Annotated in this window: 49 protein-coding genes and 1 pseudogene (2 of these 50 cut by a window edge); 25 read left to right on the forward strand and 25 right to left on the reverse strand. The window is 72.4% G+C overall.

From position 1 onward, the window contains the following. The 4 genes and pseudogenes from AB5J54_RS11730 to AB5J54_RS11745 form a co-directional block, all read left to right on the forward strand. A protein-coding gene (locus AB5J54_RS11730) for a hypothetical protein (RefSeq protein WP_369143862.1) crosses the window boundary here: on the forward strand, positions 1-75 show its 3' portion. The gene continues 1,092 nt to the left of window position 1, outside the view; the window shows 75 of its 1,167 coding nt (coding positions 1,093-1,167); its start codon lies beyond the left edge, outside the window; it ends in the stop codon at positions 73-75. 156 nt (positions 76-231) lie between these two features. Continuing rightward, positions 232-1,263: a glutamine synthetase gene (gene glnII, locus AB5J54_RS11735; protein WP_369143863.1), complete on the forward strand. Its 1,032-nt coding sequence runs from the start codon at positions 232-234 to the stop codon at positions 1,261-1,263. Positions 1,264-1,313: 50 nt separating this feature from the next. Further along, positions 1,314-1,787: pseudogene (locus AB5J54_RS11740) on the forward strand (IS200/IS605 family accessory protein TnpB-related protein); the annotation flags it as partial. Between the two features lie 294 nt (positions 1,788-2,081). Beyond that, the gene (locus AB5J54_RS11745) at positions 2,082-2,636 is read left to right on the forward strand and encodes a winged helix-turn-helix domain-containing protein (RefSeq protein ID WP_369143864.1); all 555 of its coding nucleotides are present in this window, start codon (positions 2,082-2,084) and stop codon (positions 2,634-2,636) included. Here AB5J54_RS11745 and AB5J54_RS11750 read toward each other — a convergent pair whose 3' ends face one another. Together AB5J54_RS11750 and AB5J54_RS11755 are read right to left on the reverse strand one after the other, a co-directional pair. Continuing rightward, positions 2,637-4,088 carry a PepSY-associated TM helix domain-containing protein gene (locus AB5J54_RS11750; RefSeq protein ID WP_369143865.1) on the reverse strand — a complete coding sequence of 484 codons (1,452 nt, stop codon included), beginning with the start codon at positions 4,086-4,088 and terminating at the stop codon, positions 2,637-2,639. Between the two features lie 54 nt (positions 4,089-4,142). Then, a complete protein-coding gene (locus AB5J54_RS11755; protein ID WP_369143866.1) occupies positions 4,143-4,760 on the reverse strand; it encodes a hypothetical protein in 618 nt (205 codons plus the stop codon). 222 nt (positions 4,761-4,982) lie between these two features. On the opposite strand from AB5J54_RS11755, the gene AB5J54_RS11760 reads away from it, so the two are divergent. The 5 genes from AB5J54_RS11760 to AB5J54_RS11780 all read left to right on the forward strand — a co-directional run bounded on the left by AB5J54_RS11760 (position 4,983) and on the right by AB5J54_RS11780 (position 11,276). Beyond that, on the forward strand, positions 4,983-5,987 hold the full coding sequence (locus AB5J54_RS11760) for an NAD-dependent epimerase/dehydratase family protein (RefSeq protein WP_369143867.1): 1,005 nt from the start codon (positions 4,983-4,985) through the stop codon (positions 5,985-5,987). Positions 5,988-6,306: 319 nt separating this feature from the next. Then, entirely contained in the window at positions 6,307-7,107 is an 801-nt protein-coding gene (locus AB5J54_RS11765; protein WP_369143868.1) for a tyrosine-protein phosphatase, read from the forward strand. A 53-nt stretch (positions 7,108-7,160) separates the two neighbouring features. Further along, entirely contained in the window at positions 7,161-9,245 is a 2,085-nt protein-coding gene (locus AB5J54_RS11770; RefSeq protein ID WP_369143869.1) for a hypothetical protein, read from the forward strand. Positions 9,246-9,339: 94 nt separating this feature from the next. Beyond that, positions 9,340-10,224, forward strand: coding sequence for a metal-dependent hydrolase (locus tag AB5J54_RS11775; RefSeq protein WP_369143870.1), 885 nt, complete (start codon positions 9,340-9,342; stop codon positions 10,222-10,224). Continuing rightward, a complete protein-coding gene (locus AB5J54_RS11780) occupies positions 10,224-11,276 on the forward strand; it encodes a 2Fe-2S iron-sulfur cluster-binding protein (RefSeq protein WP_369143871.1) in 1,053 nt (350 codons plus the stop codon). Before AB5J54_RS11775 ends, AB5J54_RS11780 begins: the two co-directional genes overlap by 1 nt. 3 nt (positions 11,277-11,279) lie before the next feature. On the opposite strand, the gene AB5J54_RS11785 is transcribed toward AB5J54_RS11780, so the two are convergent. Continuing rightward, complete coding sequence (locus AB5J54_RS11785; protein WP_369143872.1) at positions 11,280-11,738, reverse strand: hypothetical protein; 459 nt, start codon at positions 11,736-11,738, stop codon at positions 11,280-11,282. 37 nt (positions 11,739-11,775) lie between these two features. On the opposite strand from AB5J54_RS11785, the gene AB5J54_RS11790 reads away from it, so the two are divergent. Further along, positions 11,776-12,489 (forward strand): TetR/AcrR family transcriptional regulator, encoded by a 714-nt coding sequence (locus AB5J54_RS11790; RefSeq protein ID WP_369143873.1) that lies wholly within the window; start codon positions 11,776-11,778, stop codon positions 12,487-12,489. Here AB5J54_RS11790 and AB5J54_RS11795 read toward each other — a convergent pair. Continuing rightward, on the reverse strand, positions 12,474-12,806 hold the full coding sequence (locus AB5J54_RS11795; RefSeq protein WP_369143874.1) for a 5-carboxymethyl-2-hydroxymuconate Delta-isomerase: 333 nt from the start codon (positions 12,804-12,806) through the stop codon (positions 12,474-12,476). The two genes, AB5J54_RS11790 and AB5J54_RS11795, sit on opposite strands and share 16 nt — an antisense overlap. A gap of 51 nt (positions 12,807-12,857) precedes the next feature. Here AB5J54_RS11795 and AB5J54_RS11800 point away from each other — a divergent pair, with 51 nt between their 5' ends. Beyond that, positions 12,858-13,370, forward strand: a complete 513-nt coding sequence (locus tag AB5J54_RS11800) for a GNAT family N-acetyltransferase (protein WP_369143875.1) — start codon at positions 12,858-12,860, stop codon at positions 13,368-13,370. Between the two features lie 281 nt (positions 13,371-13,651). Here AB5J54_RS11800 and pulA read toward each other — a convergent pair whose 3' ends face one another. The 7 genes from pulA to AB5J54_RS11835 all read right to left on the reverse strand — a co-directional run bounded on the left by pulA (position 13,652) and on the right by AB5J54_RS11835 (position 26,778). Further along, positions 13,652-18,943, reverse strand: a complete 5,292-nt coding sequence (pulA, locus tag AB5J54_RS11805; RefSeq protein WP_369143876.1) for a pullulanase-type alpha-1,6-glucosidase — start codon at positions 18,941-18,943, stop codon at positions 13,652-13,654. Positions 18,944-19,012: 69 nt separating this feature from the next. Continuing rightward, positions 19,013-20,698, reverse strand: coding sequence for a carbohydrate-binding module family 20 domain-containing protein (locus tag AB5J54_RS11810; RefSeq protein WP_369143877.1), 1,686 nt, complete (start codon positions 20,696-20,698; stop codon positions 19,013-19,015). 122 nt (positions 20,699-20,820) lie between these two features. Beyond that, entirely contained in the window at positions 20,821-21,900 is a 1,080-nt protein-coding gene (locus AB5J54_RS11815) for a LacI family DNA-binding transcriptional regulator (protein WP_369143878.1), read from the reverse strand. Then, positions 21,888-23,555: a glycoside hydrolase family 13 protein gene (locus tag AB5J54_RS11820; protein WP_369143879.1), complete on the reverse strand. Its 1,668-nt coding sequence runs from the start codon at positions 23,553-23,555 to the stop codon at positions 21,888-21,890. The genes AB5J54_RS11815 and AB5J54_RS11820 overlap by 13 nt, the downstream gene beginning before the upstream one ends. A 45-nt stretch (positions 23,556-23,600) precedes the next feature. After that, positions 23,601-24,440 carry a sugar ABC transporter permease gene (locus AB5J54_RS11825; RefSeq protein WP_369149296.1) on the reverse strand — a complete coding sequence of 280 codons (840 nt, stop codon included), beginning with the start codon at positions 24,438-24,440 and terminating at the stop codon, positions 23,601-23,603. A gap of 26 nt (positions 24,441-24,466) precedes the next feature. Beyond that, positions 24,467-25,480, reverse strand: coding sequence for a carbohydrate ABC transporter permease (locus AB5J54_RS11830; protein WP_369143880.1), 1,014 nt, complete (start codon positions 25,478-25,480; stop codon positions 24,467-24,469). Between the two features lie 20 nt (positions 25,481-25,500). Next, positions 25,501-26,778, reverse strand: a complete 1,278-nt coding sequence (locus AB5J54_RS11835; RefSeq protein WP_369143881.1) for an extracellular solute-binding protein — start codon at positions 26,776-26,778, stop codon at positions 25,501-25,503. 337 nt (positions 26,779-27,115) lie between these two features. On the opposite strand from AB5J54_RS11835, the gene AB5J54_RS11840 reads away from it, so the two are divergent. Both AB5J54_RS11840 and AB5J54_RS11845 read left to right on the forward strand, forming a co-directional pair. After that, positions 27,116-28,150 (forward strand): LacI family DNA-binding transcriptional regulator, encoded by a 1,035-nt coding sequence (locus tag AB5J54_RS11840; RefSeq protein ID WP_369143882.1) that lies wholly within the window; start codon positions 27,116-27,118, stop codon positions 28,148-28,150. 75 nt (positions 28,151-28,225) lie between these two features. Beyond that, positions 28,226-29,140 carry a phosphatase PAP2 family protein gene (locus tag AB5J54_RS11845; RefSeq protein ID WP_369143883.1) on the forward strand — a complete coding sequence of 305 codons (915 nt, stop codon included), beginning with the start codon at positions 28,226-28,228 and terminating at the stop codon, positions 29,138-29,140. Between the two features lie 9 nt (positions 29,141-29,149). On the opposite strand, the gene AB5J54_RS11850 is transcribed toward AB5J54_RS11845, so the two are convergent. After that, on the reverse strand, positions 29,150-30,718 hold the full coding sequence (locus tag AB5J54_RS11850; protein WP_369143884.1) for an amidohydrolase: 1,569 nt from the start codon (positions 30,716-30,718) through the stop codon (positions 29,150-29,152). Then, a complete protein-coding gene (locus tag AB5J54_RS11855; protein ID WP_369143885.1) occupies positions 30,628-32,166 on the reverse strand; it encodes an APC family permease in 1,539 nt (512 codons plus the stop codon). Before AB5J54_RS11855 ends, AB5J54_RS11850 begins: the two co-directional genes overlap by 91 nt. Before the next feature lie 116 nt (positions 32,167-32,282). Here AB5J54_RS11855 and AB5J54_RS11860 point away from each other — a divergent pair, with 116 nt between their 5' ends. After that, positions 32,283-32,897, forward strand: a complete 615-nt coding sequence (locus AB5J54_RS11860) for a TetR/AcrR family transcriptional regulator (RefSeq protein ID WP_369143886.1) — start codon at positions 32,283-32,285, stop codon at positions 32,895-32,897. On the opposite strand, the gene AB5J54_RS11865 is transcribed toward AB5J54_RS11860, so the two are convergent. After that, positions 32,888-33,298: a VOC family protein gene (locus tag AB5J54_RS11865; protein WP_369143887.1), complete on the reverse strand. Its 411-nt coding sequence runs from the start codon at positions 33,296-33,298 to the stop codon at positions 32,888-32,890. The genes AB5J54_RS11860 and AB5J54_RS11865 overlap by 10 nt on opposite strands. 63 nt (positions 33,299-33,361) lie before the next feature. Between AB5J54_RS11865 and AB5J54_RS11870 the strand changes: the two genes are divergently transcribed. Next, positions 33,362-33,802: a MarR family winged helix-turn-helix transcriptional regulator gene (locus AB5J54_RS11870; RefSeq protein ID WP_369143888.1), complete on the forward strand. Its 441-nt coding sequence runs from the start codon at positions 33,362-33,364 to the stop codon at positions 33,800-33,802. Here the strand turns inward: AB5J54_RS11870 and AB5J54_RS11875 are convergent. Continuing rightward, positions 33,799-36,786, reverse strand: coding sequence for a bifunctional [glutamine synthetase] adenylyltransferase/[glutamine synthetase]-adenylyl-L-tyrosine phosphorylase (locus AB5J54_RS11875; RefSeq protein WP_369143889.1), 2,988 nt, complete (start codon positions 36,784-36,786; stop codon positions 33,799-33,801). The genes AB5J54_RS11870 and AB5J54_RS11875 overlap by 4 nt on opposite strands. Before the next feature lie 450 nt (positions 36,787-37,236). Here AB5J54_RS11875 and AB5J54_RS11880 point away from each other — a divergent pair, with 450 nt between their 5' ends. Next, positions 37,237-39,291, forward strand: a complete 2,055-nt coding sequence (locus tag AB5J54_RS11880; RefSeq protein WP_369143890.1) for a PIG-L family deacetylase — start codon at positions 37,237-37,239, stop codon at positions 39,289-39,291. A 66-nt stretch (positions 39,292-39,357) separates the two neighbouring features. After that, positions 39,358-39,789, forward strand: a complete 432-nt coding sequence (locus tag AB5J54_RS11885) for a VOC family protein (protein WP_369143891.1) — start codon at positions 39,358-39,360, stop codon at positions 39,787-39,789. On the opposite strand, the gene AB5J54_RS11890 is transcribed toward AB5J54_RS11885, so the two are convergent. After that, positions 39,716-40,405, reverse strand: a complete 690-nt coding sequence (locus AB5J54_RS11890) for a histone deacetylase (protein ID WP_369143892.1) — start codon at positions 40,403-40,405, stop codon at positions 39,716-39,718. The two genes, AB5J54_RS11885 and AB5J54_RS11890, sit on opposite strands and share 74 nt — an antisense overlap. Positions 40,406-40,463: 58 nt before the next feature. On the opposite strand from AB5J54_RS11890, the gene AB5J54_RS11895 reads away from it, so the two are divergent. Continuing rightward, positions 40,464-40,832 carry a MerR family transcriptional regulator gene (locus tag AB5J54_RS11895; RefSeq protein ID WP_369143893.1) on the forward strand — a complete coding sequence of 123 codons (369 nt, stop codon included), beginning with the start codon at positions 40,464-40,466 and terminating at the stop codon, positions 40,830-40,832. Between the two features lie 100 nt (positions 40,833-40,932). Beyond that, a complete protein-coding gene (locus AB5J54_RS11900) occupies positions 40,933-42,126 on the forward strand; it encodes an MFS transporter (RefSeq protein ID WP_369143894.1) in 1,194 nt (397 codons plus the stop codon). On the opposite strand, the gene AB5J54_RS11905 is transcribed toward AB5J54_RS11900, so the two are convergent. From AB5J54_RS11905 to AB5J54_RS11915, 3 genes are read right to left on the reverse strand one after another with little or no spacing between them, the layout of a single operon-like run. Then, entirely contained in the window at positions 42,123-42,611 is a 489-nt protein-coding gene (locus AB5J54_RS11905) for a GNAT family N-acetyltransferase (protein ID WP_369143895.1), read from the reverse strand. The genes AB5J54_RS11900 and AB5J54_RS11905 overlap by 4 nt on opposite strands. 40 nt (positions 42,612-42,651) lie before the next feature. Further along, entirely contained in the window at positions 42,652-43,065 is a 414-nt protein-coding gene (locus AB5J54_RS11910) for a hypothetical protein (RefSeq protein ID WP_369143896.1), read from the reverse strand. Positions 43,066-43,070: 5 nt separating this feature from the next. Next, complete coding sequence (locus tag AB5J54_RS11915) at positions 43,071-44,432, reverse strand: glutamine synthetase family protein (RefSeq protein ID WP_041128921.1); 1,362 nt, start codon at positions 44,430-44,432, stop codon at positions 43,071-43,073. A gap of 293 nt (positions 44,433-44,725) precedes the next feature. On the opposite strand from AB5J54_RS11915, the gene AB5J54_RS11920 reads away from it, so the two are divergent. The 4 genes from AB5J54_RS11920 to AB5J54_RS11935 all read left to right on the forward strand — a co-directional run bounded on the left by AB5J54_RS11920 (position 44,726) and on the right by AB5J54_RS11935 (position 47,013). After that, positions 44,726-45,064, forward strand: a complete 339-nt coding sequence (locus AB5J54_RS11920; RefSeq protein WP_369143897.1) for a hypothetical protein — start codon at positions 44,726-44,728, stop codon at positions 45,062-45,064. 90 nt (positions 45,065-45,154) lie between these two features. Further along, the gene (locus AB5J54_RS11925; RefSeq protein WP_369143898.1) at positions 45,155-45,838 is read left to right on the forward strand and encodes a DUF3105 domain-containing protein; all 684 of its coding nucleotides are present in this window, start codon (positions 45,155-45,157) and stop codon (positions 45,836-45,838) included. Then, a complete protein-coding gene (locus tag AB5J54_RS11930) occupies positions 45,835-46,464 on the forward strand; it encodes a DUF305 domain-containing protein (protein WP_369143899.1) in 630 nt (209 codons plus the stop codon). The genes AB5J54_RS11925 and AB5J54_RS11930 overlap by 4 nt, the downstream gene beginning before the upstream one ends. Before the next feature lie 123 nt (positions 46,465-46,587). After that, a complete protein-coding gene (locus AB5J54_RS11935; RefSeq protein ID WP_369143900.1) occupies positions 46,588-47,013 on the forward strand; it encodes a CBS domain-containing protein in 426 nt (141 codons plus the stop codon). Here the strand turns inward: AB5J54_RS11935 and AB5J54_RS11940 are convergent. Together AB5J54_RS11940 and AB5J54_RS11945 are read right to left on the reverse strand one after the other, a co-directional pair. Further along, on the reverse strand, positions 46,992-47,369 hold the full coding sequence (locus AB5J54_RS11940) for an alpha/beta fold hydrolase (RefSeq protein WP_369143901.1): 378 nt from the start codon (positions 47,367-47,369) through the stop codon (positions 46,992-46,994). The genes AB5J54_RS11935 and AB5J54_RS11940 overlap by 22 nt on opposite strands. 46 nt (positions 47,370-47,415) lie before the next feature. After that, positions 47,416-48,894 (reverse strand): APC family permease, encoded by a 1,479-nt coding sequence (locus tag AB5J54_RS11945; protein ID WP_369143902.1) that lies wholly within the window; start codon positions 48,892-48,894, stop codon positions 47,416-47,418. Between the two features lie 104 nt (positions 48,895-48,998). Here AB5J54_RS11945 and AB5J54_RS11950 point away from each other — a divergent pair, with 104 nt between their 5' ends. Then, entirely contained in the window at positions 48,999-50,759 is a 1,761-nt protein-coding gene (locus AB5J54_RS11950) for an NAD+ synthase (protein WP_369143903.1), read from the forward strand. On the opposite strand, the gene AB5J54_RS11955 is transcribed toward AB5J54_RS11950, so the two are convergent. From AB5J54_RS11955 to AB5J54_RS11970, 4 genes are all read right to left on the reverse strand, one after another. Beyond that, positions 50,725-51,960 carry an MFS transporter gene (locus tag AB5J54_RS11955; RefSeq protein WP_369143904.1) on the reverse strand — a complete coding sequence of 412 codons (1,236 nt, stop codon included), beginning with the start codon at positions 51,958-51,960 and terminating at the stop codon, positions 50,725-50,727. The two genes, AB5J54_RS11950 and AB5J54_RS11955, sit on opposite strands and share 35 nt — an antisense overlap. A 105-nt stretch (positions 51,961-52,065) precedes the next feature. After that, positions 52,066-53,088 carry an endonuclease/exonuclease/phosphatase family protein gene (locus AB5J54_RS11960; protein ID WP_369143905.1) on the reverse strand — a complete coding sequence of 341 codons (1,023 nt, stop codon included), beginning with the start codon at positions 53,086-53,088 and terminating at the stop codon, positions 52,066-52,068. Between the two features lie 178 nt (positions 53,089-53,266). Next, a complete protein-coding gene (locus AB5J54_RS11965; RefSeq protein WP_369143906.1) occupies positions 53,267-53,914 on the reverse strand; it encodes a TetR/AcrR family transcriptional regulator in 648 nt (215 codons plus the stop codon). 443 nt (positions 53,915-54,357) lie between these two features. Then, a complete protein-coding gene (locus tag AB5J54_RS11970; protein WP_369143907.1) occupies positions 54,358-55,992 on the reverse strand; it encodes an MFS transporter in 1,635 nt (544 codons plus the stop codon). Positions 55,993-56,194: 202 nt separating this feature from the next. Here AB5J54_RS11970 and panB point away from each other — a divergent pair, with 202 nt between their 5' ends. After that, a protein-coding gene (panB, locus tag AB5J54_RS11975; protein ID WP_369143908.1) for a 3-methyl-2-oxobutanoate hydroxymethyltransferase crosses the window boundary here: on the forward strand, positions 56,195-56,410 show its start. It continues 648 nt past the right edge of the window; only the first 216 of its 864 coding nucleotides appear in the window; its start codon is at positions 56,195-56,197; its stop codon lies beyond the right edge, outside the window.

The raw sequence follows: 56,410 nt of genomic DNA on the forward strand, positions 1-56,410 counted from the left end.
CGGGGGGCGGGGCTCGGATCGCTCCTCGACGCACACGTCGTCGCACGGCGGCTGCGCGAAGATCAGGAAAGCTGAGTAACACGGGGTTCACAAACGGGCAACCGACGGGAAACCCCGTGTTGCCAAGCTGCGGTCGAACACAAACCGCGCAGTCAGCGCAGAGACCGCAGCTTCTCGCAGTGCCGCGAGCCGCAGCGGAAGCCCGCAGCAGCACGCCAAAGGATGAGACCCGTGACCTTCAAGGCTGAGTACATCTGGATCGACGGCACCGAGCCGACCGCGAAGCTTCGCTCCAAGACGAAGATCATCGCCGGTGAGGGCCTCGCCCTCGACGAGCTGCCGATCTGGGGCTTCGACGGTTCCAGCACGAACCAGGCCAAGGGCCACGCCTCGGACCGCGTCCTCAAGCCGGTCTTCTCCTGCCCGGACCCGATCCGCGGCGGCAACGACGTCCTGGTGCTGTGCGAGGTCCTCAACACGGACATGACGCCGCACGAGTCCAACACGCGTGCCGCGCTGGCCGAGGTCGCCGCGAAGTACGCCTCCCAGGAGTCGATCTTCGGCATCGAGCAGGAGTACACCTTCTTCGACGGCACCCGCCCGCTCGGCTTCCCGGTCAACGGCTTCCCGGCCCCGCAGGGCGGCTACTACTGCGGCGTCGGCGTGGACGAGATCCACGGCCGCCCGATCGTCGAGGCGCACCTGGAGAACTGCCTCAAGGCCGGTCTCGGCATCTCCGGCATCAACGCCGAGGTCATGCCCGGCCAGTGGGAGTTCCAGGTCGGCCCGCTGTCCCCGCTCGAGGTCTCGGACCAGCTGTGGATCGCCCGCTGGCTGCTCTACCGCACGGCCGAGGACTTCAACGTCTCCGCGACGCTCGACCCGAAGCCGGTGAAGGGCGACTGGAACGGCGCGGGCGCGCACACCAACTTCTCCACGAAGGCGATGCGCGAGGGCTACGACGCGATCATCACCGCGTGCGAGTCCCTCGGCCAGGGCTCGAAGCCGCTCGACCACGTCAAGAACTACGGCGCCGGCATCGACGAGCGCCTGACGGGCCTGCACGAGACCGCCCCGTGGGACGAGTACTCCTACGGCGTCTCGGACCGCGGCGCCTCGGTCCGCATCCCGTGGCAGGTCGAGCAGGACCAGAAGGGCTACATCGAGGACCGCCGCCCGAACGCGAACGTGGACCCGTACGTGGTGACCCGCCTCATCGTGGACACCTGCTGCGAGGCCCTGGAGAAGGCCGGCCAGGTCTGATCCGCCCCGCTTCACGAGAGGCGCCCACCGTTTCACACGGTGGGCGCCTTTCTGTCGCCGCGCTGACGGCGAACCTGAAGGCCGGAAACCTCAGGAGGCCCGGTTCGAGGCGGTACGGCCAGGCGGCCGACAAACCGGTCACGTTCCGATCGCATGCGGGGCAGCCGTTCGACGATCGGTGCCTCTCCTGGCAGTTGGACGAGCGCACCGTGTCGATCTGGACGACGTCCGGACGGATCAGCGGCCGTCGTCTCAACCGGCGCCGTGAGGCCGACCGCCTCCTACGCGCGAAGCTGCAGGAGAAGGGCACGAAGTCCGCCAGGCGGCGGGCGAAGCGACATGCGGGCAGGGAGGCCCGCCGGGCCCGCGACATCAACCACAAGATCAGTAAGCGCATCGTGGCGGAGGCTCAACGCACCGGTCGCGGCATCGCCCGGGAGGACCTCACGGGCATCCGCGAGCGGGTACGGCTACGCAAGCCCCAACGCGCCCGACTGCACTCCTGGTCTTTCCGGCAACTCGCCACGTCTGAGCCACAGACGACCCGAGCCGCAAACCCGGGGGTCCAATCCGATTCCCGAGTAGTAGACTAGGGATATGGCCATCATGCAGAACGACACCGCGACGGGTCGCCACGACCTCGAGCCGTTCTGGCCTTCCCGGCAGCACCACGACTTCGACCGGTGCTGTCGACGCGTGAGGAACGCGTCGGCCCTCTAACGCCCCGATCGGTACGGTTCCGATCCCGGCCTTCGGCCGCACGCGCACGACGTACGAGACCTCTCCGTCCGTTCCCCGCGCGAAAGAGCTGAGCTGCCATGGCCCACACCCAGACCGCTTCCCTCACGGCCGTCCGTCCCGGCCGGCACCGACTGCGTGCCGTCGATCCGAACGAGGTCGTCGACTTCTCCCAGGTGGCGGACTTCCTGCCGCCCGGCGCCACCCTGCTGCCCGCGCCGCAGCACGCGCTGCCGACGCTGCCGGGGCGCCCGCCGATGGTCGGGTACCTCGTCCTCGTCCCGGCCGACCAGCAGCCGCACCTGCCCGCGGCCCCCGTCCCCGCGCCGGCGGCGCCCGTCGCGGCGGAGGAGCAGGGGCCGGTGACCATCGACGGCGTCCAGCGGATCGCTCTCGTCGACGGCGAGGCGCTCGACCTGACATACCTCGAATTCGAGCTGCTCGCCCACCTGGTGGCACACCCCCACCGGGTGCACACCCGCGACCAGTTGGTCACGACGGTGTGGGGGTACGGGCACGTGGGCGACGGCCGGACGGTCGACGTGCACGTGGCCCGGCTGCGCCGCAAGCTGGGCGCCGAGCACCGCCACACGATCCAGACCGTGCGGCGGGTCGGCTACAAGTACACCCCCTGATCAGGCGGTTGTACGGGGCCTCACTCGGGCGACCAGCGCCAGGGTGAGGTCCACCCCGAGGAACAGCAGCAGGCTCAGGCCGAGCAGCGGGACGAACCAGCCGACGAGCGCCGTCGCCGCCGCGAGCGGCAGGAGCAGCGTCACCGGGACCCTCCGCCAGGTGCCGCGCGCCACCGGGCGGCCGGGGCGGCGCAGCCACCACATGCGGTAGCCCCAGAGGATCAGCAGGATGAGGGCGAGCGCGAGGGCCGCGAGCGCCAGCTGGTTGAACAGGCCGAGGAACACGCCCGTGTGCGCGTCGATCCCGATCCGGGTCAGCTTCGCGAGCAGCGGATAGTCGCTGAAGCGCAGCCGGTCGAGGACCGTGCCGTCCGCCGGGTCCAGCGCCACCGAGTCCAGCTGGACCGGGAACTGCGTGTCGGTCTCCTTGACCACGTACCCCTTGCCCTCGGCGGGCAGCACGACCGAGATCCTGGGGCTGTCGATGCCGGCCGCGCGGGCCGCCGCCAGTGCTCTGTCGAGGCCTATGTCCGTGCCCTTCGGGGCCGTACCGCCGTGGTGGGCGCCGCCGTGGCCCTCGTGCTCCGAGGACGGCGCCGCTCCCGCCGACAGCGTGGGCGTCGCGCCGCCGAGACCGTCCTGCACGGTGCCGATGTTCTCGCCCGCGTACCGCGACCACGTCAGGCCGGTCGCGGAGAGCAGGACCAGGCCGACCGCCGCCCACAGGCCGACCGAGCCGTGCCAGGAGAGCGTGCGGCGACGGGACTTCGGGCCCCGCTCCGGCAGGACGAGGGCGCGGCGGTTCTTCCGGCGCCGGCCGACCCAGAGCAGCACGCCGCCGAGCGCGATCACCCACAGCCAGCTCGCGGCGAGTTCGCTGTAGTTGCGGCCGAGTTCACCGAGGTGCAGATCGGCGTGGAGGCCGTCGATCCAGGTGCGCAGCGGGAGGGCGCCGGAGCCGCCGTAGCTGGGCAGCTGTCCGCGTACGTCACCGGTGTACGGGTCGACGAAGACGGCGAGCGAGGTGCCCTCGGGGACGTCGGGGTCGGCCATCAGGACCCGGGTGGTCGCGCCGGGTTCGGCGCCGGGCCAGACGGCGGTGACGGTGCCGTTCGGGTTGACCTTGCGGGCGATGTCCACCTGCCGGGAGAGCGGCAGGGTGGTGTCGCCGACGGGGACCTCCAGCTCGTGCGCGTACACGACCTTCTCCGCCTGGAAGGAGAGCGCGTAGAGCAGCCCGCTGACGGCGGCCACGAGGAGGAACGGAGCGACGAGGACGCCCGCGTAGAAGTGGAGGCGCAGGACGAGGGGGCGCAGGGCGCTCCAGGTGCCGGGGCGGGAGGGGGCGGGTGAGGGTGGCGCTTCGGATGCGGAGGATTCCGGAGAATCGGCAGATTTCGGGGTTTTCGGGCTCTCCGGAGATTCCGGGCGTGCGAGATCGTCGATCGTCATGATGACTGACTGTCCTTGGAGTCGGTATGTCGACAGGGGGAAGCGACCCCCGGGTCAGACGTGTGCTCCGAGGGCCGTGGCGCGGGGTGTGGACAGCCGGGGCGGGCCGCGCCGGGACAGGGTGTGCGCGAGGACGACGGTGTGCGGGCGGCGGGCGTTCCGCCGCGCCCGGCGGACCGGGCGGCGCGGGGACTCCTGGACGGGGACGAGGGCGGCGCGGAGCAGGCGGAGCGGCGTGAAGGCGCACGCGAGGGCGGCGCGGGCGAGCGTGAAGAACGCGGCCTCGCCGTGGGCGAGCCAGAGGCCGCAGAGGAGGGCGGCGAGGAGGTGGACGGCGAGCATGCCGGCGCCGGAGCCGGAGGTCATGGGGGTGGTGGCCATGGTCATGGCGTCCATGGGGTCCATGTCCATGGCCTCCATGCCCGGCATGGCCTGCATGTTCTCCATGCCGGGCACGGTGTGCAGGTCGTCCGTCCCCGGCATGGCGTGACGCATCCCCTGCGCGTGCCGACCCGTCGTCGAGAACAGCAGGTGGAGCGCGCCCTGGAGGAGCAGCAGGGCCCCCGCGATCGTGGGCGCACCCCGGCGTCGTCCGGCCGCGGCCCAGGCGACCGCCGCCGTCGCGGCGAAGGCGCCGAGCAGCAGGGTCGCCGGGAGCTGGTGCGCAGACATGGACGAATGCCCCACGGCGGCCAGAGTCACGCATACGACCGCGAAGAGTGCGGCTCGCAGGGCGCGCAGGGGCGACCGGGCATCCGTCATCGCCGCCATGGTGTCATCCCGGCCACATGGCCGACAGACCGCCTCTCGCCGCCCGTTCGTTCCTCCCCTGGCGGAATCCTCCGGGAGCGGAAACTCCTGGCCCTCGCCGTCCCCGCCGGGCAGGCTCGGGCCATGAAACTGCTGATGCTCGGAGGTACGGAGTTCGTCGGCCGCGCGATCGTCGAGGCCGCGCTCGAACGGGGCTGGGAGGTGACGGTCTTCCACCGGGGCCGCCATGCCGCTCCGGCGGGAGCCGCGTCGCTGATCGGGGACCGCACCGCCCCCGGCGGTCTCGCCGCCCTCGCCACCGGTTCCTGGGACGCCGTCGTGGACACCTGGTCGGCCGCGCCGTCGGCGGTCCGGGACGCGGCCCGGCTGCTCGCGGACCGGGTCGGGCGGTTCGCGTACGTGTCGAGCCGTTCCGTGTACGCCTGGCCGCCCGCCGCCGGGCTCGCGGAGGACGGGCCGCTGGTGGAGGGCTCCCCGGACGACGGGGACGTGCCGTACGCGGAGGCCAAGCGGGGCGGCGAGCTCGCCGTCGGGGAGGCCTTCGGGGCCGACCGGACGCTGCTCGTGCGGGCGGGCCTGATCCTCGGGCCGTACGAGAACGTGGGCCGGCTCCCGTGGTGGCTGGCCCGGATCGCGCGCGGCGGGCCGGTCCTGGCGCCCGGGCCGCGCACGATGCCGGTCCAGTACATCGACGTCCGCGACCTCGCCGCCTGGACGCTCGACGCGGTGGCGGCGGGGCTCTCGGGGCCGTACAACCTGGTCTCGCCGTCCGGGCACACCACGATGGGCGGGCTGCTCGACGCGTGCGTGCGGGCGACCGGGGCGGGGGCCGGGGCCGAACTGCGCTGGACGGAGCCGGAGGCGCTCCTCGCGGCGGGGGCGGCGCCGTGGACGGAGCTGCCGGTGTGGCTGCCGCCGGGCGAGATGTACGACGCGATGCACACGGCGGACGTGTCCCGGGCACTCGCGGCGGGGCTGCGCTGCCGCCCGGTGGAGGAGACGGTCGCGGACACGTGGGCGTGGCTGGAGTCCCTGGGCGGGGTCGCACCCCAACGCCCGGACCGCCAGGGCGCCGGCCTGACGCCGGAGCGGGAGGCGGAGGTGCTGGAGGCGCTGGCGAAGGGGTGAGTCACGGGCCCCTCCCCGTTGTGGGCAGGCGTTCCGCAAGGGGCGGAACGGGTGGGCACAACGGGACGGCGCCCTTGCCGGCGCCAGAGGCTCCCGCGCCTGAACCCGCACCACCTGCTCGGTGCACGCGGTGCGGGTCCAGGCTCGGAACGCGGAGGCGCCGCTGGGCGCGCCGTCCCGTGTGCCCACCCGTCCCGCCCCAGCGGGACGATTGCCCACACGGAGGTGGCGGTGGGTGCCGCCCGCGCGGGCGAACCTGCCCGAATCGGGGCGATCCACTACCGTCGAGGAACCCGCACGCATCGGAGGAGTCGACGTCATGCCCGCCATCCCCGCCACCTCCGTCGCCAACCTCCGCGATCTCGGCGGTCTGCCGCTCGGTGACGGGCGTTCCGTCCGGCACGGTCTCGTCCTCCGTTCCGCGCAGCTCGACCGGCTCGACCCCGCCGAGGCCGTCGTGGCCGGTCTGGGCATCCGTACCGTCGTCGACTTCCGGACCGAGACCGAGCGGGGCGACCGGCCCGACCGGCTTCCCGCCGGCGCCCGGCTGCTCGTCGCGGACGTGCTCGCCGACTACCTGGCGGGCAGCGGACTGCCGCCCGCCGCCCGCCTCAAGTCCCTCCTCTCCGACCCCGCGCTCGCCGAGGAGCACCTCGGCGGGGGCCGGGTCCGGGCGGCCTTCGCCCGGACGTACCGCACCTTCGTCTCCGGCGACTCCGCCCGCGCCTCCTACCGCGCCCTGCTCGGCGAGCTGGGCACCCCCGGCGCGGGGCCGCTGCTCTTCCACTGCTCGGCGGGCAAGGACCGCACCGGCTGGGCGGCGACGGTCGTCCTGTCGCTGCTCGGCGCGGACGAGGAGACGGTGCGGGCGGAGTACCTGTCGGTCAACCCGGCGGTACGGCTGGCGTTCGCGCCGATGATCGAGGGGTTCACGGCCCAGGGCGGCGACCCCGAGCTCGCGCTCGAACTGATCGGGGTGCTGCCGGAGTACCTGGACGCGGCGCTCGACGAGGTGTCGGTCCGGCACGGGTCGATGGAGAAGTACGTACGGGAGGGGCTCGGCGTCCCGGACGAGGTGACGGACCTGATCCGCGAGCGGCTGACGGTCTCGGCGGCCTGAGCGCCCGAGGGGCGCCGGGGTGACCATCGGAAGAATCGCTCGTTCTGCTGAACGTGAGCACCCAGGATCTCGTTCCCTCGCCCGTGGGCCCCGTCGACGTCGAGCAGGCCGAGGCCGCGCTCGTCGAGCGGTATCCGCGGCTCGTCCGCATCGCCTATCTCGTCCTGCCGCCGTCGTTCGGCCGCAACCGCCGGGTGCTGACCGCGCACGCCCTCGTCCAGCGGTCGCTGCCGCGCCGCCGGGTCCCGGGGCCTGACGTGCCCGGGCCGCGGCGGGCGGAGGACGCGGTGGATCCCGGCTACGCGTACGTGCGGGGCGAGGTGCTGCGGCAGGCGCTGGTCGCGGGGCTGCCGCTCCGGCGGCTCGCGCTGCCGCACCGGGCGCAGTTCCCGCCGCTGCTTCCGCACGTGTGGGGGCTGCGCCTCTTCCCCCGGGTGGGCGGCGCCGACGAACTGGCCCTGGACCAGCAGCTGTCCCGTCTCTCCGGCGCGGGCCGCGCGGCGTACGTCCTCCGCGGCCTGGAACGCCAGGGCGACCCGGAGGTCCTGCGGGTCCTGGCGGCGGCGGGCGTCGAGGACCCGGCGGCGGCCCTGGCGGAGGCGGACGCACTGGAGGACCCGGCGCCGGCGGGGCCCGCGATCCCCGCCGACGGCACGGAGCCCCAGCAGGACGGCCCCGCCAGGGTCGGTGAGCAGGGCGGCCCGGGGAGGACCGGGGCCCGCGATCAGGACGGCCACGGCGGTTCCGCGGCCGTCGCGCCCGGAGGCCCCGCCCTCCCCCGGCGTCTCAGCGGGGCCGCTCTGCTCGAGTCCGACGAGTTCGATCCGTGTGCCCTGCAGGCGCGGCCCACCGATCTCATGCGCCGGCGCCAGCACGCCCGGGCCGCGTTCGTCGCCCTCGTCGCGCTCGTCGTCTGCGGGACCCTGCTCGGGCTGCCCGGGGACGGCTGGGGCAGAAACGGTGCTGCTGCGCCCTCGTACGCCCGTAATCCCGCCGCCGAGGCCGCCCTCGACCCCGCTGCGGTGAAGAAGGCGGATCCGGCGGCCTGGCCGGCGGCCACCCGGCAGGACTTCTCCGTGTGGCCCGCGCGCGGCGGACTGACCGGCGACAGCGCGCTGCTGCGGCGGGCGCTCGCCGTGTGGGCCCGGCCCGGTGGGTCCGTACAGTCCTCCGCCACGCCCGGCACTCCCGTCGGGCCTCCCATGGGGCCGCCGCAGCTGCTGTTCGCCGGGCGGGTCGACGCCATGCGCGTCGTGCTGTTCCACGACGGGCTGCGGGCCGTCCGGTACGCCGAGCCCGTCGAGGGGACGGCGGGCGCCGCCCTCGACTTCGCGCGCACGGACGCGGCCGACACCGTCGGCGCGGCCGCGCTCGTCGTCTCCCGCGCCTCGGGCAACGTCCGTTACCTGATGGCCCCTTGGGTACGGGAGACCGCCGTACGGGATCTCCTCGCCCCCGCCAAGGGTCCTCGGCCGCTCGGGCGGGATGCCGACGGGGTGACCGATCCCCTGCCCACTCCCGCGCCGGCCGGCGCGTGCACCCGCTGGAACGCCCTCCAGGTACGGGACCGCGAAGGGCTGCGCCTCCTCACCGACCTCGGTGAGGAGGCGCCCGCCCGGCTGCTGTGGGGGCCGCCCTCCGCGGCCTCGGACGCGACGGGGACGGAGGCCCGGAAGGCCTGGGCCCGGACCGCGTGCCAGCTGACGGCCGTACGGGCGCACGGCGTGCGGTCGGTGAACGCCTGGCGGTTCGCCCGTCAGCCGCTGCCCGAGGGCGCCGGGCAGGCCACCTGGGTGTGCACGCGCGCGGAGACCTGGCGGGGTACCGGCAGCCGGGTCCTCGCCCAGTTCCTCGTCCCCTCGCCCGAGGTCCCGGCCGCGCTCGCGGCCCGCTCCGAGGGCTCGCCGGCCTGCGGGGTGCGGGATCCCCGGGTGCTCGCGGGCGTGCTGTGGAAGGCGCCGGGCGGCGCCTGGTTCGTCCTGGCGGCGGGCAGCCCGGACTTCACGTCCCTGGAGACCTCCGGTGGGGTGAAGGGGCGTTCGGACGGTCCGCTGCTCACGGTACGGGCGGAGGCGGGGGCGCGGGCCGACCTGGACGGCACCCTGCCGGACGGGACACGGAGGGCCGCCCTCCGCTGACGGGCGGCCGGCTGGCGGGGCGGCTGGCCGGGCGGCTCAAAAAGACCCCGCACAAGCCTGTTGCCACCGCCCTACCCCTCAGTACATTGACGTCATGTCTAATACGCAGCCTGCACCGGTGGCGTCGGAGCACGTCGAGCTCAAGGCCCGCAAGGTCTCCTTCGACTGGGAAGAGACACCGCTCCACTGGGTACCGGGCGACCCCTTCACCACGCACACCATCAACGTGCTGCACCTGCTGCTCCCGGCCGGCGAACGCTGGTTCGTCCACGTCTACAAGCAGGCGCTGCCGTACATCACCGACGACCGGCTGCGCGAGGACGTCATCGGCTTCATCGGCCAGGAGGCCATCCACTCCCAGGCCCACGACGACGTCCTCCCCCACCTGCGGAAGCTGGGCCTCGACCCCACCCCGTACACCGCCCAGGTCGACTGGTTCTTCGAGAAGCTCCTCGGGGACCGGACCCTGCCGCCCGGCCGTCCCCGCCGCTGGTGGCTCATGGAGCGGGTCGCGCTGATCGCCGCCATCGAGCACTACACCGCCTTCCTCGGCGACTGGGTCCTCAACGCCGACGCGCTCGACCGGGTCGGCGCCGACCCGACCATGCTGGACCTGCTGCGCTGGCACGGCGCCGAGGAGGTCGAGCACCGCGCGGTCGCCTTCGAGCTCTTCATGCACCTCGACGGCGGCTACCGGCGCCGCGCCCGCACCTGGGCGCTCGCCTTCTCCGCGCTCGTGTTCCTCTGGCAGCGCGGGATCCGCTTCTTCATGGAGAACGATCCGAGCCTGCTCGACCCGAAGGCCTCCTTCTCCGACTTCGTCCGCAAGGGACGGCAGGGCCTGCTGCCCTCCACCCCCGCCATGCTCCGCTCCATACCCCGCTACCTCAGCCACGCCTACCACCCCTCCCAGGAGGGGAACACCGCGCAGGCCATGGCCTACCTGGCCTCCTCCCCCGGCGCCAACGGAGGCCACTGATGCCCCGGTTCACCACCGTCGCCCTCGTCGCCGGGGCCGCGCTGCTCGTCCGCCGCGCCGTCCGCAGCCGCATGTCCACGGCGCCGCTCTGGCCGATGCCCGCCCTCGACACCCCCGTCTCCGGGTACGGCCGGGGCAGCACCGTCCCCCGCAAGGTCCTCGTCACCGGCCGTGCCACGCCCGCCGAGGGCGTCGTCGAGCTGCGCCTGGAGGGTGACGGGCTGCCCGCCTGGCAGCCGGGCGCCCACGTCGACCTCGTCCTGCCCTCCGGGCTGGTCCGGCAGTACTCGCTCTGCGGGGATCCGGCCGCCGCCGACACGTACACCGTCGCCACCCGTCTCATCGAGGACGGGCGCGGGGGCTCGCGCGAAGTGCACGAGCGGCTCCACGAGGGCGCGGAGATCGAGATCCGCGGGCCCCGCAACCGGTTCCCGCTCGTCGACGCCCCCGCGTACGTCTTCGTCGCCGGCGGCATCGGCATCACCCCGGTCCTGCCCATGGTGCGCGCCGCCGAGACGGCCGGGGCGGACTGGCGGCTCGTGTACTGCGGGCGGAGCCGGGCCACCATGCCCTATCTGGACGAGATCGAGCGGCTGGGCGGCGGCGACCGCGTTACCGTCGTCGCCGAGGACGAATCCGGCTTCCCCGAGCTGGAGTTCCTCGCGCACGTGCCCGCCGAGACGCTCGTGTACTGCTGCGGGCCCGACGGCCTGATGGACGCCGTGAGCGCGGCCATGCCCGAGGGCCGGGCGCCGCGCCTGGAGCGCTTCACCTCCGCCGCGGCCACCGGCACCGCCTTCGAGGTCGAACTGCGCCGTTCCGGGCGGACGTTGACGGTGGCGGCCGACCAGTCGCTCCTGTCGGCGGTCCGCGAGGAGCTGCCGGGCATCATGTACTCCTGCCGGCAGGGGTTCTGCGGAACCTGCCAACAGCGGGTCCTGGAGGGCGAGATCGACCACCGGGACGAACTGCTCACCGACGACGAGCGGGAGGACTCGATGCTGATCTGCGTCTCGCGGTGCGCGGGGAAGCGGCTCGTCCTCGACCTCTAGCGGTCACGGCAGGACGAGCCAGTCCAGGGCCAGTGCGGTGAGGAGGCCGCCGACCAGGAGCCAGGTGCCGAGTCGCGTGCGGCCGTTGCGGGAGAGCTCGATCACGATCCCGCAGAGGATCATGGCGAGTCCGTACACGCCGACGACCAGGACGGACGTGCGGCTCGCGAGCCGGACGACCAGCACCACGGCCAGGGCGACCAGGAGCACGGACGCGGCGGCGACGCGGAGCCGCCGCGCCTGCTTCGGGGTGAGCCCGCCGGCCGACGTCCCGGACTCCGAGGACTCCGAGGACTCGGCAGGCTCCGAGGACGCCGAGGGCTCCTCCGTCTCGGACTCCGCGGACTCCTCTTCGCCTTCCGGGGCAAGGGAGTCGGGGGTTTCCTCGGCCTCTTCGGCCTCCCGGGGCTCTTCGGTCTCCGGGGCCTCGGCCGTCGGTGTGTCCTGGTCGGAAGCGCTCATGGGGCAGGAGCGTAACGGACGCGGTTAGGCTGTTCGTATGACGACCGGGGTGCGCCGCAGGATGGGCGTCGAGGAGCGCAAGCAGCAGTTGATCGGGGTGGCCCTCGAACTCTTCGGCCACCGCTCTCCCGACGAGGTCTCCATCGACGAGATCGCCGCGGCCGCGGGCATCTCGCGGCCGCTGGTCTACCACTACTTCCCCGGCAAGCAGAGCCTCTACGAGGCGGCGCTGCGGCGCGCGGCGGACGAGCTGGCCGCCCGGTTCGTGGAGCCGCCGCGGGGGCCGCTCGGGGCCCGGCTGCTACGGGTCATGGGCCGGTTCTTCGACTTCGTCGACGAGCACGGGCCCGGCTTCGCGGCGCTGATGCGCGGCGGTCCCGCCGTGGGCTCGTCCACGACGAACGCGATGATCGACGAGGTCCGGCAGGCCGCGTACGAGCAGATCCTGGCCCATCTGGACGTCGAGAAGCCCTCCGCCCGGCTCGAACTCGTCGTCCGTTCCTGGGTGTCGCTCGCCGAGTCGACGGCGCTGCTCTGGCTGGACGGCCGCCGGGTCCCGCGCGCGGAGCTGGAGCTCCAGCTCGTGCACGACTTCGCGGCGCTGGCCGCGGTGAGCGCCGCGTACGACCCGGGCATGGCGGAGATCCTCGTCCGGATCCTCTCGGACGAGCCGGCCGACGGGCCCTTCGGGGAGCTCGTGGCCAGGCTCTCGGCGCTCGCGCCCGGCGTGCCCGGTCAGCCCTTGCGGTAGGACCCGTCGAGGTCGTGGACCTCGACGGAGAGGTGGACGCCCTCCTTCGCCTTGAGGTAGGCGGGCAGCAGGGCGAGGACGGCCTCCGAGAGGCGGGCCTTGGCCTGCTCCGTACGGCCGGCCAGCAGGGCGATGTCGACGTGCACGATGTGGTCGTCGGCCGCTCCGTCGCCGACGACCAGCTCCTCGACCTCCCGGAACCGGGTCTTGCACGCGTCGAGCGTGGCGTCGACCGTCTCCACGACGATCGGGTGCAGGGCGAGGGCGAAGCCGCGCCGGTCGAGGGGCGCGGAGTAGTCGACGGTGATCTGCGGCATGGGTCACTCCTGGTGAAACGGATGTCTGGCCACACCTTTACGGTGATCGCCATGACGACACAAGTGACCTTCCGGCAGGCGGACGACCGCGATCTCGACCTTCTGGTGGGGTTGTTCGACGGGGTGGCGCACTGGATGGTGCGCAGCGGGATCGACCAGTGGAAGCCGGGGGCCCGCGGCCGCGAGCACTTCCGCGCGCGGATCGCCGAGGGCGAGGTCTGGATCGCCGAGCGGGCGGGGCGGCCCGTGGGGGCGTACGAGCTGTGGTGGGAGGACCGGGACGTCTGGGGGGCGCAGCCTCCGGTGGCCGGGTACGTACACCGGCTGATGACCGACCGGGAGACGGCGCCCGCCGGGGCGGGGCGGGTGCTGCTCGCGCACGCGGAGGAGCGGATCTCGGCGTCGGGGCGGGGGCTCGCTCGGCTGGACTGCGAGGTGGGGAACGCGGTGCTGGGGGCGTACTACGAGGGGGCGGGGTACGCGGGCGTCGGGCCGGATCTGGAGAAGGTGGGGGCGGACGGGCGGCGGTACGCGGTGCGGCTGATGGAGAAGACGCTGGCCTGAGGTGCCGGGTGCCCTGGCTCACCGCCCGTGTGGCCCCGCGCCCGGCGGGGCGGTGCCACACGCCCGTGTGGGCAATCGTCCCGCAGGGCGGGACGGGTGGGCACACGGGACGGCGCCCTGTCGCGGCGCCTCCGCGTTCCGCGCCCTGACCCGCACCCCGATGCACTGCGCACGGGGTGCGGGTCCGGGCTCGGGAGCCTCTGGCGCCGGCAAGGGCGCCGTCCGTTGTGCCCACCCGTTCCGCCCCTTGCGGAACGCCTGCCCACAACGGCGGGGCGCGGTCAGTTCGTCTTGAAGATCGCCACCGTCCTCGCCGGGACCGTGAAGGTGCCCGAGGTCCGGTCGTACGTGGACGACTTCACCACCTGGTCCGCGCCGGCGGCCTGGGTCGGGTGGAGGGCGTAGCCCTTGCCCGCCAGGTCGGCGACCTTCTGGGACGTGCTCGACGGCGTCGCGTTGAGGACGATCACCAGGTCGCCCAGGCGCATCGTGATCACGCCCGGGGTCTCGTCGCGGCCGGAGAGCGGGAAGGACAGGGCTTCCTGGACCCGGCCCGTCGTGGCCAGGGAGAACACCGGCTCGGTGGTGCGGATCTTCTGGAGGTCCCGGTACGCGGCGGAGGCGCCGTCGATCTGGGCGCAGCCGACCGTGAGGGCCGGGTTCACCAGGAGCGGCTTGCCGTAGGACCACTTGGCCTTGTTGTCGGCGGCCGGCGGCAGGCCCCGGCCGAAGCCGTTGCCGTCGCGGCAGTCCCAGTGGATCGCGTTGAACCAGTCGCCGCTGTCGAAGGAGTTGCGGTCCAGCGACTTCGAACGGAGCAGGTCGCTGCCCGCCTGGGAGAGCGCCGGGCCCTGCGAGAGGGTGGCCGTGGCCATGGCGAGGACCTGCATCCGGGCGCGGTCGGCGGCCGACGTCGACGGCGGGAGCTTGAAGGCGAGCGCGTCGTACAGGGACTCGTTGTCGTGGGCGTCGGCGTAGGCGAGGGCGTCGCCGGGGGCGGCGGCGTATCCGGCGGGGGCGCCGTTGTAGTCGACCTGGCTGCCCTTGACCGTACGGCCCGAGGTGTCGGTGAAGGTGTAGTCGGCGAGGTTGCCGGTCAGGCCGACCTTGATGAGGTCCTGGTAGTGCAGGAGGCGGGCCTTCTGCTCGGCCGGGCCGCCGTTGGCCGTCGACGTGTTCGGGTCGGTGTAGAGGCCGCTCGCGAAGCCCTGGACGCCGGGGTCCTCGTCGAAGGGGCCGCCGCCGCGGACGGCGTCGCGGGCCCGGTCGGAGAAGGTCGCGATGCCGGTGCCGGCCATGTTCTTCTGGGTGGCCTGGACGAAGCGGGCGTCGTCGGCGATCTCGCCGAAGTTCCAGCCCTCGCCGTAGAGCACGATCGACTTTCCGTCGACGCCGTCCTTCGCCGGCGTCAGTGCGTCCAGGGCGTGGCGTACCGCCAGGATGTTGGCCTTCGGGTGGTGGCCCATGAGGTCGAAGCGGAAGCCGTCCACCTTGTACTGCTTGGCCCAGGTGACGACCGAGTCGACGACGAGCTTGCCCATCATGGCGTTCTCGGGCGCGGTGTTGGCGCAGCAGGTGGAGGTGGCGACGGAGCCGTCGGCCTGGAGGCGCTGGTAGTAGCCGGGCACGATCTTGTCGAGGACGGACTTGTCGGACTGTCCGGCGGCGACGGTGTGGTTGTAGACGACGTCCATGACGGTGCGCAGTCCGTCGCCGTTGAGGGCCTGGACCATCTGCCGGAACTCGACCGTGCGGCGGGTGCCGTTCGGGTCGGTGGAGTAGGAGCCCTCGGGGACGGTGTAGTGCAGGGGGTCGTAGCCCCAGTTGTAGGCGTCCTTCGCGGCGGCCGCGGCGACGCAGGCCTGCTGCTCCTCGGAGTCGGGGGCGTAGACCTTCAGGTCGCAGGCGGGGGTGGTCTGCGCGGACTTCTTCTCGGGGATGGTGCCGATGTCGAAGGCGGGGAGGAGGTGGACGTAGGAGGTGCCGGAGGCGGCGAGCTCGCGCAGGTGCTGCGAGCCCTTGCTGTTCTTGTCGGTGAAGGCGAGGTAGGTGCCGCGGTGGTCCGCCTCGGCCGAGCCGTCCGCGATCGAGAAGTCCCGGATGTGGAGCTCCTGGATCTGGGCGTCCCGCAGTGGCACGGCGGCGGGCTTCTTCAGCTCCTTCCAGCCCTTGGGTGCCAGGGCCGGGTCGGTGAGGTCGACGGCGAGGCTGCGGGCGGAGTCGGTGGTGAGGGCGGTGGAGTAGGGGTCGGTGACCCGGTTCTCGACGACCTTCTGGACGCTGGGCGCCCAGACCTTCACGACGTACCGGTACGGCTTGCCCGCCCAGGTGCGGGGGCCGGTGACCGACCAGACGCCGGAGCCGGCGTCGCGCCGCATGGGCACGGTCTTCCCGTCGAGTTCGAGGGAGACGGACCGGGCGGTGGGGGCCCAGAGGGAGAGGGTGGGGCGGCCGTTCCGGAAGACCGGGCCGAGGTCGGCCCGTGTGGCCTTCGCCGCGTACAGGTCGTCGAGGATTCCGGCGGTCTGGACGCCGGTGGCGGCGAGCAGGGCGCCGTTGGCGGCGCGCTGGGTGGCGATCAGCTGGCCGCGCAGGGAGTCCCGTACCCGGTCGGCGTCACGCGGGTCGACGGTGAAGGCCGGGTACGCGGCGAGGTGCGGGAACTTCGCCTTCTGGGCGTCGCTCAACGCGGACGGGGTGAGGCGGAGCCAGCGGCCCTCGTCGCTCAGGGCCCCGTCGGTGACGGTGATCCCGCCGTCCTCGGCGTACACCAGCTGCTGGCTGGTGGCGTCGGTGGTCTTCACCTTCCAGACGACGGTGTTCCGGTCGATCCACTGGGCCTCGGCCTTGCCGAGGTCGAGGTTCGGGGCGCCGCCGGTGGTGGGCAGGAGGTACTTGGGCTGGCCGGAGAGGAGCCAGACCTCGTGGCCGTAGGTGCCGAGGTCGAGGGACTGGTCGGTGGGCAGGTCCTTCTCGTCGCCCTTGTGGAGGATGTACGAGAGGGAGCTCGCGCCCTCGGTGAGCGGGACCTCGTAGACCGCGCCGTACGCGTCGACGCGGACCGGCATGAGGGGCCGGGACCAGTCGGTGGGCTGGGCGGCGCCGGTCCAGGTGTGGAGGCCCCAGCCGTCGTAGTCGCCGTCGGCCCGCTTGTAGTGGATGACGGCCTTCGTCCTGTCCGGGGTCACCGGTGCCGGGTCGGTGTCGGACTGGCCGTCGGCGCCCTGCGTGATCCAGACCTCGCCGGTGCGGCCGAGGTTGATGCTGCGCTGCGGGCCGTCGGGGGTCCCGTCCTTCTCGACGGCGTACGTGACGGTGGAGGCGCCTTCGGGGACCTTGACCCAGGCGAAGGCGCCGTGGGCGTCGCGTCCGGTGAAGGCGGCTTCCTGGCCGGCGGCCTTCAGGGTCCAGCCGTCGTAGTTCCCGTCCTCGCGCGTGTAGTGGACGACGGCGTAGGCCCGCTCGACGGCGACCGGCTTCTCGGGGGCCGGGGGTGCGCCGGCCGTGGTGGCGGCGAGGGTGCTCGCGGTGCGGCCCGCGGCGTCGACGACGACGGCCTTGTAGCGCAGGGCGGTGCCGGCGGGGGCGGTGATGTGCTGGGTGACCTTGTAGGGGGCGTGGTCGGCGGTGCCGAGGGTCTGCCAGCGGCCGTCGCCGACCTGGGCGGCGAAGACGACGCGGTTGAGCTGTCCGCCGGTGACGTCGGCGGAGAGCTCGACGGTGCCGGTGGAGCCGGCGGCCGGGGCCTTCAGGGAGACGGTGGGCGCGGTGGCCGGGGCCGGGAGCGGCGTGTCGGCCCTGAGGACCAGGGAGGAGAGGGCCGGGACGGTGACGGTCACCTTGCCGTGGGAGGCCGCGACGGCGCCCTGACCCCCGTACAGGGCGCGGAAGGCGGTGGAGTCGACGGGGACGGTGACGGTCTTCGGCGTGGTGGCGCTGTTCGTGGCGACCAGGTACTCGGTGCGCGTCTTCACGTCGGTACGGGTGAAGGCGTAGACGGAGCCCTCGGCGTACCGTTCCTGCTGGACGCCGTCGCGGAGGGCCGGGTGGTTCTTCGTCAGGCGGGACAGCTCGGCGATCGACCTGTAGACGGGGTGGCCGGTGTCGTACGCGTCGGAGGCGTGCGTCCGGTCGGTGCCGAGCTGGTCGTCGTCGAGGTAGTCGGCGGCCTTCGAGGCGAAGAGGGTCTGGCGGGCGTCCTTGTCGCCGCCGGGGCCGGTGAAGCCCTGCTCGTCGCCGTAGTAGACCACCGGGTTGCCGCGGGACAGGAGCATCAGCTCGTTGGCGAGCCGGTCGCGGCGGACGAGCTCCTCGTCGGAGGCGTCGGGGTTGTCCTGCTTGAGGAAGGTGCCGATGCGGCCCATGTCGTGGTTGCCGAGGAAGGTCACCTGCTCGTAGGCGTTGGCCTTGTCGGTGGTGTACCGGTAGTCCTCGGCGAAGACCTTGGCGAGGCGGTCGGCTCCGGCGCCCTGGGAGGCGAAGGCGCGGGCGGCGTCCTGGAAGGGGAAGTCGAGGGTGGCGTCGAGCCGGCCCCGGGTGACGTACGGGGAGGTGACGGCGGTGTCGGCGGAGTAGACCTCGCCGAACATGAAGAAGTCCGCGCGGCCCTGCGTCTTCGCGTACGCGTCGAGGGCGGTGGCCCACTGGGTCCAGAAGTCCAGGTCCACGTGCTTGACGGTGTCGATGCGGAAGCCGTCGATGTCGAAGTCGCGGACCCACGTCTCGTAGATCTTCTTCATGCCCTCGACGACCTCGGGACGCTCGGTCCACAGGTCGTCGAGGCCGACGAAGTCGCCGTACTCGGCGGACTCCCCGGCCCAGGTGGAGTCGCCCCGGTTGTGGTACATCGTCGGGTCGTCGAGCCAGGACGGGACCTTCCCGCCGGTCGTCGTCGGCGTGTAGGGGAACGCGTCGGCGTCCACCTTCGCCGGGAGGCCCGACCGGTCGTCGAAGGGGCGGCCCGAGGCGTCGAGGTACGGGTAGGCGCCCTTGGGGCGGTAGCCGTACTTCTTCTCCGCGTAGTCGACGGTGTCGGCGGTGTGGTTGGTGATGACGTCGAAGAAGACCTTCATGCCCTTGGCGTGGGCGGCGGCGATCAGCTTCTCCAGGTCCTCGTTGGTCCCGAAGTGCGGGTCGACCTGGGTGAAGTCGGTGATCCAGTAGCCGTGGTAGCCGGCGGAGGCGTCCTTGCCGGTGCCCTGCACGGGCCGGTTCTTGAAGATCGGCGCCATCCAGATGGCGGTGGTGCCGAGGCCCTTGATGTAGTCGAGCCGCTCGGTGAGGCCCTTGAGGTCGCCGCCCTGGTAGAAGCCCTTGTCGCTCGGGTCGAAGCCGGTCTGCGTGCGGCTGCCGGTGAGGCCGCCGCGGTCGTTCGCGGTGTCGCCGTTGGCGAAGCGGTCGGGCAGGACGAAGTAGAACTGCTCGCGGGTGAGGTCCTGGCGGGCGGGCTGGGCGGCGAGGGCCTTGTCGGAGGGCGGTGCCGGCGGCCGGGGTGCCGCCGTCGCGGGGACGGCCGGCACGAGGGCGGCGCACAGGGCGGCGGCCAGCGCGACCGCCGTTCTCTTGCGTATCACGGGGGTGCTCCCTGGAGGTACGGGAAGAGAGGGCCGTCCGGTGGGGCGGCCCTGGCGTGAGGGGGAGGCTCAGTTGCGGAAGGTGTCGTTCAGGACGATCTGGCCCGAGGCGGGGACGGTCGCGGTGCGGTTGGCGCCGGACTCCCAGGTCACGTTCCCGGCCGCGTCCTTGCGGAGGTACTTGTACTCGAAGGCGGTTCCGGCGGGCAGGTTGACCGTCAGCTTCCAGACGGGGTACGAGGCCGGGTCGAGCTTGAGGGCGGAGGCGGGGGCCCAGTTGCCGAGCTCGGTGCGGTTGCCGGTGACGTAGATGTTCTGGCCGGTGACCGTGGTGGCGTTGACGTTGAAGGAGGCTCCGGCGGTGACCGGCTGGGTGCCGCAGCTCATGGCCCCGGTGTGCAGGGCGAGGGCGGTGTTCGCGGCGAGGCTGGCCGTGAACTGGCCCGAGGAGTTCACCGTGACGGCGGTGTCGGACTGCACGTCGCAGTAGGTGCCGGCGGCGAGGGAGGTCTGGAAGGTGCGGGTCAGGGCCGAGGACTCGTGGTTGATCGCCACGTACGCCTTGGAGCCGCGGCCGAACGCGATCGCGTTGCCGCCGTTGTCCCACCAGTTCGTGACGGCCTGCCCGCGGGCGGTGTTGCGGAGGGCCACCATGGAGGAGATCTCGCGCCAGGCGTGCTGGCACTTCCATCCGCCGCTGTAACAGGCGTTCACCTGGCCGTTGTTGGGCGGTCCGGCGTCCTTGTCGGTCCACTCGTAGCCGGAGTGGACGTCCGGGGAGCCGTAGGGCCAGGCGAGCATGAAGACGGAGGCGAGGGTGTAGTTCGCGCCGTCCTTGTAGTTCAGGGTGTCGCCGCCGCGCTCGGTGTCGTGGTTGTCGACGAAGACGCCGGACTGGGCGGAGGGCATGTAGCCCCAGGCCTCGCCGAAGTTCTTGAGGTAGGCGAGCTTCTCGTTCTGCAGGACCCGCTTGAGGTCGCGGGCGTAGCGGAACTCCTGGACGTCGCCGTTGCCGAGGTACTCGCTCGGGGAGACCGCCTCGCCGGCGCCGTAGATGGCCTCCTGCTTCCAGAAGACGTTCGGGTTCGTCAGGCGCGACTTGATGTTCGCGAGGTCGGCGGCCGGCATGTGCTTGGCGGCGTCGATGCGGAAGCCGTCGACGCCCAGGGAGGCCAGGTCGTTGAGGTAGCCGGCTATCTTCCCGCGGACGTAGTCCTCGCCCGTGTCGAGGTCGGGGAGTTGGACCAGTTCGCAGTTCTGGACGTTCGCGCGGTCCTGGTAGTTGGAGATCGCGGACCGGCAGTCGTCCATGTCGGCGCCCGAGTAGAGGCCGGGGTAGTCGTACTTGGAGAACGGGGTCCCGCCCGTTCCCGTGCCCGACCCGTTCGCCATGTGGTTGACGACGGAGTCGGCGACGACCTTGACGCCCGCCGCGTGGCAGGTGTCGATCATGTTCTTGAAGGCGGTGCGGTCGCCGAGACGTCCGGCGATCTTGTAGCTGACCGGCTGGTACGAGGTCCACCACTGGCCGCCCTGGAGGTGTTCCTGGGGCGGCGAGACCTGGACGTATCCGTATCCGGCGGGGCCGATGCGGTCGGTGCACTCCCGGGCGACGGAGGCGAAGTTCCATTCGAACATCACCGCGGTGACGTCCTTCTCGCCGGGCGGGGCGGCCTGCGCCGGGGCGTTGCCCGTGACGGCCACAGCGGCTCCCGCCACGAGGGCGAGTGCAGCGGCCACGGTCTTCCTGGCCATGTTTCCTCCTGCTGACTTCACTGTCGCAAGAAGTTGCCGAAAGGTTCAGCAACTGTTTTCAGCCGTGACCGTACGAGTGCCCCGGCGCCCGGTCAACCCTCCGGGCGCCCCGACGCAACTTGTTACGAAAGGACTTGCGGGAGCCGGCCGGGCGGCTGCGCGGTGGAGCCGCGCACCACCAGCTCGGGCTGGAAGACGAACTCCGTGCGCTGCACCGGGTTCCCCTCGATCTCCTCCAGGAGCGCGCCGACGGCCGCCGTCGCCATGGCCTGCACGGGCTGGCGCACGGTGGAGAGCGGCGGGCTGGTGAAGGCGATGAGCGGGGAGTCGTCGAAGCCGACGACGGAGACGTCGCCGGGCACGTCGAGGCCACGGGCACGGACGGCGCGGATCACGCCGAGCGCCATCAGGTCGGAGCCGCAGACGATGCCCGTACAGCCCTCGCGGAGCAGGATGTCGGCGGCCGCGTGGCCGCCCTCGACGCCGAAGAGCGTGGGCCTGATGAACCGTTCGGCCTCGGTGCGGTCGACGCCGAGGAGCTCGTACAGCTCGGCGGTGAAGCCCTCGGCCTTGCGGCGCGAGGGCACGTACCGGGTGGGGCCGATGGCGAGGCCGATCCGCTCGTGGCCCAGCTCGACCAGGTGCCGGACGGCCATCCGGGCCGCGGCCCGGTCGTCCGGGGAGACGAAGTTGGCGTCGATGTGCTCGTTGTAGCCGTTGATGAGGACGTACGGGACGCCGCGCTCGGTCAGCCGGGCGTAGCGCGCGGGGTCGGCGGTGGCGTCGGCGTGCAGCCCGGAGAGGAAGACGATGCCGGCCACGCCGCGCTCCACGAGCTGGTCGACGAGCTCGTCCTCGGTGGCGCCGCCGGGCATCTGAGTGCAGAGCACCGGGGTGTAGCCGTGCCCGGCGAGGACCTGTTCGACGACCTGCGCGAAGGCCGGGAAGATCGGGTTGGTCAGCTCGGGCACGACGAGCCCGACGAGGCCCGCGCTGCGGCGTCTGAGCCGTACGGGACGCTCGTAGCCGAGCACGTCGAGGGCCGCGAGCACCTTGTGCCGGGTCGCGCCGGCCACCCCCGCCTTGCCGTTGAGGACACGGCTGACGGTGGCCTCGCTGACCCCGGACTGGGCCGCGATGTCCGCGAGCCGCGGGGCGCCGTTCCCGGCGCCCCGCGGCAGGGGGATCGTCACACCGCCCACCAGACGGTGGTGTCGGCGGGCACTTCGGCCTCGTCGTCGACGGTGCGGACTTCCTCGTTGGAGAGGAGATACCGGCCGGGCAGCGGGACGGTGATGGCCCGGCCGGTGGTGTTGGCGGTGCAGACGAAGCCGTCGCGGCGGAAGGAGAGCACACCCTCGGGTGCCTCCAGCCACTCGACGGCGTCGCCCGCACCGAGTTCGGGGCGCTCACGCCGGACGGCGAGCGCGCTGCGGTAGAGCTCCAGGGTGGAGCCGGGGTCGCCGGTCTGCGCCTCGACGCTCAGGGCGCCCCAGGTCGCGGGCTGCGGCAGCCAGGAGCCGCCGTCGCCGAAGCCGTACGAGGAGCCCTCGGCCGTCCACGGGATCGGCACCCGGCAGCCGTCGCGGAAGCCGTCCTGGCCGCTGGCCCGCCAGAACGACGGGTCCTGGCGGACCTCGTCGGGCAGGTCGGTGACGTCGGGCAGGCCGAGCTCCTCGCCCTGGTAGACGTACGCGGAGCCGGGCAGGGCCAGCATGAGGAGGGTCGCGGCGCGGGCGCGGCGCAGGCCGAGCTCGCGGTCGCCGGCCTCGCGGAGCTGGGTGCCGAGGCCCGCCGGGTTGGCGAAGCGGGTGGCGTGCCGGGTGACGTCGTGGTTGGACAGCACCCAGGTGGTGGGGGCGCCGACCGGGCGCATGGCGTCGAGGGAGGCGTCGATGACCGTGCGGAGCTCGGTGGCGTCCCAGTGGGTGCCCAGGTACTGGAAGTTGAAGGCCTGGTGCATCTCGTCGGGGCGCACGTAGTTCGCGGTGCGGTCGACGGTCGGGGTCCAGGCCTCGGCGACGAGGATGCGCTCCCCGTCGTACTCGGCGAGGATCTGCCGCCAGCTGCGGTAGATCTCGTGGACGCCGTCCTGGTCGAAGAAGGGCATGACGTCGTTGCCGAGCAGCTTCAGCTGGTCGTGGGCGCCGATGTCGGGCAGGCCCGCGGCCTTGACGAGGCCGTGGGCGACGTCGACGCGGAAGCCGTCGACGCCCATGTCGAGCCAGAAGCGCAGGATGGAGCGGAACTCGTCGCGTACGGCGGGGTGTTCCCAGTTGAAGTCGGGCTGCTCCGGGGCGAAGAGGTGGAGGTACCAGTCGCCGGGGGTGCCGTCCGGGTTCTCCGTACGGGTCCAGGCGGGGCCGCCGAAGATGGACTCCCAGTCGTTGGGCGGGAGTTCGCCGTTCTCGCCCTGGCCGGGGCGGAAGTGGTAGCGCTCGCGGAGCACCGAGCCGGGGCCCTCGCGCAGGGCGCGCTGGAACCACTCGTGCTGGTCGGAGGAGTGGTTGGGGACCAGGTCGACGATGATGCGCAGGCCCAGTTCGTGGGCCTCGCGGATCACGGCGTCGGCGTCGAGCAGCGAGCCGAACATGGGGTCGATGGCCCGGTAGTCGGCGACGTCGTAGCCGGCGTCGGCCTGCGGCGAGGCGTAGAACGGGGAGAGCCAGACGGCGTCGACGCCGAGGTCCTTGAGGTACGGCAGCCGGCTGCGGATGCCCTCCAGGTCGCCCATGCCGTCGCCGTTTCCGTCGGCGAAGGAGCGCGGGTAGACCTGGTAGATCACGGCGTCTCTCCACCAGCCCGTGTGCGTGCCGGTGGTGTGGGCGTCGGCCGGGGTGGCGAGATGCTGGGTCATGTCTTCCCTGGGAGGTAAGGGGCGTACAGGTGGGGCGTTCAACCGTCAGCCCTTGACGGCACCGGCGGACATGCCGGTGACCAGGTGACGCTGGGCGAAGAGGAACACCAGGGCGGCGGGGACGGCGATGAGCACGGAGGCCGCGGCCATCGGGCCCCACTGGGCGCCGTACTGGTTGACGAACTTCTGGAGTCCGCCGGCGAGCGTGAGGTTCTCGTCGCCGACCATGAAGGCGGAGGCGTAGGCGACCTCGCCCCAGGCGGTGATGAAGGAGTAGAAGGCGGTGACGGCGATGCCCGGCTTGGCGAGCGGCAGGATGAGCCGCCAGAAGGTGCCGAAGGGGGTGAGGCCGTCGACGTAGCCGGACTCGTCGATCTCGCGCGGGATGGTGTCGAAGAAGCCCTTCATCATCCAGGCGCAGAACGGGACGGCGATGGTCAGGTACGTGATGACCAGGCCGGCCGGCTGGTTGAGCAGGCCCATCGACGCCATGATGTTGTAGATCGGCACGATCAGGACGGCGACCGGGAACATCTGGGTGACGAGCAGCGTCCACATCAGGCCGCGCTTGCCGGGGAACCGGAAGCGGCTGACGGCGTAGCCCGTGGTGGCGGAGATGAAGACGCCGACGACGGTGGTGAGTCCCGCGACGAGCAGCGAGTTGCCGAACCAGGTGAGGAACGGGGTGTCGTTCAGCAGGTTCGTGTAGTTCTCGAAGGTCGTCTCTTTGAAGAAGTCCGTGGTCGTCGCGTACGCCGCCGGCTTCAGCGAGGTCAGCAGCACCCACAGGACGGGGAAGACGGCGATCACGGACGCCACGATCAGGGTGGCGTGCAGGCCGACCGAGGCGAGCGGCGAACGGCGGCCGCGGACCGGGGCGTTCATCGCCGGGGGCGTGGGGGTCGTGGTGGTCACCAGACTTCTCCCTGCTTGCGGAGCACGCGCTGGTAGAACGCGGCGAAGACCATCAGGAGGACCAGGATGAGCACGCCCCACGTGGACGACTGGGCGAAGTCGCGCGGGCTGACCTCGAAGGAGAACTTGTAGGCCTGGGTGACGAGGATCTGGGTGGCCTCGCCGGGCCCGCCCCGGGTGAGCAGGAAGATCACCGGGAACATGTTGAAGGTCCAGATCGTGCTCAGCAGGATCACGGTGGTGCTGACGGACCGCAGCCCCGGCATGGTGATGTGCCGGAAGCGCTGCCAGGGGTTGGCGCCGTCCATCTCGGCGGCCTCGTACAGCTCGCCGGGGATGGACTGGAGTCCGCCGAGGAGGGCGACCATCATGAACGGCACGCCGAGCCAGACGTTGGTCGCGATGACCGAGAGCTTGGCCCACGTGGGGTCGTTGAGCCACGGGACGGCGTCGATGCCGCCGCCCGCGAGGATCTTGTTGAGGATGCCGCGGCGCTCGTCGTACAGGAAGCGCCAGGCGAAGACGGAGACGAAGCCGGGAACGGCCCAGGGCAGGATGAGCAGCATCCGGTAGACGGAGCGGCCGGCGATCCTGCGGTTGAGGATGTTGGCGAGGCCGAGGCCGAGGGCGAAGGTCAGGGCCACGCAGGACACGGTCCAGACGATCGTCCAGCCGAGGGTGCCGAGGAACTGGCTCCCCGTGATCGCGTCGGTGTAGTTGTCCAGGCCCACGAACTCGTAGCTGGCCGGGATCTCGTTGACGCCGATCGACCGTGCGACGTTCCGCTCGTTGGCGTCGGTGAACGACAGGTAGATGCCGCGGACCAGCGGATAGCCGATGATCACGCCGATCACGATCACCACGGGGGCGACCATGGCCCAGGCGTACCAGTGGGTGGAGAGGGAGCGCTTCGCCGCGCGGCGCGGTGTACCAGTTCCGCGGCTCCGGCCGCGGGCGACGTGGTCGCCCGCGGCCTTCGCCACCGACTGGCTGGGACTGTCCACAGCCATGAGCCGGCCTGCCTTCTTTCTTACTTCCAGTCCTTCAGGAGCTTGCGGTACGAGTCACCGATCGCCTTGGCGCCGGCGTCCGGGGTGGTCTGGCCGGTGAGGACCTTGGTGTACTCGACCTTGATCGGCTCGAAGAGGCTGCCGCCCTCCGGGATCCAGGGGCGCTCGACGGCCTTGTCGACGACCGGCTTGAAGAAGGCGATCATCTCGTTGGTCGCGACGTCCGGCTTGATGTAGACGGACTGGCGGGTCGGGAGCAGGCTGAGCTCCTTGGCAATCCGCGTCTGGGTCTCGACCGAGGTCATGTACTCGGTGAAGGCGTACGAGGCGTCCAGGTTCTTGGAGCCCGCGTAGACCGCGAGGTTGTGGCCGCCCTGCGGGGCGCCCTGGCCGGCCGAGCCGGCCGGGACGGGGGCGATGCCCAGGTTCGCCTTGTCGGCGAACTCCTTGCCCGCGTAGGTGTCGGTGACGGCCCACGGGCCGTTGATCATCATGGCGACCTTGCCGTCCTTGAAGGACGCCTGCATGTTGTCCCAGCCGTTGGTGGCGTCGGTGATCGCCGCCTTGGAGTCGACCAGGTCCTTCACGGTCGCGAGCGCCTTGACGCCCTGGGCGTTGTCGATCGTGACGGTCTTCTTCTCGGCGTCGACCATGTCGCCGCCCTCGCCGTACAGGAACGAGAGGAACCAGTACGGGTCGTCGCCGCGCAGGTAGAGGCCGGTCTTGCCGGTCTTCTGCTTGATCTTGGCGGAGACGGACTTGAGCTCGTCGATGCTCTTGGGGACCTCGACGCCGGCGTCCTTGAAGATCTTCTTGTTGTAGAAGATGCCCATGGAGTCGATGACCTGCGGGACCGCGTAGGTCTTGCCGTCGAACTTCGTCGAGGCGGTGGCCTGCTTCAGGAAGTCGTCGGAGTCCTTGAGGGCGGCGGTCCCGTCCAGCGGGGCGAGGTAGCCGAGGCTGGCGAAGTCGGGGGTCCAGGCGACCTCGGAGCGGATGACGTCGGGCGCGCCGGAGCCGGACTGCGCGGCGTTCTTGAACTTGTTCTGCGCCTCGCCGAACGGCACGTTCACGTACTTGACGGTGACCTTGGGGTGCTTCTTCGTGAACTCCTCGGCGATCTTCTTGAAGACCTTGTCCTCGGAGCCGACCGTCGAGGTGTCCCACCAGGTCACCGTGCCGGAGAGCTCGCCCGAGCCCTTCGAGCCGCCGTTGGAACCGCTGTCGCTTCCGCCGCACGCCGCCAGGGTCACGCCCAGGGCCGCGACCAGCGCGGTGGCCGCTATGCCACGCCGCATGTGAACTCCTTCAATGATCCCGGGGGAGACGAGGGGCTGGAACCTTCCTCATTGCGACCGCTCCCTCGCGGCGCTCCGGGTTGCCAGGAACGTAACAGGGATGAAAACGCGCCGAAAGACCTTGCGAGAACTTTCTGCAAGACCCGCCGATCGTTACATGCGCGTGTCCCGAAGGTTGCCGAAGGATCGCTTGACAGGGGCGGTCGGCCCCCTTTCCCGCCCGAATGCCCCCGCAAGGAGCCCGCAAGGACTGCAAGACCTTGCGCAAGAGTCGCGCCGCAACAGCCCCTGAGGCAGCGGTGGGCAATACGCCCTGTGACCGGTACAGTCCACCTTCATGACCGCGCGGCTCTCAGACATCGCAGCCCAGGCGGGGGTCAGTGAGGCCACAGTCAGCCGCGTGCTCAACGGCAAGCCGGGCGTGGCCGCCGCCACCCGCGAGTCCGTCCTTGCCGCGCTCGACGTGCTCGGCTACGAGCGTCCCGTACGGCTGCGCCAGCGCAGCGCGGGGCTCGTCGGCCTCATCACCCCCGAGCTGGACAACCCGATCTTCCCCGCCCTCGCCCAGGTCATCGGGCAGGCCCTGACCCGGCAGGGGTACACGCCGGTCCTCGCCACCCAGACCCCCGGCGGGTCCACCGAGGACGAGCTCACCGACATGCTGGTGGAGCGGGGGGTGGCCGGCATCATCTTCGTCTCCGGCCTGCACGCCGACACCACCGCCGACATGACGCGCTACGACCAGCTGCGCGGCAAGGGCGTCCCCTACGTCCTGCTCAACGGCTTCTCCCCCAAGGTCCAGGCCCCCTTCGTCTCGCCCGACGACCGGGCGGCGATGCGGCTCGCCGTGACGCACCTGGCCGCGCTCGGCCACACCCGGATCGGTCTGGCCGTCGGCCCGAAGCGGTTCGTGCCGGTGCTGCGCAAGATAGAGGGCTTCCAGCAGGGCATGCAGGAGCGGCTCGGTCTGGCCCCGGAGGAGTCCGAGGCGCTGATCCAGCACTCGCTCTACACCCTGGAGGGCGGCCAGGCGGCGGCGGGGGCGCTGATCTCCCGCGGCTGCACGGCGGTCGTCTGCGCGAGCGACATGATGGCGCTCGGCGCGATCCGGGCGGCCCGGCAGCAGGGTCTGGACGTCCCCCGGGACGTCTCGGTGGTCGGTTTCGACGACTCTCCGCTCATAGCCTTCACCGATCCGCCGCTGACCACCATCCGGCAGCCGGTGCAGGCGATGGGACAGGCCGCGGTCCGCGCGCTCCTGGAGGAGGTGGGGGGCACCCCGGCCCCGCACTCCGAGTTCGTCTTCATGCCTGAGCTGGTCGTTCGCGGCTCGACCGCATCGGCTCCGGCGCCCGCGCGCACTCCTTCCTGAGGTGGAGCGGGTGCACCCCGAACCCGACCGAGGGATGATCGGTCGGGGGGACGGGATCTGGCAGACTCTCTCGCTATGGGTGAAACGACCGTGAAGAGCTTGGACAGCCGGACGACCCCGTCGTCACCCATCGCGGCCGACGAGGGCAGGTTCGCGCGGCTGCGCGCGCACACGCCCCGGCGTCCCACGATCTGGTTCGAGATCCTGCTCATCGCGGTGAGTTACTGGACGTACTCGCTCATCCGCAACGCCGTGCCGGAGCAGAAGGCCGAGGCGCTCAGGAACGCCGACTGGATCTGGAAGACCGAGGAGTCCCTCGGTCTCGCCTTCGAGCACGCCGTCAACCATGCCGTGAACTCGGTGACGTGGCTGATCGTCTCGATGAACTACTACTACGCCACGCTGCACTTCGTCGTGACCATCGGTGTGCTGGTGTGGCTGTACCGGGGGCATCCGGGCCGTTACGCGGCGTTCCGTACCGTTCTGTTCGCCACCACCGCCGTGGCGCTGGTCGGTTACTACCTGTACCCGCTCGCGCCGCCGCGGCTGATGACCGGCCAGAACTTCGTCGACACGGTGCTCGTCCACCACACCTGGGGCTCGATGGCCTCGGGCAACCTGAAGCACGTGTCGAACCAGTACGCGGCGATGCCGTCGATGCACATCGGCTGGTCGCTCTGGTGCGGAGTCACCATCTTCCTGCTCGCCCGGGCGCCCTGGGCGAGGATCCTCGGCCTGCTCTACCCGGCGGCGACCCTGGTCGTCATCGTCGCCACCGCCAACCACTTCTGGATGGACGCGGTCGGCGGCATGCTCTGCCTCTCCTTCGGCTTCGCCGTCTCCTACTTCTGGTACGGCTCCCGCCCGCACCGGCTGCCCAGGCTGGTGGAGCCGGCGGCGTCGACCCCGCGGCGGAGCGGCCCGCCCCCGGTGAAGGGGACGGACCGCGCAGAGGAAGAGTCCGAGGAGCAGGTCGGCTCCCACCGGTGATCCCGCCGGTCAGCTCCGGTAGGTGACACGGCCGCCCGCGACCGTCAGCCGGACCGGGGCCTCGGCCGTCTCGTCCGCCGGGGCCTCCACCGGGTCCACGGCGAAGGCGGCGAGGTCGGCCCGGAGGCCCGGGGCGATCCGGCCGGCGACCGTCTCCTCCCCCGCGGCGACCGCCGCGTGCGTGGTCATTCCCTCCAGGGCCATCAGGCCGGTCAGGCCGCGGTGGGCCGAGGCCGCGCCGCGCGGGGCCTGCGCGGTCGCGAGGACCTGCCGGGCGTCGTAGTGGGCGATGGGCCAGTCGGAGCCGAGCGCGAGGTGCGCGCCGGCGTCCCGCAGGTCGCGGCAGCGCCAGGCGCGGGCGGCCCGCTCCTCGCCGAGCCGCTTGGACCACTCGTCGGTGTGGTCGGCGCGGGTGTACGCGGTGTGCGGGGGCTGCATGGAGGCGACGACGCCGAGCGCGGCGAAGCGGCCGAGCTGGTCGTCGGGGACGGTCTCGATGTGCTCGATCCGGTGGCGGGGACCGCCCGTACCGAGGGCTTCCACGGTGTCGAGGACGTGCCGTACCGCCGCGTCGCCGATGGCGTGGGTGGCGGTGCCGACGCCGGCGCGGTGGAGGTGGCGGACGGCGGCGGAGTACGCGGCGGGGTCGGGCCAGAAGGCGGCGGTGCCCTGGCCGTGGCAGTCGGCGTGCTCCAGCCAGGCGGTGCCGCCCTCGACGGTGCCGTCCATGAAGAACTTCACGCCGCCGATCGCCCACAGGCGTCCGGCCCGTTCCTGGAGCCGTACGAGTCCGTCGAGCTCCTCGGCGGTGGCGCCGGGCATGCACCAGGGGGCGAGGCGGAGACGGACCGGCAGGTCGCCGTCCTCCTCGACGGCGGTGAGGAGTCCGGGGACGTCGTGTCCGCCGAGGTCCATGACGTGGGCGGCGGTGAGGCCGGTGGCGGCCATGCCGGAGAGCAGCTCGACGAGCCGGTCGCGGCGCTCGCCGTACGACTGGGTCGGCAGGACCGGGGTCATCAGGTCCATGGCGGCGTGCTCGACGAGGTGTCCGGTGGGGCGGCCGCCGGCCTCGCAGACGATCTCGGAGTGCTGGGCGAAGGCGCGGGGTCCTTCGATGCCGGCGGCCTTGAGGGCGGTGGCGCTGGCGAGGGCCGAGTGTCCGTCGTAGAGGCGCAGGAAGGCGGGGGTGCCGTCGAGGACGTCCTCGACGAGGTCGCGGTGGACGGGGCGGCCGCCGAAGACGTTGTGGTCGAGGCCGAAGCCGATGATCCAGCCGTCGCGGCGTTCGGCGCCGCGGAGGGCGGCGCGGAGTCCTTCGAGGTCGGTGACGCCGGACAGGTCGGTGCCGGTGAACATCTCCAGGCCCCAGACGGGGTGGCTGTGGGCGTCGGTGAGGCCGGGGGTGAGGGTGGCGCCGGCGAGGTCGACGGTCTCGGTGCCGGGTCCCGCCCAGGTGCGGGCCTCGGCGTCGGTGCCCAGCGCGGTGATCAGTCCGCCATGGACGGCGACGGCCGTGTGGCCGGTGAGCTCGGGGTCGCGGACTCGGGCGTTGACGAGGACGAGGTCGGGTGCGGACACGAGGGGTCTGCTCCTTCGGAGTCGGGTTCGGCGGCGAAGCGGGCGTAGGTCTCGGGGCGGGTGCGGCGGAGCCGGTACGCGAGGAGGAGCCCGAGGAGGAAGACGGCGGGGGTGAGGGAGACGAGCACGGTGTTGACGGTGGTCGAGGCCCCGGTGAAGAGGTCGACGTGGGCGGTGACCAGGCCGATCGCCCCGGCGAGCAGCAGGAACGCGGCGATGGGGGCGACGACGGTGCGGAGCACGCCCTCGGTGTGGTCGATCCGCCGGAAGAAGCAGGGCACGGCGAGCGCGGCGAGCAGCTGGAGGAGCATCAGGCCGATCATCCCGGGCGTGTTCACCCAGAGCAGGAGCTGCTGGTACGGGTCGGCCCCGGCGAGCGCGAAGGCGAGGACCACGACGGCGCCGAGCACGGTCTGGGCGGCTCCGGCGAGGTACGGGGAGCGGTGGCGGGGGTGGATCCGGCCGAGCGCCTTCGGCAGGACGCCTTCCTCGGAGAGGGAGAGGGTGTAGCGGTTGATGGCGTTGTGGAAGGCGAGGAGGGAGGCGAGGACGCTGGTGATGATGAGCAGGTGCATCAGGTCGGCGGCCCAGGCTCCGACGTAGGTGGTGATGGCGGCGAAGAAGAGGCCGCCGGGGTCGTCGGCGGCGGCCTGGACGACCTTGTCCTCGCCGAAGGCCTGGATCACGGTCCAGACGACGAAGGCGTAGAAGAGGCCGAGGAAGGCGACCGCGATGTAGGTGGCGCGGGGGATGGTGCGGTCGGGGTTCCGCGCCTCGCGCCGGTAGATCACGGTCGACTCGAAGCCGGTGAAGGCGGCGAAGGCGAAGGCCAGGACGGCGGCGGTGCCACCGGTGAGGACGTGGGCGGGGGCGAGGCCGCCGACGGAGAGGCCGTCGGCGCCGCCGTCGAGGAGGACGCCGCCGGCGAGGAGGACGAGGATGCCGGTCTCGGCGACGAGGAGGACGCCGAGCACCTTGGCGCCGAAGTCGATGGAGCGGTAGCCGCCGTACCAGATGAGCAGGAGCCCGGCGAGGGAGACGGGCAGCCAGGGGATGTGGTGGCCGAGGGAGGCGGCGGTGTCGGAGGTGGCGGAGCCGAGGAGTCCGTAGACGCCGATCTCCATGCCGTTGTAGCCGAGCATGGCGACGAGGGCGGCGGCGATGCCGACGGGCTTGCCGAGGCCGCGGGTGATGTAGGCGTAGAAGGCGCCGGCGCTGCGGACGTGGCGGCTCATGGTGGTGAAGCCGACGGCGAAGACCGCGAGGGTGAGGCCGGCGAGGAGATAGCCGACGGGGGCGCCGATGCCGCCGAGCAGGATGGCGACGGGGGCGACGCCGGCCATGACGGTGAGCGGGGCGGCGGCGGAGACGACGAAGAAGGAGATGTCGGCGGTGGTGAGGGTGCCGGTTCTCAGTCCTGGGGGTTCGTCGGAGGTGGGTGAGGACATGGCGGGGGAAGCCTTTCCGCGACAGGAAACCTAAAGGCTTTCGGTTTGCGCAATGTAGCCTCGGCCTCGACCGTTCGGGAAGACCCGACGGGCAACCGAACAGGGAGTGACGACTCATGGGCCGGCCGCGCAGACCCCTCCTCGACCGGGAGCGGATCACCACCACGGCGCTCGAGATCGTCGACGAGCTGGGCGAGTTCAGCGTCCCGCAGATCGCCAGGCGGCTCGGGGTGCAGACGGCCTCCGTCTACCACCACGTGGACGGCAGGGACGGCATCGTCGAGCTGCTGCGCGAGCGGGTGGCCGCCGCCATCGACGGCGCGACCCTCGACCAGGAGCCCTGGGACGCCGCCATGGCCGCCTGGGCCCGCTCCTACCGGGCCGCCTTCGCCGCCCACCCGCGCACGATCCCGCTGCTCACCACCTCACCGGTGCGCGCGCCGAAGGTCCTCGGCCAGTACGAGCACGCCGTGGGCCGGCTGCTCGACGCGGGCTTCGCCCTGCCGGACGTCATGCCGGTGATCATCGCCCTGGAGAACATCGTCCTCGGGTCGGCCCTCGACATGGCCGCCCCCGAGGCGATGTGGGAGCTGGCCGACGAGACGGCCACACCCCGGCTGGCCCGCGCCCTCGGCGCGGTCCCGGAGGGCCGTACCGACCAGGCCTTCGAGCTGGCGCTCACCGGCTATCTGAGCCATGTCCGGGGGCTGCTCGACACGGATCAGCTGTAGGACTGGAGCTCGATCAAGTACCCCTCCGGGTCGCGGAGATGGGCGGTCCGCAGGCCGGGCCCCCACTCCGGGCGGTCGGCCGCGCCGAGTGCGGCGACCCCGCCGGACTCCAGGCAGAGGGCGAGGGCCTTGTCGACGTCGGCGACCCGCAGGACGAGCATCGCGGCGTCCTGGGCCGGCGCCGGCGCGGCCGGGAGGGCCCCGGTGCCGAGGACGGAGGCCATCGCGCCGCGGTCGAAGAGCACCAGGACGGCCCGCCCGTCGACCTCCCAGTTGGCGTACGGCCCGTCCGGGACCCCCTTGTCGAGGCCGGCGCCGGTCAGTGGCGGCAGGACCGCGGCGTAGAACCGGAAGCAGTCGGCGAAGCGGCTGACGAGCAGACGGGGGTACAGGACGTCCACGGCGGGCTCCTCGAAAAATAGTAGGTCCGCACCCACTATAGGAGCGGACCTTAGAATTCGGTCATGCCTTCCGCGCGATCCACCCCGCCCGCCCTGCTCGGCCTCAGCACCTACCTGCTCTCCCGGATCGGCAAGACGGCCCGGGGCAGACTGGCCGACCGGCTGGCCGAACGCGGCCTTCGGCTCTGGGACATGGCGGTCCTCGCCGCCCTCTCCGACTTCGGGCCGCACGCCCAGCGCGACCTGGTCGTCCGGCTCGGCGTCGACCCCAGCGACATGGCCAAGGTGGTCGAGCAGCTGGCCGGCGGCGGATACGTCGAGCGGGCCCGCGACCCCGAGGACCGCAGGCGCGTCTCCGTCAGCCTCGCCCCGGCCGGCCGGGAGCTCCTCGCGGAGCTCGACGCCGAGGCGCGGGCCGTCCAGGACGAGCTGCTCGCCCCCCTGGACCCGCGGGAACGGAACCTGCTCCAGGGCCTGTTGCTCCGGGTGCACGAAGGGCTCTAGGCCCCGTAGAAAAGCTCCTCCACCACTGCGCGAGCCCGGCGGGTGATACGGCGGTAGTCGTCGACCATCTCGCCGACGTGACCCGACTCGTATCCCAAGTACCGCCCCACCGCGGCGAGTTCCCGCGGAACCGAGGGGAAGGTGTCACCGGGGCGGCCGCGGACCAGCATCACCGCGTTGCGCACCCGGGTGGCGAGGACCCAGGCCTCGTCGAGGGTCTGCGCCTCCTCCGTCGGGATCAGCCCCGCGGCGTGGGCGGCGGCCAGGGCCTCGCGGGTTCGGGTCGTCCGCAGGCCCGGTTCCGCCCAGCCGTGCCGCATCTGGAGCAGCTGGACCGTCCACTCGACGTCGCTGAGGCCGCCGCGCCCGAGCTTGGCGTGGAGGGTCGGGTCGGCGCCGCGCGGCAGCCGCTCGGACTCCATCCGCGCCTTGAGGCGGCGGATCTCGCGGACCGCGTCCTCGCCGAGGCCCTCCATCGGATACCGCAGCGGGTCGACGAGTTCGATGAACCGGTCGGCCAACTCGAGGTCGCCGGCCATGGGTGCGGCGCGCAGCAGCGCCTGGCTCTCCCAGACGAGCGACCACCGGCGGTAGTAGGCCTCGTACGACTTCAGGGTGCGCACCAGGGGGCCGCTCTTGCCCTCCGGACGCAGGTCCGCGTCGATCAGCAACGGCGGGTCGGCGGTGGGCAGTTGGAGCAGCCGTCGCATCTCCGCGACCACCCGGTTCGCGGCCTTGGCCGCCTCCTGCTCGTCGACGCCCTCGCGCGGCTCGTGCACGAACAGCACGTCGGCGTCGGAGCCGTACCCCAGCTCGTGGCCGCCGAAGCGGCCCATGCCGATGACCGCGAACCGGGTCGGCAGCTCCTCGCCCCACTCGGCGCGCACGGCGGCCCGCAGGGCGCCGGCGATCGTCGCCGCGTTGAGGTCGGTGACGGCCTCCCCCACCACGTCGACGAGCGCGCCGGGGTCCTGCTCGCGGGGGTTGTCCTCGGTGCCGTACGAACCGATGAGATCGGCCGCGGCGGTACGGAACAGCTCGCGGCGGCGCACCCCGCGGGCCGCCGCGACGGCGTGCTCGGCGTCGTCCGCGCGGCCCACGGCCGCCAGGACCTCCTGCTCCAGATGGTCCCGGCCGCGCGGCTTCAGACCTTCCGGGTCGCCGAGGATCGCGACGGCCTCGGGGGCGCGGAGCAGCAGGTCGGGGGCGAGGCGGCCGGCGGAGAGGACGCGCGCGAGGTTCTCGGCGGCGGCGCCCTCGTCGCGGAGCAGCCGCAGGTACCAGGGGGTCTTGCCGAGGGCGTCGGAGACCTTGCGGAAGCCGAGGAGTCCGGCGTCCGGGTCGGCCGAGTCGGCGAACCAGCCGAGCAGCACCGGGAGCAGGGTCCGCTGGATCGCCGCCTTGCGGGTGACGCCGGAGGCCAGGGCCTCCAGGTGGCGCAGGGCGGCGGCGGGGTCCGCGTATCCGAGGGCTTCGAGGCGCTGTCCGGCGGCCTTGGGGCTGAGCCGGATCTCGCCGGGGGCGAGCTGGGCGACGGCGTCGAGCAGTGGCCGGTAGAAGAGCTTCTCGTGCAGCCGGCGGACGACGGCGGCGTGCCGCTTCCACTCCTTGTTGAGCTCGGCGACCGGGTCGGTGCGCAGTCCGAGGGAGCGGCCGAGGCGGCGCAGGTCGGCCTCGTCCTCGGGGACGAGGTGGGTGCGACGCAGCCGGTAGAGCTGGATGCGGTGCTCCATGGCGCGCAGGAAGCGGTAGGCCTCGTCGAGCTGGGAGGCGTCGGCGCGGCCGACGTAGCCGCCGGCGGCGAGGGCGGCGAGCGCGTCGAGGGTGGTGCCGCTGTGCAGGCCGGCGTCGCTGCGGCCGTGCACGAGCTGGAGGAGCTGGACGGCGAACTCGACGTCCCTGAGGCCGCCGGGGCCGAGTTTGAGCTCGCGCTCGACCTGGGCGGCGGGGATGTTGTCGACGACCCGGCGGCGCATCTTCTGCACGTCGGGGACGAAGTTCTCGCGCTCGGCGGCCTGCCAGACGAGCGGGGAGACGGCGTCGATGTACTGGGCGCCGAGCTCCAGGTCGCCGGCGACCGCGCGGGCCTTGAGAAGGGCTTGGAACTCCCAGGTCTTCGCCCACCGCTGGTAGTAGGCGAGGTGGGAGGAGAGGGTGCGGACGAGGGGGCCGTTGCGGCCCTCGGGGCGCAGATTGGCGTCGACCGGCCAGATGGTGCCCTCGACGGTGGTCTCGGAGCAGATCCGCATGAGGTGGGAGGCGAGCCGGGTCGCGGCCTGGATCGCCTTGCCCTCGTCGGCGCCCTCGGCCGGTTCCCCGACGAAGATCACGTCCACGTCGGAGACGTAGTTCAGTTCGTGGCCGCCGCACTTGCCCATCGCGATCACCGCGAGCCGGCACATGGCGGCGTCGGCGGGCGCGGCCGAACGGGCGATGGCGAGGGCGGCGCGCAGGGTCGCCGTCGCCAGGTCGGCGAGCTCGGCGGCGGTCTGGGCGACGTCGATGGTCGCGCACACGTCGCGGGCCGCGATGGCGAGGAGGCAGCGCCGGTAGGCGACCCGCAGCGACACGGCGTCGGTGGCCTCGGCGAGCCCCTGCTCGAACTCGGCGACCCCCGGGTGGAGGTCGGCCGCCTCGTACGTGACGAGGGACTCCCAGTCGCGGGGGTGCCGGGCGAGGTGGTCGGCGAGCGCCTCGGAGGCGCCGAGGACGCCGAGGAGCCGGTCCCGGAAGGGCTTCGCGGAGAGCAGCGTGGTGGTGAGGGTCTGCCGCTCGGTCTCGGGCTGCGCCTCGACGAGCCGGACCAGCCCGCGCAGGGCGAGGTCGGGGTCGGCGGTGACGCCGAGGGCGTCGAGGAGGACGGGGTCGTCGCGCAGCGCGGACAGTTCGGGCACGTCGAGGAGCCGTTCGGCACCCGAGGGGTCGGTGAACCCGTGCCGCAGCAGACGTGAGAACGTACTGCTCCTGCGTCCCGGCACCGTCATTCCGCCGCTCCCTCCGAGCAGGTCAGCCCTGGGGCCTGTCCGGCCATCCGCGTCGGATCAGGCCGGGTCGTCCGGTGCGTGCGATCGGCGTGCGGCCGGGACGCCCTCGTAGCGGAGCTACTTGGGCGTTTCGGCCGTGCGGCGAGCGTGCGTGCCGGGCGGGCCGGACCCGACGGGAATGGTCGGACAGGCCCCAGGGCCGGACCCGACGGGAATCGTCAGACAGGCCCTGGCCGAGCCTATCGGGAGCGGGGGCCGACGGCTTCCCCCGCCCGTCGGTCACACCGGATCACACGTGAGATCGCCCACAAGGATCGTGGTCCGGGCGAATGAACCGTGAATCTGGAAGGCCCGTCTTGTTGAACGCGACGCCTCCTCCGGGTGTCGCGCCGTCCGGCCCTGCACCGCCCCACCCGCCCCGCACCGCCCGTCATGAAAGCGCCGCCGATCATGTCTGACCGCCCCCGCCGCCTCTCCCGCCGCAGGATCGTTTCGGCCGCCATCGCGACCACCCTGGTCGGCGGTGCCTTCTCCGTACTCCTCTCGGTGACGACGGCCGGGCCGACGGCGCCCGACGCGAAGGCACCCTCGGCGGCGCCCCGGAAGACCCAGGCCCGGGCCATTCCCGACCGGACGCCGGACTCCCCCGTCTCCGTCGTGCAGATCGTCGCCCACCCGGACGACGACCTGTTCTTCATGAACCCGGACATATCCCAGTCCCTGCACTCCGGCAGCCCCCTGACCGCCGTCTACCTCACGGCGGGCGAGTCCGACGGCGTCAACGCCCGTCCGCACGACGCCCCGGGCCTCACGCCCGACAAGGCGGGCTACGCCGAGGCCCGGCAGAACGGCATACGCGCCGCGTACGCCGAGATGGCGACCGGCAACCGGATCAGCGCCTGGGACCGGGAGGCGATACCCACGGCCGGCGGCGGGTGGGCCGAACTGGACACCCTGCGCGCCCGGCCGGAGATCAAGCTGGTGTGGCTGCAGCTCCGCGAGGCCGGTGCCATCAACGGCAACCGCCCGCACAGCCTCCACGGCCTCTGGGACGGCCGGATCACCGCGCTCGAATCGCAGCGCTCCTCCGGCACCCCGGTCGCCGCCGACTTCACCTACACGAAGGACCAGGTCGTCGCCACGCTGACCGGGCTCCTGGAGCGCTTCCGACCGACCTTCGTCCGGATGCAGGACCCGAGCCCCGGCCTGTACCCGAAGAGCATGAAGTTCCGGGACCACCAGGACCACCTGTTCGGGGCGCGGTTCACGCAGGCCGCGCTCGCCCGGTACACGGAGCTGCCCGGACACCCGCACGTCGGCGTGCAGAACTACCTCGGCTATCCGACCGGCTATCTGCCGCACACCCTCGACCCCGCCGCGGCCGACGCGAAGCTGAACGTCCTGAAGACGTACGCCTGGCTGGACGGCGTCCACGACTGCGAGACCGACGCGGGATGCGGCGACCTCAAGGTGGCCGCACGGCCCGGGGGCCGCGGCTGGACACAGACCGTGCGGTACGCCCGGGGCACCTCCACCTCCTGGGTCCAGCGCGACCGGGACGGCGGACTGCACGCCTTCTCCGTCCTCGACGGGCGCCTCGCGGCCTGGCGGAAGCCCGCGGACGCCGTGGCCTGGCAGGGCCCGGTGCTGCTGCCCGGCGGCGGCCTCGACAGCGGGGTCACCTCCGTGACCCTGCCCGACGGGCGCATAGCCGTCTTCGGCATCCGTACGACCCTCGGCACCGACGCCGCCGACTACCGGCGCGAGGTGGTCACCACCGTCCAGTCGGCGCCCGGCGGCGTGTTCGGCCCCTGGGAGTCGCTCGGCACGCCCGAGCGCAGCGACGCCGACGGGACCTCCGACATCAGCGCGCCCACCGTGACGGTGGCCCCCGACGGCCGGGCCACCGTGATCGTGCGCGACAGCCGCCACCGGCTGACGGCCCGTGAGCAGCGGGCCGGCGGCGGGTGGGGTCCGTGGCGGTCCCTGGGCGGCACGGAGGTGCACGGCGACCCGGTGGCGGCGACGGACGCGAACGGCCGGGGGTACGTCTTCGCCAGCACCCCGCGCACCGTCCTCGCCTGGGCCGAGCGGACCCCCGGCGGGCCGCTGACCGGACCGGCGCCGACCGGGCTGCCGCCCACGACCCTCGCGCTGAGCGCGAGCCCGGCGCCGGACGGCGCGGGCGTCCGGCTCTGGTTCCGCAAGCCGGCCTCCGGCGACCTGCGGAGCGCCGACTTCTCCGGTACGGGCCCGGTCTCCCCGGTCACCGAACTCTCCGGCACCGGCGTCGCCGGCTTCGGCCCGGTGAGCGGCGGCGACGGCCTGCTCGCGGTCCGGTCCCGCACCGGCTTCCTGGCGACGGCGCCGCACGGCCGGGCCGGAGCGCGGCCGGTGTGGACGCTGGAGAAGTTCCTGTTCTCCGGCGCGCCGGACGCCGGAACGGACGGGGTGGCGGCCATCGGCCTGGACGGCCGGCTGCACTGGACACCGGCCGGCCGCTGACCGCGTCCGGGTGACACGAGCCGGTTCCGGGTGCGTGGGCCGGTCCCGTACGGGACCGTGGTCCTCATGAACTGGACACTGGAAGTCGTCCTGGTCCCCGTCACGGACATGGACCGGGCCAAGGAGTTCTACGGCGGGAAGTGCGGCTTCACCCTCGACCTGGACACCGAGGTCGCGCCCGGCGTCAGGATCATCCAGGCGACGCCGCCCGGCTCGCGCTGCTCGATCGCGCTGCAGAGCGGCATGCCGCAGATGCCGGGCACGAAGGAGATGAGCCCGGGCGGCCTGCACGGCCTCCAGCTGTGCGTCACCGACATCGAGGCGGCGCGGGCGGAGCTCGTCGGCCGGGGCGTCGACGTCTCACCGGTGATGCACGTCGGCGCGGCGGGCTGGGAGGACGGCAAGGGCGACACCTGGAACTCGTTCATGACCTTCCAGGACCCGGACGGCAACGGCTGGGTGGTGCAGGAGGCACCGTCGGAGCTGTCGGAACGCTGAGCCCCGCCACGGCCTCGGCCGTCCAGTGCCCGGCGGCGCCGGGGCAGCCGGCGAGATAGGCGGCGACCTCGGCGTGCCGCCAGGCCCCGGCCCGGCCGAGCCCCGCCGCCAGATGCCGGAGGTACGCGGCGGAGGGCGCGCGCAGCCCGCCGTCGCCCGGCATCCGCCAGGGCGCGGTGAACGTCATCACCGGGACCCCGTCGAGGAGCCCGGGGCAGACGAGCGTCTCGTACCGCCCGGTCCCGAGGACGCGGCGCCCGGTGGCGAGGGCCTCGGCCAGATCGAGGTCGCCGCCGGGCTCGCGGTACATCTCCTGGGCGACGATGTCCGAGAACTGTCCGACCGTCAGCAGATGCGCGACGCCCCACGCGTCGCCGCCCGCCACCGGGTCGTAGAAGGCGCGGCCGCCGCCCCACACGGGCGAGTCGGTGGCGAAGTACACGCGCCCGGGCAGCACGACCGGCACGGACCGCTCGGGCGGGCGCCGGTCCCGGCACCCGGGAAGCTCCCGCGTGCCGCCGGGCGGGCAGCCGCCGTCGAGGTAGTACCGCAGGCGCTCGGGGTGCGTGTTGGAGCCGTAGGCGGCGTACCAGACACGGGGATCGACTTCCGGCATGGGCCCAGACGCTAGCGCGGATCTAGGGTTGACCCTCACGCGGACGAGAGGGATTCGGGTGAAGATCGGTGAACTGTCCCGGCTGACGGGGGTCAGCGTGCGCGCGCTGCGCTACTACGAGGAGGAGGGCCTGATCCGCCCCGACCGCTCCGGCAACGGCTACCGCGACTACTGCGAGGGCGCGGACGAGGTGGTCCGGCAGATCCGGGGGCTGATCGACTGCGGGCTGCCGACCCGGATCATCCGCGACATCCTGCCGTACCTGGACGGGCCGGCCGATCTGCTGCCGCCGGTGCCGTGCGCGGAGATGCTCGACCAGGTGGCCGCCGAACGCGAGCAGCTGGACCGGCGGATCCACTGCCTGGTCCGGAACCGGAACGCGCTCGACGCGTATCTGAGGGCGGCACGGAAGGCGGCCCGGGTGTGACGCCGATCCCGGCCCCGGCCCCGCTCCGGGTGTGACGCCGAGCCCGATCCCGGCCTCCGGCTTGACCTTCACGTAAACGTGAGGGTTCTACCGTCCGGTCATGACAGCGACGACTCCCGCTCCCTCCCCCCTCGCACCCCCTCCCCCCTGGCCGCTCGGCGGCCTGCTCACCCTCTCCGGCGCCGCCTTCGTCACGATCCTGACCGAGGCGCTGCCGGCCGGCGTCCTCCCGGCGATGAGCGCCGGCCTCGGCGTGACGGAGGCCCGCGCCGGACTCCTGGTGACGGTCTACGCCCTGGCCGCGGCGGTCACCGCGATCCCGATGACCGCCTGGGCCCTGCGGCTCCCCCGCCGCACCCTGCTCCTCGCCCTCCTGCTCGGCTTCGCCGCCACCAACGCCGTGACGGCCGCCTCCACCGGCTTCGCGTTCACCCTGGGGGCGCGGGTCCTCTCCGGGGTGTTCGCCGGAATGCTGTGGGCGATGGTCCCCGCGTACGCGGCCCGGCTCGCGCCGCACCGCAGCGGCAAGGCCATCGCCACCGCGCTCGCGGGCATGACGGTCGGTCTCTCGCTCGGCATCCCGGCGGGCACGGCCCTCGGCGGGCTGGTCGGCTGGCAGGGCGTGTTCGCGGCCCTGACCGGCCTGGCGCTCGCCCTGGCGGCGGCGGCACGGTGGCGCCTGCCGGCGCTCGCGGGGCAGGCCGGAGAGGTCCGGAACGGCGGCCGAGGCCTGTGGGCCACGATCCGCACACCGGGGATCGCGGCGATCAACACGGCGTCGATCGCGATGGTGCTCGGCTTCTACGTCCTCTACACGTACATCGCGCCCTTCGTGGAGCGGGCGGACCTCGCGGTCTCCACCGGCACGGTGCTGTTCGTGTTCGGGCTCGGCTCGACGGCCGGCGTGTGGATCGCGGGGGCGACGGCGGACCGGTGGCTCCGGCACTCGACCCTCGCGCTCCTGGCCCTGGCGGCCCTCTGCCTGGTGGCGCTCGGCCTGTTCGCCGGCAGCACGGCGGTGGTCCTGGCCGCCGCGGTCCTGTGGGGCGTGACGCACGGCGGCATCCCCACGCTCATGCAGACGGCGGGCGTCCGGGCGGCGCCCCGGGACCCGGACACGGCCAACTCCCTCTGGGTGACGGGTTGGAACGTCGCCATGGCGGGCGGTTCGCTCGTCGGCGGCGCGGTCCTGACGGGCGCGGGGACGACGGCCCTGCCGTGGACGGCGGCGGCGCTGCTCGCGGTGTCGGTCCTGACGGCGGGCGCGGCCCGCCGCCACGGCTTCCCCCGCTAGAACGCCACGTAGAAGTGCCGGAGCTGCTCGTCCTCCGCCACGCACGGCATCCCGGCGGCCTCCATCACCCGGTGCGAGGCCGGATTGTCCAGGTCGGCGTCGCCCTTCACCCCGGCGGCGCCGGCCACCCGGGCCAGTTCGAGGACGGCCCGCAGGGCCTCGGAGGCGTACCCGTTGCCCCGTACCGCGGGGACGAGTCCGTACCCGATGGTCGCGACGCCGATCTCGTCCGGCGGCCCGTGGAACCCGATGCCGCCGACGGCGACGCCGTCGAGCCGTATCTCGTACGGCCGGAACACCCCCGGGTCGCCGCGCTCGGCGACGCCCCGCAGGAACCCGGTGTTGGCGCGGACGTCCCCGTCCCCGGGATACCCCTCCCCCCAGAGGTCCCCGGGCCCGGACTCCCGGGCGACGATGCGCTCGGCCGCGGCGGCGGTCAGCGGGTGCAGTACAAGCCGCGCGGTGGCGACAGGTTCGATCTTCACCGCGGCAGTCTGAACCGTCCCGCGGACCCGGGCAACGGGTTTACCGCCGTGCCGCCCAGCGCCGCAGCCGCGCCGTGTTGCTCCGCTTGCGCGCCCGCACCCCGGCGGTCTCCCCCGAGAGCGTCGAGAACACCGCGACCGGCGTCCACCGGCTCCGGCCCCGGGGCGAGGTCCAGCGCACGGCGGGGAAATCCGTGACGCCGGTGACGGCCGCGCGCGGTATCACCCGCGTCCACACGTACCCGCGGACCACGAGCCGCTCCGCCTCGCACCGGACCCCGGCGCGGTACCCGCGCACGGCGAGGGTCCCGCACCCCAGGAGGGCGACCATCGCGGCCGCCCGCTGCCACCCGGTCCCGGCCTCCACCCCGTACTGGACACAGCCGAGAGCGGACGCGAGACCGAGCGTCGTGTTGGCCACCCGGTTGGCGAGCGTCGGGAGCAGAACGTCCACGATCCCTACAGCACCGGCAGGTTCTTGCGGAGCTCGAAGGCGGTGACCTCGGAGCGGTACTCCTCCCACTCCTGCTTCTTGTTGCGCAGGAAGAAGTCGAAGACGTGCTCGCCGAGCGTCTCCGCGACCAGTTCGCTCTTCTCCATCAGGGCGATCGCCTCTCCCAGGTTCTGCGGGAGCGGCTCGATGCCCATCGCGCGGCGCTCCGCGTCGGAGAGGGCCCAGACGTCGTCGTCGGCGCCGGCCGGGAGCTCGTAGCCCTCCTCGATGCCCTTGAGGCCGGCGGCGAGGAGGACCGCGTAGGTCAGGTACGGGTTGGCGCCGGAGTCGATGGAGCGGACCTCGACCCGCGACGAGCCCGTCTTGCCCGGCTTGTACATGGGGACACGGATGAGGGCGGAGCGGTTGTTGTGGCCCCAGCAGATGTACGAGGGGGCCTCGCCGCCCGAGCCGGCCGTGCGGGAGGAGCCGCCCCAGATGCGCTTGTACGAGTTGACCCACTGGTTGGTGACGGCGGAGGTCTCGCCCGCGTGCCGCAGGAGGCCCGCGATGAAGGAGCGGCCCACCTTCGACAGCTGGTACTCGGCGCCCGACTCGTAGAACGCGTTCCGGTCGCCCTCGAAGAGGGACAGGTGGGTGTGCATGCCCGAGCCCGGGTAGTCCGAGAACGGCTTCGGCATGAACGTGGCCTGCACGCCCTGCTCCAGGGCCACCTGCTTCATGACCAGGCGGAAGGTCATGATGTTGTCCGCCGTGGACAGGGCGTCGGCGTAGCGGAGGTCGATCTCCTGCTGGCCCGGCGCGCCCTCGTGGTGGGAGAACTCCACCGAGATGCCCATCGATTCGAGCATGGTGATGGCCTGGCGGCGGAAGTCCATCCCGACGTTCTGCGGGGTGTGGTCGAAGTAGCCCGAGTTGTCGGCCGGGGTGGGCCGGGTGCCGTCGAGCGGCTTGTCCTTCAGGAGGAAGAACTCGATCTCGGGGTGGGTGTAGAAGGTGAAGCCGAGGTCGGAGGTCTTGGCAAGGGCGCGCTTCAGGACATAGCGCGGGTCGGCGAAGGACGGCGAGCCGTCGGGCATGAGGATGTCGCAGAACATCCGGGCCGTGCCCGGGGCCTCGGCGCGCCACGGCAGGATCTGGAAGGTGCCCGGGTCCGGCTTGGCGATCATGTCGGACTCGTAGACGCGGGCGAAGCCCTCGATCGCGGAGCCGTCGAAGCCGATGCCCTCGTCGAAGGCCTGCTCCAGCTCGGCGGGCGCCACGGCCACCGACTTCAGGAAGCCCAGCACATCGGTGAACCACAGGCGTACGAAGCGGATGTCGCGCTCCTCGAGCGTACGGAGCACAAATTCCTGCTGCTTGTCCATTTCCACACCCATCCTCGCTGGTCAGGCCGCCTGCTCCCACCGCCTCCGATGCATCGGGGGGCACCTGAGCATCCCACCACATGGTTTCGCGCACGTTGCACACCCATACTGCCTGCTCGGGTGTGACTCAGGTAACGGGGGAACGGCCGGAACGGGGTGGTTGTTCGTCCGTCCGGCGGCCGCCCGTCGGTACCGAGTGGTACCCCGTTCGGCCCACGGGCGCCTCTCGCCCACTACGATCTGCGCCCATGGGGGCCCCACGGCTCGTACGCCCGTCCCGACACGCGCGTCCCATGGCACTGGCGAGTGCCGTGGCGACGCTCCTCGCCGCGCTCTTCCTCTGTCTGGGGACGGGGCCGGACGGGGAACGGGCCCACCATCCGGAGGGTCCGGTGGCCGCGGCCGCCACCGCCGTCACCGGCGCGTACGTCTGTCCGTACGACCGCGGCGGCTGCTCCCTCTTCCCCTCGCTCTCCCCCGCGGTGCTCAGCGCGCCCCCGCTCGACCCCCCGCTCCACGCGGAGTCCGGGCCGCCGCGTCTCGCGCCGCCCTCGGGTGACGGGCCGGCGCGCCGTTCGGACGCCCGGCCGCGCGCGCCGGACCTGCACGTCCTTCAAGTTCTCCGGACGTAGCGGCGGCGGGCGCCCCGCCCCGAGGCGGACCCCGCCCCCGCATGTCCACCCCCGAACTCCACCCCACTCCTGAAGAAGGACGACATCACCATGGCCGCCAACCGCTCCGCCACCGCCGCCAACGACCGCCGCGCCCGAATAGAGGCGGCGCGCCGCGCCGAGCAGGCACGTGAGCGCCGCAACCGCCTCCTCACCATCGGCATCTCGTCCGTCGTCGTGCTGAGCCTCGTCGGCTTCGGCACCTTCATGCTGGTGAAGGCCTCCGACAAGAAGGCGGAGGAGGAGGCCGCCGCCAAGGCCCCCATCGCGGCGGAGAAGACCTGGGACCCGAAGAAGCTCGGCCGCAACCACGTCACGACGGCCGTGAAGTACGACATGAAGCCGCCGGTGGGCGGTGACCACAACCCGGTCTGGATGAACTGCGACGGTGTGGTCTACGACAAGAAGATCGCCGACGTGAACGCCGTGCACTCCCTGGAGCACGGGGCCGTCTGGGTGACGTACAACAAGCAGGCCTCCCAGGGCGACGTGAAGAAGCTGGCCGACAAGGTCGGCAGGACGAAGTACTCGCTGATGAGCCCCGTGGACGACCAGGCCGGGGCGATCATGCTGTCCGCCTGGGGCAAGCAGGTGACCGTGGACAACGCGGACGACCCGCGCGTCGACGCCTTCTTCACGAAGTACGTGCAGGGTCCGCAGACCCCGGAGCCGGGTGCCGCCTGCACGGGCGGGATCGGCGCGGACGGTCAGGGCGGTACGGGGATGGGTCAGTGAGGCTCAACCGCACGCAGGGGGCGGCGGTCACCGCGGTCGCCCTCGCCGTGCTGTTCGCCGGGGGCGCGGTCACCGTCGCCTCCGCCGACCGTGACGAGGCCCCGAGCACCCCGGCCTCCTCGTCCGCGGACGCCGGCTTCGCCCGGGACATGGCCGTCCACCACCAGCAGGCCGTCGAGATGTCGTTCATCGTCCGGGACCGGACGAAGGACGAGGAGGTCCGGCGGCTCGCGTACGACATCGCCAACACGCAGGCCAACCAGCGGGGCATGATGCTCGGCTGGCTCGACCTGTGGGGGCTGCCCAAGAACGAGTCCGGTGTCGAGCCGATGGCCTGGATGGGCATGGGCGGCTCGGGCGACACGGGCGACCTGGACGGGGCGCTCATGCCGGGCATGGCGACCAACGCGCAGCTGGACGAGTTGCGCCGGGCGAGCGGCCGGGAGGCCGAGGTGCTGTACCTGAAGCTCATGACCGCGCACCACATGGGCGGGGTCCACATGGCCGAGGGCTGTGTCCAGAAGTGCGGCGTGGAGATCGAGCGGAACCTGGCGCAGGGCATGGTCGACGCGCAGCGGTCCGAGATGGCGCTGATGGCGGACATGCTGAAGAAGCGCGGGGCCTGAGGCCCCTGTCGGTGAGGCCTACGGCCCCCGTGACCGGCTGCGGTCGCGGGGGCCGGGTCGTCCGCCGACAATGGGTGGGCTCGGGGAGTTCGTACGACACGTTCGACGAAAGGTACGTACCCCATGACCACGGCGAAGGACATCATGCACACCGGGGCCCAGTGGATCCCGGCACACGAGACGCTCGACCGCGCAGCTCAGCTGATGCGCAACCTGAACGTGGGCGCGCTGCCCATCGCCGACGAGAACGAACGGCTCTGCGGCATCATCACGGACCGCGACATCGTGATCGGCTGTGTGGCGATGGGCCACGACCCGTCGAAGATCACCTGCGGTGAGATGGCACAGGGCACCCCGCGCTGGGTCGAGTCGGACGCGGACGTGGGCGCCGTCCTGGAGGAGATGCAGAGCCACCAGATCCGGCGGCTTCCCGTCATCGAGGACAAGCGGCTCGTCGGCATGATCAGCGAGGCCGACCTGGCCCAGCATCTGTCGGACGAGCAGATCAAGGCGTTCTGTATGAGCGTCTACTCCGCTTCCTCTTCCTGACCGGTACGCGGGATCGCCCGGGCCACCGCGTCCGGGCGGTCCGGCATGACCAGATGGCCCGACGGTTCGGCCGCCTCGTGGCGGGCGCCGAGCCGCCGGGCCAGTGCGCACTGGCGCCGTTCCCAGCGGGCGGAGCCGCCGGGGGCGGCGAGGACGGTGACGGGGAGGCCCGGCGGGAGGGGGCGCCGCTCGCGCAGGGCGAGGAGTTCGGCGGCGACGGCTCCGTAGCGGGCGTTCTCCAGGAGGGTGCCGCGCAGCACGCGTGAGGTGCCGTAGACCCTGGACGGGCGGGGGTGGTCCTCCACCGAGGAGTCGACGAGGACCAGCGCGGCGGTCCGGTCCGACCCGCACGGCACCCCCTACGTCCGGACCGGGTCGAGCCCGGTCCGGACGCAGGCGCCGTCAGGGCGTGGCCGAAGGTTCCCGGTGGTCGGGGTGGACCCAGCCGGGCTTGCGGTACCTGAGGAGCGCGGCGGGGATGGCGAGGCCGAGGAGCAGCAGGCCGCCGCCGACGATGAGGAGGTAGCGCCAGAGCGGCTGGTCGCCGAACTGGTCGGGCGGGACGAAGCCGATGACGAGCGCGGCGACGGAGGCGACGAAGCCGATGCCGGCGACCCATGCGACGGCGGGGACGCGGAAGCCGCGGTCGACGTCCGGCTGGGTCCTGCGGAGCCTCACGACGGCGACGAACATCAGCAGGTAGGCGATGAGGTAGATCTGCACGGTGATGACGGAGAACATCCAGTACGCGCTGGAGACGTTGTCGCTGAAGGCGTAGAGGACGCCGATCAGGGTGGTGACGACGCCCTGCGCGATCATGATGTTCTGCGGGGCGCCGTCCTTGTTGAACTTCTGCAGCGAGGGCGGCAGATAGCCCTCCTGCCGGGAGAGCAGGACGAGGCCCTTGGCGGGTCCGGCGAGCCAGGTGAGCATGCCGCCGAGGGCGGCGCAGACCAGCATGATGCCGACGACCTTGGTCATCCAGCCGATGGAGAAGTGGTCGAAGAAGGCCTGGAAGGCCTGCATCAGACCGGCGGTGAGGCTGAGCTGCTCCGCGGGCATGACCCAGGCGATGGCGAGGGCCGGAAGGATGAAGATCAGCAGGACGAGGCCGGTCGCCAGGAACATCGACTTCGGGTACTCGCGCTTGGGCTCGCGCAGCGAGGAGACGTGGACGCCGTTCATCTCCATGCCCGCGTAGGACAGGAAGTTGTTGACGATGAGGACCAGGCTGGCGAGTCCGGTCCACGGCGGGAGCCAGTGGTCGGCGCTCATGGGCTGGGCGGATGGGTTGCCCTGGCCGAGGAAGACGATGCCGAGGACGACCAGGAGCACGCCGGGGATGAGGGTGCCGACGATCAGGCCGAAGGAGGAGAGGCCGGCGATGGTCTTCGTGCCGCGCGCGGAGATCCAGACCCCGGACCAGTAGACGACGATGATGACGATCGCCACGTAGAGCCCGTTCTCCGCGAGGGAGGGGTCGATGACGTACGCGAAGGTCGAGGCGACGTACGCGAGCAGGCTCGGGTAGTACGCGATGGTCATGGCGAACTGGCACCAGACGGCGAGGAAGCCGAGGGGCTTGCCGAGGGCCTCGCTGACCCAGCGGTAGATGCCGCCGGACCAGCCGGAGGCGAGCTCGGCGCCGACGAGGGCGGTGGGGAGCAGGAAGACGAGGGCGGGGAGCAGGTAGAGGAAGATCGCGGCGAGTCCGTAGATGGCCATGGACGGCGAGGGCCGCAGGCTGGCGACGGACGCGGTCGTCATGAAGGCGAGCGTCAGCCAGCTGATGAACTGCCTCTTGGTGCCGTCGTCCTGGGGGGCCGCCGTGTCGGTCGCGGCGGGCCGTGCCGACTCTGCCGGTTCGTCAGTGGTCGTCATGGGGCCATGATCAGCGGGGCGCGGCCGCCCCGCATGTCGGCGGCGCGGGACTCGCCCTCGCCGATCCCAGGACATAGCGTCGGTGTGACGATTACACTGGGCGGGTGCCTCAACTACGCCTCGCCCTGAATCAGATCGACTCGACCGTCGGAGACATCGCCGGGAACGCCGAGGCGATCGTGCACTGGACCCGGCACGCCGCCGGGCAGGGCGCGCATCTCGTCGCGTTCCCCGAGATGGCGCTGACCGGATATCCCGTCGAGGACCTCGCGCTGCGCTCCTCCTTCGTCGAGGCGTCCCGGACGGCCCTGCGCGGGCTGGCCCGGCGCCTCGCGGACGAGGGGTTCGGCGGGCTGCCGGTGGTCGTCGGCTACCTCGACCGCTCCGAGCGGGCCGAGCCGCGCCTCGGCCGGCCCGCCGGCTCCCCGGAGAACGCCGCCGCCGTCCTGTACGGCGGCGAGGTGGTGCTGCGCTTCGCCAAGCACCACCTGCCGAACTACGGCGTCTTCGACGAGTACCGCTACTTCGTGCAGGGCGACACCCTGCCGGTGGTCCGCGTCCACGGCGTCGACGTCGCCCTGGCGATCTGCGAGGACCTCTGGCAGGAGGGCGGCAGGGTGCCGGCGGCGCGCAGCGCCCACGCGGGGCTGCTGCTGTCGGTCAACGCCTCGCCGTACGAGCGGAACAAGGACGACACCCGGCTCGAACTGGTCCGCAAGCGGGCCCAGGAGGCCGGCTGCGTCACCGCCTATCTGGCGATGACGGGCGGCCAGGACGAGCTGGTCTTCGACGGCGACTCGATCGTCGTGGACGCGGCCGGCGAAGTGATCGCGCGTGCCCCGCAGTTCGTGGAGGGCAGCGTGATCCTCGACCTGGAGCTGCCGGCGGCCGACGCGGACGCGCCCGAGGGCCTGGTGGACGACGGGCTGCGGATCGACCGGGTGGTGCTCTCCGAGGAGCCGCTGCCCGCGTACGAGCCGGAGCTGACGGGCGGTTACGCGCACCGGCTCGACGACGACGAGGAGGTGTACTCGGCGCTGGTCATCGGACTGCGGGCGTACGTCGCGAAGAACGGTTTCCGCTCGGTGCTGGTCGGCCTGTCCGGCGGCATCGACTCGGCGCTCGTCGCCTCGATCGCCTGCGACGCGCTCGGCGCGGACAACGTCTACGGCGTGTCGATGCCCTCGAAGTACTCCTCCGACCACTCGCGCGGCGACGCCGCCGAGCTGGCCCGCCGCACCGGGCTGCACTTCCGCACGGTGTCGATCGAGCCGATGTTCGACGCGTACATGGGGGCGCTCGGGCTCACCGGGCTCGCCGAGGAGAACCTCCAGTCGCGGCTGCGCGGCACGATGCTGATGGCGCTCTCCAACCAGGAGGGCCACATCGTCCTCGCGCCCGGCAACAAGTCGGAGCTGGCGGTGGGCTACTCGACGCTGTACGGCGACTCCGTCGGCGCGTTCGGGCCCATCAAGGACGTCTACAAGTCGGACGTCTTCCGCCTCGCGCGCTGGCGGAACCGGGCGGCCGAGGACCGCGGCCAGACCCCGCCGATCCCGGAGAGCTCGATCACCAAGCCGCCCAGCGCCGAACTGCGTCCGGGCCAGGTCGACACGGACTCGCTGCCGGACTACGAGGTCCTGGACGCGGTCCTCGCGCTGTACGTGGACCGCGACCAGGGCCGGGACGCCATCGTGGCGGCCGGGTTCGACGAGGCGCTCGTGGCGCGGACGCTGCGGATGGTGGACACGGCGGAGTACAAGCGGCGCCAGTACCCGCCGGGGACCAAGATCTCGGCGAAGGGCTTCGGCAAGGACCGGCGGCTGCCGATCACGAACGGCTGGCGGGAGACGACGACCGGCTGACCGCCGGTTCCTCCGCCGTGAGGGGGCTTCCCGTGACAACGCGGGAGGCCCCCTCCCCCGTACCCCGGTCGAGCAGCCCCGCCACGGCCGCGATCACCAGTCCGACGGCGGTGAGACCCGCGCCGACGAGGGCCGGGGAGGTCCAGCCCCAGCCGGCGGCGACGGCGGCCCCGCCGGCCCAGGCGCCGCCCGCGTTGGCGAGGTTGAAGGCGGAGTGGTTGGAGGCGGAGGCGAGCGTCGGGGCGTCCTTCGCCTTGTTCATGACCAGCATCTGGAGCGGGGTCGTCGTCATGAAGCCGACCGCGCCGAGCACCACCACCGTGACCAGGGCGAGCCAGGGCACGTGGACGGTGAAGCGGAAGGCGACCAGGGCGAGGACGAGGGCCGCGAGCGAGCCGTACAGCGTGGGGCGCAGCGCCCGGTCGGTCAGCGGGCCCGCGGCGAGCGCCCCGCCGGTCATGCCGAGGCCGAAGAGGGCGAGGACGATCGTCACCGTGGAGTCGCCGAAGCCCATCACCTCGGTCGTCATCGAGGCGAGGTACGAGTAGACCGCGAAGACGCCCGCGAAGCCGAAGACGGCCGTGAGCAGGCCGAGCAGCACCTGCGGGCGGCGCAGTGCGCGCAGCTCCCCGGCGAGGCCCTGCCGCTCGTCGACGGGGACGTACGGCACGAGGCGGGCGAGCGTGGCCATGGCGAGCAGGCCGATCGCCGAGACCACCAGGAAGGTGGCGCGCCAGCCGAGGTGCTGGCCGAGCAGGGTCGCGGCCGGTACGCCGAGGATGTTGGCGACGGTGAGGCCGAGGAACATCGTGGCGACCGCCCGCGCCTGCCGGTCCTCGCGCACCAGCCGGGCGGCGACGACCGCGCCGAGGCCGAAGAACGCGCCGTGCGGGAGCCCGGCGAGGACCCGGCCCGCGACGAGCCAGCCGAATCCGGGGGCGAGCGCGGAGGCGAGGTTGCCGACCGTGAAGAGCGCCATCAGCAGGAGCAGCATCCGCTTGCGCGGGACGCGGGAGCCGAGGGCCGTGAGGAGCGGGGCGCCGACGACGACGCCGATCGCGTACGCCGAGACGAGGTACCCGGCGGTCGGGACGGAGGTGCCGAGGTCGTCGGCGACCTGCGGGAGCAGGCCCATCATCACGAATTCGGTGGTGCCGATGCCGAAGGCGGAGACGGCGAGCGCGAGCAGCGCCAGGGGCATGGGTGGAGCCTTTCCGGAAGTTAGTTCTTCGACGGAACAAAGCGTCTCAGACGTTTTCTTCCCGGCGGCTTCCGGAGGATGAAGGGGAGGTTTCGGAACTCCGGGTCAGAGCTTCACGCGGGCGGCGACGGGGAGGTGGTCGCTGTTCGTCTCCGGCAGCGCCCAGGAGGACATCGGCTCCACGCCCTTGACCATGATCTGGTCGATGCGGGCCATCGGGAACGAGGCCGGCCAGCTGAAGCCGAAGCCGTCGCCCGCCGCGCCCTGGGTGGAGCGCAGCTGGGAGGTGACGGCGTTGAGCGCGCGGTCGTTCATGGTGCCGTTGAGGTCGCCGAGGAGGACGATCCGCTCGTGCCGGTCCTTGGAGATGGCCTCGCCGAGCGCGTTGGCGCTGGAGTCGCGCTGGTTGGCGGTGAAGCCGGCGTTCATCTTGACCCGGACCGAGGGCAGGTGGGCGACGTACACGGCCACCTCGCCCTTCGGGGTGACGACGGAGGCGCGCATGGCGCGGGTCCAGCCCATGTGGATGTCGACGGGCTGCGCGGCCCGCAGCGGCAGCTTGCTCCAGAGCCCGACCGTGCCCTGCACCGAGTGGTACGGGTAAGTCTCGGCGAGGCCCTTCTCGTACACCGGGACCATGTCGCCCTTCAGCTCCTCCAGGGCCAGCACGTCGGCGCCGGAGGCGGCCAGCGCGCGGGCGGTGCCCTCGGGGTCGGGGTTGTCGGCGTTCACGTTGTGGGTGGCGACGGTCAGGTCGCCGCCCGGGGCCGACTTGTCGGCGACGAGACCGCCGAACAGGTTGAGCCACACCACGGCCGGAAGCAGCAGGGCGATCAGCGCGGTGGCGGAGCGGCGCACGAGGGCGAGCACGAGCAGGAGCGGCACGAACAGGCCGAGCCAGGGCAGGAAGGTCTCGGTGAGGCTGCCAAGGTTGCCGACCCGGTTCGGGATGTCCGAGTGGAACACCATGAGCAGCGTGAGCGCCACCGCCGTCACGGCGAGCAGGATGCCCCGGCGCCAGATGCCCCGGTCGTGGCGGAGCCCGTCGAGCGCGGTCCGGAACCGGGACCGCGGACGTCCGCTCCCCGCTCCGCCGTGGTCGGTCTCCGTCATGTCCACCCGCGCCATCGCACTGTCCTCACTGCCTTGCTGCCTTGCCGCACTGCTGTCCCGCTCCGTGACCCGACGTCGACACTAGGCGATGACGGGTCAGTCGTACTCACCCAGGGACGAGATGGGCGCGTGGCGGGTTCCTGCAGGTGGCGCGGGCGGGCAGGCTGTGACAGAACGCGCACATTCGTACGGATCAGGGGCGGGGGCGCAGGCCCTCCATGACGGCGTCGACGACCCGCTCGGCGAGACCGGGGTCCAGGGAGGCGCCGGGGCGGATGACGGTGCGCAGGAGCAGCGGGCCGGTGAACAGGTCGTTGACGAACTCGACGTCCAGGTCGTCACGGATCTCCCCCAGCTCCATGCCGCGCCGCACGGTGTCGAGGCCGAGGCGGCGGCGGGGTTCGATGACGGTGTTCTGGTAGGCCTCCCACAGCTTCGGATAGGCCTGCATCTGCGAGAACACGTTGTGCAGCAGGGCGGAGGAACGCTTGGCGAGGCCGCGCTGGCGCAGCATCTCCAGGAGCATCACGAGGTCGTCCCGGACGGAGGTGCCGGTGAGCACCGGGTCCTGGGGCTCCACGGAGCGGAGCAGCTCGACGAAGAGCTCCTCCTTGCCGGGCCAGCGGCGGTAGATGGTCGCCTTGCCGACGCCGGCGGTGCGGGCGATCCGCTCGATGGACAGCTCGGTGAGCGGCACGCCCTCCTCCAGGAGCCCCACGACGGCGTCGAAGATCGCCTGCTCGACGGCCTCGGACCGGGGCCGCCCCCGCCGGGCGCCCGGGGCGGCCTGGGGCGGACCGTCGGGCTGGGGTTCGGGGTTCCCGCTGTCCTGCAGGGACACGTGCGCTCCGTCTCTCGTCCGGGTACTGCCTTGTCGTCCCCCAATTCTCCCGCGCCCCCTGCCCCTCGGGTACCGGCGCCCTCCGCCGGGCCGGATTGTGGGCGGCGCCCTCGCCGGGCCGGGTTGTGGGCAGGCGTTCCGCCGGGGCGATGGGGGTCCCCCCTGCTCGAGCGAAGCCGAGAGCTTGGGGGAGGGTGGGCACAACGGACCCGCGCCTTGCCGGCGCCCGAGGCTTCCGCGCCTGGACCCGCACCACGTCGTGCGCCGCGCAAGGTGTGCGGGCCAGGGCGCGGAACGCGGAGGCGCCGCGAGAGGGCGCCGTCCCGTGTGCCCACCCGTCCCGCCCCAGCGGGACGATTGCCCACACGGCGCGTGGGCACCGCCCAGCCGGGCGCGGGCGCACGCGGGGCGGGGCAGGCCCCGGGCTCCAGCACGCGTCGGGATTAGCTCGCCGGGGTCGAGGCTCGGGCGTGGGGGGTCGGGGTCTCGTCCGGGGACGGGCCCGCGACCGGGGGCGTGGCGCTCGGGACCCGGCCCGGGAGGAAGGTCGCGACGACCGCCGCGCCCGCGAGACCGATCGCAGCCGACGCGACCGCCGTGACGTGCATCGCGTCCAGGAAGGCCGTGTACGCCGGGCCGACCAGGCCCTTGCCCGCCGGGCCGAGCTTCTCCGCGATCGCGAGCGTCGCCTCGACGGACTCGCCCGCCGTGTCGCGGAGGGCCGCCGGGACGTCGCCCAGGTGCCCCTCGATCTCGCCGCGGTACGTGGAGGAGAGCACCGAGCCGAGGACGGCCACGCCCAGCGCGCCGCCGACCTGCCGGAAGGTGTTGTTGATCGCGGAGCCGGAGCCCGCCTTCTCGCGGGGCAGCGCCTGCATGATCGCGACCGTGACCGGCGGCATGATGTGCGCCATGCCCGCGCCCTGGAGGAAGAAGACGACCTCCAGGACCCAGACGGGGGTGTCGGCCTCGAAGAAGGCGAAGGCCGCCAGGCCCGCGGCGACCAGCAGCATGCCGGCGGTGCAGACCGCCCTCGCGCCGAAGCGTTCGACGACGAGCCGCGCCCGGGGCGCGAAGACCATCTGCGCGACGGCGAGCGGCAGGATGAGCAGCCCGGACTGCAGCGCGCTGTAGCCGCGGACGCTCTGCAGGTAGAAGGCGGAGAAGAAGGTCACGCCCATGAGGGCGAAGAAGACGAGCGCGATCGCGGCGACGGCCGCCGAGAACGCCGGCTTCCCGAAGTACGACATGTCGATGGCCGGGTGGTCGCTGCGCCGCTCGTGGAGGACGAAGACGACGAGGACCGCGAGGCCGCCGAGGACGGGCGCGAGGACGGTGACGTCGGTGAAGCTCGCCAGTTCGCCGCCGCGGATGATCCCGTACACGAGGAGGACGAGTCCGACGACGGAGAGCAGCACTCCGGGTATGTCGACGCGGCCGGGGTTCGGGTCCCGGGAGTCGGGCACGAGCCACAGCATCAGGGCGAGGGCGAGGATCACCACGGGCACGTTGACGAGGAAGATCGAGCCCCACCAGAAGTGTTCGAGGAGGATGCCGCCGGTGATGGGGCCGATGGCGATGGCGAGGCCGACGCTGCCGGCCCAGATGCCGATGGCCTTGGGCTGCTCGTCGCGCTCGAAGACGTTCATGAGGACGGCGAGCGTCGCGGGCATGACGAAGGCGGCGCCGAGGCCCATGACGGCCCGGTAGGCGATGAGCTCGCCCGGGGAGCCGGAGAGGGCGGCGAGGGCGGAGCCGATGCCGAAGACGGTGATGCCGAAGAGGAGGACCTTCTTGCGGCCGAGGCGGTCGCCGAGGAGGCCGGAGGTGAAGAGGAGTCCGGCGAAGACGAGCGTGTAGGAGTTGATGGACCACTCCAGCTCGCTCTGGGTGGCGCCGATGCCGGTGGGCGCGGGGGCCGCGATCGTCTTGACGGCGACGTTGAGGATCGAGTTGTCGAGGACGACGATCAGCAGGCTGAGCATGAGGACGCCGAGGACGGCCCAGCGGCGCCGGTGGACGGCCTCGGGGACGCGGGGCCCGGCGGGTACGGCGGGTGCGGTGGACGGCTGTGACATGACCACCACCCTAGGACCATTTCGATACGAGACCGTCTCGTATCGAAAATACTGGGCAAGTCTTTACGTTGCGGCCGTGTGAACGGCGGTGTGAACAGCGCCACTCCGGCCCACTTCCCCGCCCGCCCGGCGAAGTGCCACCATGGATGTGGTCCGGGGACGCCACAGGGCGCCTCGAGATGACACAGAGGAGCCGTTCACCATGACGCTTCAGGCTGCCCAGAAACCGCCCGCCGACAGCAGCAAGGCGCTGTACGGAGGGAAGGGCACCCGCCGCATCACCGTCCACGACATCGCCGCCGCCAAGGTCCGCGGCGAGAAGTGGCCCATGCTCACCGCCTACGACGCGATGACCGCCTCCGTCTTCGACGAGGCCGGCATCCCGGTGATCCTCGTCGGCGACTCGATGGGCAACTGT

Origin of the sequence: Streptomyces sp. R44, assembly GCF_041053105.1 — a bacterium.
GTDB lineage: Bacteria > Actinomycetota > Actinomycetes > Streptomycetales > Streptomycetaceae > Streptomyces.

What these genes read in the sequence shown, in the direction of transcription:
- AB5J54_RS11745 (WP_369143864.1), top strand. Translation starts at nt 2,082, where the DNA reads ATGGCCCACACCCAGACCGCTTCCCTCACGGCCGTCCGTCCCGGCCGG.
- AB5J54_RS11750 (WP_369143865.1), bottom strand. Translation starts at nt 4,088, where the DNA reads ATGACGATCGACGATCTCGCACGCCCGGAATCTCCGGAGAGCCCGAAA.
- AB5J54_RS11755 (WP_369143866.1), bottom strand. Translation starts at nt 4,760, where the DNA reads ATGTCTGCGCACCAGCTCCCGGCGACCCTGCTGCTCGGCGCCTTCGCC.
- AB5J54_RS11760 (WP_369143867.1), top strand. Translation starts at nt 4,983, where the DNA reads ATGAAACTGCTGATGCTCGGAGGTACGGAGTTCGTCGGCCGCGCGATC.
- AB5J54_RS11765 (WP_369143868.1), top strand. Translation starts at nt 6,307, where the DNA reads ATGCCCGCCATCCCCGCCACCTCCGTCGCCAACCTCCGCGATCTCGGC.
- AB5J54_RS11775 (WP_369143870.1), top strand. Translation starts at nt 9,340, where the DNA reads ATGTCTAATACGCAGCCTGCACCGGTGGCGTCGGAGCACGTCGAGCTC.
- AB5J54_RS11780 (WP_369143871.1), top strand. Translation starts at nt 10,224, where the DNA reads ATGCCCCGGTTCACCACCGTCGCCCTCGTCGCCGGGGCCGCGCTGCTC.
- AB5J54_RS11785 (WP_369143872.1), bottom strand. Translation starts at nt 11,738, where the DNA reads ATGAGCGCTTCCGACCAGGACACACCGACGGCCGAGGCCCCGGAGACC.
- AB5J54_RS11790 (WP_369143873.1), top strand. Translation starts at nt 11,776, where the DNA reads ATGACGACCGGGGTGCGCCGCAGGATGGGCGTCGAGGAGCGCAAGCAG.
- AB5J54_RS11795 (WP_369143874.1), bottom strand. Translation starts at nt 12,806, where the DNA reads ATGCCGCAGATCACCGTCGACTACTCCGCGCCCCTCGACCGGCGCGGC.
- AB5J54_RS11800 (WP_369143875.1), top strand. Translation starts at nt 12,858, where the DNA reads ATGACGACACAAGTGACCTTCCGGCAGGCGGACGACCGCGATCTCGAC.
- AB5J54_RS11810 (WP_369143877.1), bottom strand. Translation starts at nt 20,698, where the DNA reads ATGGCCAGGAAGACCGTGGCCGCTGCACTCGCCCTCGTGGCGGGAGCC.
- AB5J54_RS11820 (WP_369143879.1), bottom strand. Translation starts at nt 23,555, where the DNA reads ATGACCCAGCATCTCGCCACCCCGGCCGACGCCCACACCACCGGCACG.
- AB5J54_RS11825 (WP_369149296.1), bottom strand. Translation starts at nt 24,440, where the DNA reads ATGAACGCCCCGGTCCGCGGCCGCCGTTCGCCGCTCGCCTCGGTCGGC.
- AB5J54_RS11830 (WP_369143880.1), bottom strand. Translation starts at nt 25,480, where the DNA reads ATGGCTGTGGACAGTCCCAGCCAGTCGGTGGCGAAGGCCGCGGGCGAC.
- AB5J54_RS11835 (WP_369143881.1), bottom strand. Translation starts at nt 26,778, where the DNA reads ATGCGGCGTGGCATAGCGGCCACCGCGCTGGTCGCGGCCCTGGGCGTG.
- AB5J54_RS11840 (WP_369143882.1), top strand. Translation starts at nt 27,116, where the DNA reads ATGACCGCGCGGCTCTCAGACATCGCAGCCCAGGCGGGGGTCAGTGAG.
- AB5J54_RS11845 (WP_369143883.1), top strand. Translation starts at nt 28,226, where the DNA reads ATGGGTGAAACGACCGTGAAGAGCTTGGACAGCCGGACGACCCCGTCG.
- AB5J54_RS11855 (WP_369143885.1), bottom strand. Translation starts at nt 32,166, where the DNA reads ATGTCCTCACCCACCTCCGACGAACCCCCAGGACTGAGAACCGGCACC.
- AB5J54_RS11860 (WP_369143886.1), top strand. Translation starts at nt 32,283, where the DNA reads ATGGGCCGGCCGCGCAGACCCCTCCTCGACCGGGAGCGGATCACCACC.
- AB5J54_RS11870 (WP_369143888.1), top strand. Translation starts at nt 33,362, where the DNA reads ATGCCTTCCGCGCGATCCACCCCGCCCGCCCTGCTCGGCCTCAGCACC.
- AB5J54_RS11875 (WP_369143889.1), bottom strand. Translation starts at nt 36,786, where the DNA reads ATGACGGTGCCGGGACGCAGGAGCAGTACGTTCTCACGTCTGCTGCGG.
- AB5J54_RS11880 (WP_369143890.1), top strand. Translation starts at nt 37,237, where the DNA reads ATGTCTGACCGCCCCCGCCGCCTCTCCCGCCGCAGGATCGTTTCGGCC.
- AB5J54_RS11885 (WP_369143891.1), top strand. Translation starts at nt 39,358, where the DNA reads ATGAACTGGACACTGGAAGTCGTCCTGGTCCCCGTCACGGACATGGAC.
- AB5J54_RS11890 (WP_369143892.1), bottom strand. Translation starts at nt 40,405, where the DNA reads ATGCCGGAAGTCGATCCCCGTGTCTGGTACGCCGCCTACGGCTCCAAC.
- AB5J54_RS11900 (WP_369143894.1), top strand. Translation starts at nt 40,933, where the DNA reads ATGACAGCGACGACTCCCGCTCCCTCCCCCCTCGCACCCCCTCCCCCC.
- AB5J54_RS11915 (WP_041128921.1), bottom strand. Translation starts at nt 44,432, where the DNA reads ATGGACAAGCAGCAGGAATTTGTGCTCCGTACGCTCGAGGAGCGCGAC.
- AB5J54_RS11920 (WP_369143897.1), top strand. Translation starts at nt 44,726, where the DNA reads ATGGCACTGGCGAGTGCCGTGGCGACGCTCCTCGCCGCGCTCTTCCTC.
- AB5J54_RS11925 (WP_369143898.1), top strand. Translation starts at nt 45,155, where the DNA reads ATGGCCGCCAACCGCTCCGCCACCGCCGCCAACGACCGCCGCGCCCGA.
- AB5J54_RS11935 (WP_369143900.1), top strand. Translation starts at nt 46,588, where the DNA reads ATGACCACGGCGAAGGACATCATGCACACCGGGGCCCAGTGGATCCCG.
- AB5J54_RS11945 (WP_369143902.1), bottom strand. Translation starts at nt 48,894, where the DNA reads ATGACGACCACTGACGAACCGGCAGAGTCGGCACGGCCCGCCGCGACC.
- AB5J54_RS11955 (WP_369143904.1), bottom strand. Translation starts at nt 51,960, where the DNA reads ATGCCCCTGGCGCTGCTCGCGCTCGCCGTCTCCGCCTTCGGCATCGGC.
- AB5J54_RS11960 (WP_369143905.1), bottom strand. Translation starts at nt 53,088, where the DNA reads ATGGCGCGGGTGGACATGACGGAGACCGACCACGGCGGAGCGGGGAGC.
- AB5J54_RS11970 (WP_369143907.1), bottom strand. Translation starts at nt 55,992, where the DNA reads ATGTCACAGCCGTCCACCGCACCCGCCGTACCCGCCGGGCCCCGCGTC.